Origin of the sequence: Mesorhizobium sp. WSM4884 (assembly GCF_029625675.1) — a bacterium.
GTDB lineage: Bacteria > Pseudomonadota > Alphaproteobacteria > Rhizobiales > Rhizobiaceae > Mesorhizobium.
In genome coordinates this window covers 55,886-113,132 of sequence record NZ_JARTVO010000002.1, presented here as the reverse complement: position 1 = coordinate 113,132, position 57,247 = coordinate 55,886, and the positions used below count along the sequence as shown (strand labels likewise).

49 protein-coding genes and 1 tRNA gene (1 of these 50 only partly in view) are annotated in these 57,247 nt (G+C 64.1%); 25 read left to right on the top strand and 25 right to left on the bottom strand.

Annotated features, from left to right (window positions below; all coding sequences use genetic code 11):
* Both glgX and P9236_RS03210 read left to right on the top strand, forming a co-directional pair.
* Positions 1 to 1,077, top strand: partial view of a glycogen debranching protein GlgX gene (gene glgX, locus P9236_RS03215; protein WP_278073154.1) — the 3' portion only. The gene continues 924 nt to the left of window position 1, outside the view; only the last 1,077 of its 2,001 coding nucleotides appear in the window; its start codon lies off the left edge, out of view; it ends in the stop codon at positions 1,075 to 1,077.
* Complete coding sequence (locus tag P9236_RS03210) at positions 1,077 to 2,720, top strand: alpha-glucosidase family protein (protein WP_278073529.1); 1,644 nt, start codon at positions 1,077 to 1,079, stop codon at positions 2,718 to 2,720. Before glgX ends, P9236_RS03210 begins: the two co-directional genes overlap by 1 nt.
* Before the next feature lie 8 nt (positions 2,721 to 2,728).
* On the opposite strand, the gene P9236_RS03205 is transcribed toward P9236_RS03210, so the two are convergent.
* Complete coding sequence (locus P9236_RS03205; protein WP_278073153.1) at positions 2,729 to 4,498, bottom strand: pilus assembly protein TadG-related protein; 1,770 nt, start codon at positions 4,496 to 4,498, stop codon at positions 2,729 to 2,731.
* Positions 4,495 to 5,064, bottom strand: a complete 570-nt coding sequence (locus tag P9236_RS03200) for a TadE/TadG family type IV pilus assembly protein (RefSeq protein WP_278073152.1) — start codon at positions 5,062 to 5,064, stop codon at positions 4,495 to 4,497. The genes P9236_RS03205 and P9236_RS03200 overlap by 4 nt, the downstream gene beginning before the upstream one ends.
* A gap of 170 nt (positions 5,065 to 5,234) precedes the next feature.
* On the opposite strand from P9236_RS03200, the gene P9236_RS03195 reads away from it, so the two are divergent.
* The 4 genes from P9236_RS03195 (at position 5,235) to P9236_RS03180 (ending at position 10,676) form a co-directional block, all read left to right on the top strand.
* A complete protein-coding gene (locus tag P9236_RS03195) occupies positions 5,235 to 6,827 on the top strand; it encodes a peptide ABC transporter substrate-binding protein (protein WP_278073151.1) in 1,593 nt (530 codons plus the stop codon).
* Positions 6,828 to 7,000: 173 nt separating this feature from the next.
* Positions 7,001 to 7,924, top strand: coding sequence for an ABC transporter permease subunit (locus tag P9236_RS03190; protein WP_278073150.1), 924 nt, complete (start codon positions 7,001 to 7,003; stop codon positions 7,922 to 7,924).
* On the top strand, positions 7,917 to 9,041 hold the full coding sequence (locus P9236_RS03185; RefSeq protein WP_278073149.1) for an ABC transporter permease subunit: 1,125 nt from the start codon (positions 7,917 to 7,919) through the stop codon (positions 9,039 to 9,041). The genes P9236_RS03190 and P9236_RS03185 overlap by 8 nt, the downstream gene beginning before the upstream one ends.
* 18 nt (positions 9,042 to 9,059) lie before the next feature.
* Complete coding sequence (locus tag P9236_RS03180) at positions 9,060 to 10,676, top strand: ABC transporter ATP-binding protein (protein WP_278073148.1); 1,617 nt, start codon at positions 9,060 to 9,062, stop codon at positions 10,674 to 10,676.
* 26 nt (positions 10,677 to 10,702) lie between these two features.
* Here P9236_RS03180 and P9236_RS03175 read toward each other — a convergent pair whose 3' ends face one another.
* The gene (locus P9236_RS03175; RefSeq protein ID WP_278073147.1) at positions 10,703 to 11,038 is read right to left on the bottom strand and encodes a hypothetical protein; all 336 of its coding nucleotides are present in this window, start codon (positions 11,036 to 11,038) and stop codon (positions 10,703 to 10,705) included.
* 353 nt (positions 11,039 to 11,391) lie between these two features.
* Positions 11,392 to 11,468: transfer RNA gene (locus tag P9236_RS03170), tRNA-Pro, on the bottom strand.
* Positions 11,469 to 11,667: 199 nt separating this feature from the next.
* Between P9236_RS03170 and P9236_RS03165 the strand changes: the two genes are divergently transcribed.
* Entirely contained in the window at positions 11,668 to 13,185 is a 1,518-nt protein-coding gene (locus tag P9236_RS03165) for a phosphomannomutase/phosphoglucomutase (protein ID WP_278073146.1), read from the top strand.
* A 10-nt stretch (positions 13,186 to 13,195) separates the two neighbouring features.
* A complete protein-coding gene (locus P9236_RS03160; RefSeq protein WP_278073145.1) occupies positions 13,196 to 15,433 on the top strand; it encodes a mannose-1-phosphate guanylyltransferase/mannose-6-phosphate isomerase in 2,238 nt (745 codons plus the stop codon).
* Positions 15,434 to 15,514: 81 nt separating this feature from the next.
* Here P9236_RS03160 and betB read toward each other — a convergent pair whose 3' ends face one another.
* From betB to betI, 5 genes are read right to left on the bottom strand one after another with little or no spacing between them, the layout of a single operon-like run.
* Positions 15,515 to 16,978 carry a betaine-aldehyde dehydrogenase gene (gene betB / locus P9236_RS03155; RefSeq protein ID WP_278073144.1) on the bottom strand — a complete coding sequence of 488 codons (1,464 nt, stop codon included), beginning with the start codon at positions 16,976 to 16,978 and terminating at the stop codon, positions 15,515 to 15,517.
* 53 nt (positions 16,979 to 17,031) lie between these two features.
* Positions 17,032 to 18,684, bottom strand: coding sequence for a choline dehydrogenase (betA, locus tag P9236_RS03150; RefSeq protein WP_278073143.1), 1,653 nt, complete (start codon positions 18,682 to 18,684; stop codon positions 17,032 to 17,034).
* Complete coding sequence (locus tag P9236_RS03145) at positions 18,677 to 19,681, bottom strand: threonine/serine dehydratase (RefSeq protein ID WP_278073142.1); 1,005 nt, start codon at positions 19,679 to 19,681, stop codon at positions 18,677 to 18,679. The genes betA and P9236_RS03145 overlap by 8 nt, the downstream gene beginning before the upstream one ends.
* Positions 19,678 to 21,204: a choline-sulfatase gene (betC, locus tag P9236_RS03140; RefSeq protein ID WP_278073141.1), complete on the bottom strand. Its 1,527-nt coding sequence runs from the start codon at positions 21,202 to 21,204 to the stop codon at positions 19,678 to 19,680. Before betC ends, P9236_RS03145 begins: the two co-directional genes overlap by 4 nt.
* Complete coding sequence (gene betI / locus P9236_RS03135; protein ID WP_278073140.1) at positions 21,201 to 21,791, bottom strand: transcriptional regulator BetI; 591 nt, start codon at positions 21,789 to 21,791, stop codon at positions 21,201 to 21,203. The genes betC and betI overlap by 4 nt, the downstream gene beginning before the upstream one ends.
* A gap of 188 nt (positions 21,792 to 21,979) precedes the next feature.
* Here betI and P9236_RS03130 point away from each other — a divergent pair, with 188 nt between their 5' ends.
* Positions 21,980 to 23,146: an acetyl-CoA acetyltransferase gene (locus tag P9236_RS03130; RefSeq protein WP_278073139.1), complete on the top strand. Its 1,167-nt coding sequence runs from the start codon at positions 21,980 to 21,982 to the stop codon at positions 23,144 to 23,146.
* 46 nt (positions 23,147 to 23,192) lie between these two features.
* Positions 23,193 to 24,197, top strand: a complete 1,005-nt coding sequence (locus P9236_RS03125; RefSeq protein ID WP_278073138.1) for an asparaginase — start codon at positions 23,193 to 23,195, stop codon at positions 24,195 to 24,197.
* 53 nt (positions 24,198 to 24,250) lie between these two features.
* Here P9236_RS03125 and P9236_RS03120 read toward each other — a convergent pair whose 3' ends face one another.
* The 3 genes from P9236_RS03120 to P9236_RS03110 all read right to left on the bottom strand — a co-directional run bounded on the left by P9236_RS03120 (position 24,251) and on the right by P9236_RS03110 (position 26,569).
* Positions 24,251 to 24,736: a GNAT family N-acetyltransferase gene (locus tag P9236_RS03120; protein ID WP_278073528.1), complete on the bottom strand. Its 486-nt coding sequence runs from the start codon at positions 24,734 to 24,736 to the stop codon at positions 24,251 to 24,253.
* Entirely contained in the window at positions 24,736 to 25,017 is a 282-nt protein-coding gene (locus P9236_RS03115; RefSeq protein WP_278073137.1) for a DUF1778 domain-containing protein, read from the bottom strand. Before P9236_RS03115 ends, P9236_RS03120 begins: the two co-directional genes overlap by 1 nt.
* Positions 25,018 to 25,192: 175 nt before the next feature.
* A complete protein-coding gene (locus P9236_RS03110) occupies positions 25,193 to 26,569 on the bottom strand; it encodes a TIGR03808 family TAT-translocated repetitive protein (protein WP_278073136.1) in 1,377 nt (458 codons plus the stop codon).
* Positions 26,570 to 26,675: 106 nt separating this feature from the next.
* On the opposite strand from P9236_RS03110, the gene greA reads away from it, so the two are divergent.
* A complete protein-coding gene (gene greA, locus P9236_RS03105; protein WP_278073135.1) occupies positions 26,676 to 27,158 on the top strand; it encodes a transcription elongation factor GreA in 483 nt (160 codons plus the stop codon).
* On the opposite strand, the gene P9236_RS03100 is transcribed toward greA, so the two are convergent.
* The 4 genes from P9236_RS03100 to P9236_RS03085 all read right to left on the bottom strand — a co-directional run bounded on the left by P9236_RS03100 (position 27,155) and on the right by P9236_RS03085 (position 31,747).
* Positions 27,155 to 27,544 carry a type II toxin-antitoxin system death-on-curing family toxin gene (locus tag P9236_RS03100; protein ID WP_278073134.1) on the bottom strand — a complete coding sequence of 130 codons (390 nt, stop codon included), beginning with the start codon at positions 27,542 to 27,544 and terminating at the stop codon, positions 27,155 to 27,157. The genes greA and P9236_RS03100 overlap by 4 nt on opposite strands.
* Complete coding sequence (locus P9236_RS03095; RefSeq protein WP_278073133.1) at positions 27,541 to 27,762, bottom strand: AbrB/MazE/SpoVT family DNA-binding domain-containing protein; 222 nt, start codon at positions 27,760 to 27,762, stop codon at positions 27,541 to 27,543. The genes P9236_RS03100 and P9236_RS03095 overlap by 4 nt, the downstream gene beginning before the upstream one ends.
* Before the next feature lie 422 nt (positions 27,763 to 28,184).
* Positions 28,185 to 30,308 (bottom strand): methylmalonyl-CoA mutase, encoded by a 2,124-nt coding sequence (scpA, locus tag P9236_RS03090; RefSeq protein WP_278073132.1) that lies wholly within the window; start codon positions 30,306 to 30,308, stop codon positions 28,185 to 28,187.
* Positions 30,305 to 31,747: a methylmalonyl-CoA mutase subunit beta gene (locus P9236_RS03085; protein ID WP_278073131.1), complete on the bottom strand. Its 1,443-nt coding sequence runs from the start codon at positions 31,745 to 31,747 to the stop codon at positions 30,305 to 30,307. The genes scpA and P9236_RS03085 overlap by 4 nt, the downstream gene beginning before the upstream one ends.
* A 254-nt stretch (positions 31,748 to 32,001) precedes the next feature.
* Here P9236_RS03085 and P9236_RS03080 point away from each other — a divergent pair, with 254 nt between their 5' ends.
* From P9236_RS03080 to P9236_RS03050, 7 genes are all read left to right on the top strand, one after another.
* The gene (locus P9236_RS03080; protein WP_278073130.1) at positions 32,002 to 33,525 is read left to right on the top strand and encodes a helicase HerA-like C-terminal domain-containing protein; all 1,524 of its coding nucleotides are present in this window, start codon (positions 32,002 to 32,004) and stop codon (positions 33,523 to 33,525) included.
* 436 nt (positions 33,526 to 33,961) lie between these two features.
* A complete protein-coding gene (locus P9236_RS03075; RefSeq protein WP_278073129.1) occupies positions 33,962 to 34,477 on the top strand; it encodes an AraC family transcriptional regulator in 516 nt (171 codons plus the stop codon).
* A 197-nt stretch (positions 34,478 to 34,674) separates the two neighbouring features.
* Positions 34,675 to 35,127, top strand: coding sequence for a hypothetical protein (locus P9236_RS03070; protein ID WP_278073128.1), 453 nt, complete (start codon positions 34,675 to 34,677; stop codon positions 35,125 to 35,127).
* Entirely contained in the window at positions 35,124 to 39,113 is a 3,990-nt protein-coding gene (locus tag P9236_RS03065; RefSeq protein ID WP_278073127.1) for a YadA-like family protein, read from the top strand. The genes P9236_RS03070 and P9236_RS03065 overlap by 4 nt, the downstream gene beginning before the upstream one ends.
* A 64-nt stretch (positions 39,114 to 39,177) precedes the next feature.
* Positions 39,178 to 39,753, top strand: a complete 576-nt coding sequence (locus tag P9236_RS03060; RefSeq protein WP_278073126.1) for an invasion associated locus B family protein — start codon at positions 39,178 to 39,180, stop codon at positions 39,751 to 39,753.
* A gap of 45 nt (positions 39,754 to 39,798) precedes the next feature.
* Positions 39,799 to 40,509: a hypothetical protein gene (locus P9236_RS03055; RefSeq protein WP_278073125.1), complete on the top strand. Its 711-nt coding sequence runs from the start codon at positions 39,799 to 39,801 to the stop codon at positions 40,507 to 40,509.
* Positions 40,510 to 40,559: 50 nt separating this feature from the next.
* Positions 40,560 to 41,033, top strand: a complete 474-nt coding sequence (locus P9236_RS03050; RefSeq protein WP_278073124.1) for a DUF4189 domain-containing protein — start codon at positions 40,560 to 40,562, stop codon at positions 41,031 to 41,033.
* A 253-nt stretch (positions 41,034 to 41,286) separates the two neighbouring features.
* On the opposite strand, the gene P9236_RS03045 is transcribed toward P9236_RS03050, so the two are convergent.
* Positions 41,287 to 42,513, bottom strand: coding sequence for a hypothetical protein (locus P9236_RS03045; RefSeq protein ID WP_278073123.1), 1,227 nt, complete (start codon positions 42,511 to 42,513; stop codon positions 41,287 to 41,289).
* A 424-nt stretch (positions 42,514 to 42,937) separates the two neighbouring features.
* On the opposite strand from P9236_RS03045, the gene P9236_RS03040 reads away from it, so the two are divergent.
* The 5 genes from P9236_RS03040 to P9236_RS03020 all read left to right on the top strand — a co-directional run bounded on the left by P9236_RS03040 (position 42,938) and on the right by P9236_RS03020 (position 47,873).
* Positions 42,938 to 43,978, top strand: a complete 1,041-nt coding sequence (locus P9236_RS03040; RefSeq protein WP_278073122.1) for a DUF4185 domain-containing protein — start codon at positions 42,938 to 42,940, stop codon at positions 43,976 to 43,978.
* 428 nt (positions 43,979 to 44,406) lie between these two features.
* A complete protein-coding gene (locus P9236_RS03035; RefSeq protein ID WP_278073121.1) occupies positions 44,407 to 44,676 on the top strand; it encodes a hypothetical protein in 270 nt (89 codons plus the stop codon).
* Between the two features lie 24 nt (positions 44,677 to 44,700).
* Positions 44,701 to 45,405, top strand: coding sequence for a hypothetical protein (locus P9236_RS03030; RefSeq protein WP_278073120.1), 705 nt, complete (start codon positions 44,701 to 44,703; stop codon positions 45,403 to 45,405).
* Between the two features lie 35 nt (positions 45,406 to 45,440).
* Positions 45,441 to 46,526, top strand: a complete 1,086-nt coding sequence (locus P9236_RS03025; RefSeq protein WP_278073119.1) for a sulfotransferase — start codon at positions 45,441 to 45,443, stop codon at positions 46,524 to 46,526.
* A gap of 9 nt (positions 46,527 to 46,535) precedes the next feature.
* Positions 46,536 to 47,873, top strand: coding sequence for an arylsulfotransferase family protein (locus P9236_RS03020; RefSeq protein ID WP_278073118.1), 1,338 nt, complete (start codon positions 46,536 to 46,538; stop codon positions 47,871 to 47,873).
* A gap of 5 nt (positions 47,874 to 47,878) precedes the next feature.
* On the opposite strand, the gene P9236_RS03015 is transcribed toward P9236_RS03020, so the two are convergent.
* The 6 genes from P9236_RS03015 to P9236_RS02990 all read right to left on the bottom strand — a co-directional run bounded on the left by P9236_RS03015 (position 47,879) and on the right by P9236_RS02990 (position 53,972).
* Positions 47,879 to 48,616, bottom strand: coding sequence for an SDR family oxidoreductase (locus P9236_RS03015; RefSeq protein ID WP_278073117.1), 738 nt, complete (start codon positions 48,614 to 48,616; stop codon positions 47,879 to 47,881).
* Positions 48,609 to 49,940 (bottom strand): FAD-binding oxidoreductase, encoded by a 1,332-nt coding sequence (locus tag P9236_RS03010; RefSeq protein ID WP_278073116.1) that lies wholly within the window; start codon positions 49,938 to 49,940, stop codon positions 48,609 to 48,611. The genes P9236_RS03015 and P9236_RS03010 overlap by 8 nt, the downstream gene beginning before the upstream one ends.
* Complete coding sequence (locus P9236_RS03005; RefSeq protein WP_278073115.1) at positions 49,940 to 51,409, bottom strand: UbiA family prenyltransferase; 1,470 nt, start codon at positions 51,407 to 51,409, stop codon at positions 49,940 to 49,942. Before P9236_RS03005 ends, P9236_RS03010 begins: the two co-directional genes overlap by 1 nt.
* Positions 51,375 to 52,349 carry a lysylphosphatidylglycerol synthase transmembrane domain-containing protein gene (locus P9236_RS03000; RefSeq protein ID WP_278073114.1) on the bottom strand — a complete coding sequence of 325 codons (975 nt, stop codon included), beginning with the start codon at positions 52,347 to 52,349 and terminating at the stop codon, positions 51,375 to 51,377. The genes P9236_RS03005 and P9236_RS03000 overlap by 35 nt, the downstream gene beginning before the upstream one ends.
* A gap of 314 nt (positions 52,350 to 52,663) precedes the next feature.
* Positions 52,664 to 53,314 (bottom strand): LysE family translocator, encoded by a 651-nt coding sequence (locus tag P9236_RS02995; RefSeq protein ID WP_278073113.1) that lies wholly within the window; start codon positions 53,312 to 53,314, stop codon positions 52,664 to 52,666.
* Positions 53,315 to 53,348: 34 nt separating this feature from the next.
* Positions 53,349 to 53,972, bottom strand: a complete 624-nt coding sequence (locus P9236_RS02990) for an FMN-binding negative transcriptional regulator (protein ID WP_278073112.1) — start codon at positions 53,970 to 53,972, stop codon at positions 53,349 to 53,351.
* An 86-nt stretch (positions 53,973 to 54,058) separates the two neighbouring features.
* Here P9236_RS02990 and P9236_RS02985 point away from each other — a divergent pair, with 86 nt between their 5' ends.
* Positions 54,059 to 54,352 (top strand): winged helix-turn-helix domain-containing protein, encoded by a 294-nt coding sequence (locus tag P9236_RS02985; RefSeq protein WP_278073111.1) that lies wholly within the window; start codon positions 54,059 to 54,061, stop codon positions 54,350 to 54,352.
* A gap of 198 nt (positions 54,353 to 54,550) precedes the next feature.
* Here the strand turns inward: P9236_RS02985 and P9236_RS02980 are convergent, their stop codons facing one another.
* Both P9236_RS02980 and P9236_RS02975 read right to left on the bottom strand, forming a co-directional pair.
* The gene (locus P9236_RS02980; protein ID WP_278073110.1) at positions 54,551 to 55,372 is read right to left on the bottom strand and encodes a L,D-transpeptidase; all 822 of its coding nucleotides are present in this window, start codon (positions 55,370 to 55,372) and stop codon (positions 54,551 to 54,553) included.
* 172 nt (positions 55,373 to 55,544) lie between these two features.
* On the bottom strand, positions 55,545 to 56,207 hold the full coding sequence (locus tag P9236_RS02975) for a haloacid dehalogenase type II (RefSeq protein WP_278073109.1): 663 nt from the start codon (positions 56,205 to 56,207) through the stop codon (positions 55,545 to 55,547).
* 152 nt (positions 56,208 to 56,359) lie between these two features.
* On the opposite strand from P9236_RS02975, the gene P9236_RS02970 reads away from it, so the two are divergent.
* On the top strand, positions 56,360 to 57,238 hold the full coding sequence (locus P9236_RS02970; RefSeq protein WP_278073108.1) for a branched-chain amino acid aminotransferase: 879 nt from the start codon (positions 56,360 to 56,362) through the stop codon (positions 57,236 to 57,238).
* Positions 57,239 to 57,247: the final 9 nt, after the last annotated feature.

The following is a 57,247-nucleotide window of genomic DNA, read 5'->3' as shown; positions in this document are numbered from 1 at the left end:
CGCCATTTCGCCCGCTTCGCAGGCGTCGATGGCTTTCGCTTCGACCTGGCGCCGGTGCTCGGCCGCGTCGACGGTGCGTTCGATCCGGAAGCGCCGCTGCTCCAGGCCATCGCGGTGGATCCGGTGCTTGCCGACCGCCTGCTGATCGCCGAGCCGTGGGACATCGGACCGAACGGCTATCAGCTCGGCAATTTCCAGCCGCCATATCTGGAATGGAACGACCGCTTCCGCGACGATGTCAGGCGCTTCTGGCGGGGCGATGCCGGCATGGTCGGCGCTTTAGCCACGCGGCTTGCCGGCTCATCCGACGTGTTCGGCAGGGCAGGGCAGGTGGCGAGCCGCAGCGTCAATTTCATCGCCGCGCATGACGGCATGACGCTGGCCGACCTCGTCGCCTATGAGAAGAAGCACAACGCGGCCAATGGCGAGCAGAATCGCGATGGCCATAACGACAATCTGTCGTGGAACAACGGCGTCGAGGGCGAGACGGACGACGCGGAAACCGCTGAGGCCCGCTTCGACGACCAATGCGCGCTGCTTGCGACACTCTTTGCGTCGCGGGGCACCATCATGCTGACTGCCGGCGACGAATTCGGCAGAACCCAGCAGGGCAACAACAATGCCTATGCGCAGGACAACGCCATCACCTGGCTCGACTGGGCCGGCCGCGATGAGACGCTGGAGCGATACGCAGCAGCGCTTTCGCAATTGCGTCGCGCCTTTCCGCCATTGTCCGACACGAATTTCCTGACCGGGAAGCCGTCCGATGCAGCAGCCATCCCCGATGTCGTCTGGCTGACCGAAACCGGGGCGCCGCTCGGCGAGGCCGAATGGAGCGATCCCGGTCGACATCGCCTCGTCATGATGCTGGGGAATAGCGAAGGCGGTCGCCTTGCCGTCATGGTCAATGGCGACCGCCGCCAATGCGTCTTCACCTTGCCCGCTCGAGACGGCTACGAGTGGCGTCCGGCAATCGAGGCGCAGGCGATCGACCTTGCGCGGCCGCTGCCGGGCCGCAGCGTCAATTTCATGATCGAGCGCAGGGCTGGCAAGACCCGCGCCGGAAAGGCTTCATGATGGCTGATGGCAATTCGGAATGGTGGCGCGGCTGCGTGATCTACCAGGTCTATCCGCGCTCCTTCCAGGACACGAGCGGCGACGGCAGCGGCGATCTCAAGGGTATCACGTCACGGCTTGCGCATGTCGCGTCGCTCGGCGTCGATGCCGTCTGGCTCTCGCCCTTTTTCAAGTCGCCCATGGCCGACATGGGCTACGACGTGTCGGACTATCGCGACGTCGATCCGATGTTCGGCACGCTGGAGGACTTCGACGCGCTGGTTGCCGAGGCGCATAGGCTTGGCCTGAAGCTCATCATCGACCAGGTGATCTCGCATTCGTCCGACAGGCACGAATGGTTCGTCGAGAGCCGCACCAGCCGCGACAATGCCAAGGCCGACTGGTATGTCTGGGCCGATGCCAAGCCGGACGGCAGCGCGCCCAACAACTGGCAATCGCTGTTCGGCGGCCCCGCCTGGGAGTGGGACGCCACCCGCCGGCAGTACTACATGCACAATTTCCTGGCCGCGCAGCCGGACCTCAATTTCCATACCCCGGAGGTGCAGGACGCGGTCCTCGACACCGTGCGCTTCTGGCTGGAGCGCGGCGTCGACGGCTTCCGGTTGGATACGGTCAACTATTATGTCCACGACCGTTGGCTCCGCGACAACCCGCCATTGGCGTCAAGCGTCGCCGGCACCAATGGCGCCACCACCACCTACGCCTTCCAGGAACATCTTTTCGACAAGACACGCCCCGAGAATATCGACTTCCTGAGGCGTTTGCGCGCGCTGCTCGACGAATATCCCGACCGCGCCGCGGTCGGCGAGGTGGGCGACGAGGATCGTTCGCTGCAGACGCTCGCCGCCTACACCTCCGGCGGCGACAAGCTACAGATGTGCTACACCTTCGACCTGCTGGGTCAGCAATTCTCTGCCGCCCATGTGCGCGGCTGCGTCGAGGCGTTCGAGAATGCCGTTGCAGACGGCTGGGTTTGCTGGGCCTTCTCCAACCACGACGTCATGCGCCATGTCAGCCGCTGGACGCGGCCAGGCGAGAATCCGGACATCGTGGCGAAATTCTCGATCGCGCTGCTTTCTTGCCTGCGCGGCTCGATCTGCCTCTATCAGGGCGAGGAGCTTGGGCTCGAGGAAGCCGAGCTTGCCTATGAGGATCTGCGCGATCCGCTGGGTATCCGCTTCTGGCCGGGCGTGAAGGGAAGAGACGGCTGCCGCACGCCGATGGTCTGGGAAGCCGGCGCCGAAAATGGCGGCTTCTCAACGGCAAAGCCCTGGCTGCCGGTGCCACTGGCGCATCGTGGTCGGGCGGTCGATGTGCAAAATGGCGAGGCCGGTTCGGTGCTTTCCGCCTATCGCTCGATCCTGGCCTTGCGCAAGCGCCATCCGGCGCTGATTGCCGGCTCGATCCGGTTTCTCGAGGCCGAGGGTGATGTGCTGGCCTTCATCCGCGAGCATCAAGACGAGAGGTTGTTATGCGTCTTCAACTTCGCCGGTGAACCGGCGAGTTGGACGCTGCCGGCCGAGATCAGGGATTTCGAAATAACGGCTTTTGCCGTTGACGTCGCCGGCGTCCTTGGCGGTGTTCTCGAAGAGATTGCGCTGGCACTGCCGCCTGTGGGGTGCTTCGCTGGGAGAATTGGCTGACGGCCCGCCTACTGGACGAGCACGGAGCGTCCGCAGACCGCGCCGGTAACGCGCACATCGGCCTCGCCGACATGCACGCCAAGCGCCGCAAGCACGTTGTAGACGACGTCGTCGACCGGCGCGGTCACGCCGTTGAGCAGCGTTGTCACCGCCGGTTTCACCGTGCCGAGCAGCGAGGTCACGTCGATGCCGAGGCCGAGCGCTTTGACCGACAGCGACAGGTTGTTCACCAGCGAGGTGGTGAGCGACTGTGTCAGGTTCTTGGTCGACGCCGTTTTGATTGTCTTGTTGGCGATATCGGTTGCGCTGAAGGTGAGGGTCGTCGGCGTCATGTTGGTGACCGAGAAGGCCGACGATCCCTTGATCTGCAAAAGGTTGAGGTTGATCAGCAGCAGCTTGAGGCTGACATCGGCGATCTCGGCGTCGCTGAAGGATTGCGGCTTGGTGAAATCGGCAAAGCCGCTGGCGCTGCTGTCGGCGAGATGCGCCGAGACGACGCCCGGCTGCGCGGCGATGGAAACCTTGATGCTGGATGGGCCGGTCGGACAGCTGATGTCGGTCAGCTTGGCTTCGGCATAGGCGATCTCGACGTTGAGCGGCAAGTTGACGGCGAGCAGCTTGATGCCGCCGCCAAGGTTAGGTGTGCCGACCGTGACGCCGGCGTTTAGCTTGATGCGGGTCTGCGCCGTGCGCACCACGGTGCCCAGTTCTCCGACTGCCAGCCAAGCCGAGGATTGCATGGGTTCGCCGATGGCGATCTCGAGCGTCGTCGATGTCAGTCCCGGTATGGTCGCCCCGAGATTGACTGAGACCTGGTTCGTGCCGTTGGCTAAAGCCGCGGCCGCGGTCAGCATGCTCATGGCGCTTGCGTCGACCGAAAGTCCGGCGGGCTTCTGTCCGAGGCCGAGGCTGCCCACCGAGCCGAGGTCGATGAGCTGGCTGAGCGGGATCTTGACCGTATTGGTGGCGCTCGAGGCCATGATCTGCAGCGCTAGCTTGGCTGTCCGGTCGAGCCCGGGCACGTTGGCCATCGCCGTGGCGATCTGACCGATCGTCGCCTTCGAGGCGAGCACGTCCGAATAGGTCACGCCGGTCAGATGCAGTTGCGTCGCCAATTGATCGGTGAAGGAGAGCACGTCGACATCGGCCGAGATCAGCGAATTGTAGTCCATCACGCTGAGCGAGATGTTGCCGCCGAGAAGGGCGCCGAGCAGCGCGTTGAGAATGCCGCCGTTGACGCTGGCGAGGCGCGAGCCGACCGAGAACGCCGCTTCGGGCTGGGCGCTGGCGGTGGCCGTCGTGCCGATCACCGGCGGCGCCATCATCGAGGCGGCGAAATAGAGCGTGCCCTGCTTCTTCAGCGACACCTGTACGGCATTGTAGGGCAGCTTGCCGGCCTCGAAGCGGCTGCCGGCCGCTATAGAACTAACCCCGGAATAGCGTCCGGGCACCACCTGCACGACCGCCTTGCTGCCGGTCGGCGCGACATTGGTGCCCTGTTGCTGCACGGCGACCGACGTGATCCCGTTGTCCTTCAGCGTCGTCAGCACCGCTTGCTGGGCATTGTTGATGTGGGCGGCGGCGGTGATCGCGGCCAGGTCGACGATCGACTGCGCGGCGCGGCGTTCGTTGTAGAGCGAGCCCTCGTCGACCGCGAATGCAGTCAGCGCCAGCGCGACCGGCGTGCAGAGCGCCGTCATGACCGCGAAGTTGGCGCGCCGGTCGGCGATCAGCCGTCGCGCCGCGTCCACTAGGCCCCCGCCCGAATTGCGCATCATATGCCTCCGACCCGGATCGTCGATTGACGCTGGATCGTGGTGCCCGGCAGCGGCAGGTTATGGAACAGGTTCCAGATCGGCAAGTTGCGCGCGTCATAGCTGACCGAGACGACGAACTGGCTGCCATCGACGACGCTGTCCCTGGCGTCGACCGTCAGCTTGTTCGGGTCGACAAAGGGATAACCTGCGACGTCGTGAGCGATGAAATCCGTGACCAGCGCCTGTCGCTCCGTCTGGTTAAGGCCGGCAATCGCCGTTCGTGCCGCGTCGGCGGCGATTTGCTGGACCGAATGGCTGGCGCCGAAATAGATTCCGTATGCAACCATTCCGAGCAACAGCAGGATGAAGATCGGCGCCAGCATGGCGAATTCGACCGCCGACGTGCCAGCGGCGTCAGCCCGGAAACAAGACCAAGGAGCAAGGAATTTTCGGTTCTTCAGCATGGTCCGGAGAATGCCAAAGCCTGCCTGCAAAAACAGAAAACGGCTGGAACAACCGAAAGGTGCACCAAGTTGAATGGGATGCTTAAGCTTTAGATTTCGCTGTTTTAGCGAGGTGCAGCTCACTCAACGTCAAGCAGTGGGCAGTTGAAATAAGATTTCGCTCTGTCTAGTCTCGCCGCCACCAGCCGCCGGAAGGGACCGGCGGCACGCTCAAAAAGGAACCCGTCGAACGGTTCCGGGGCGTCAACACTTGAAGGCGTGGTTGAGGGGCCGCGTCCAAAGGGAGAGACTTCATGCTGAAAAATCTGCTGAAGGCGACCGTGTTCGCCACCACCATGGCCTTGGCGACCGGGGCCTTCTACACGCCAGCCTTCGCCGAGACCGTCTACAACCGCGGAGCCGCCGCCGAGGCGGAAACGGTCGATCCGCACAAGACGTCGACGGTCTACGAAGCCGATATTATACGAGACCTGTTCCAGGGCCTCGTCATGCATGACCAGAAGACAAACCTCATCCCGGGCGCCGCCGAAAGCTGGACGGTGTCCGACGACGGCACCGTCTACACCTTCAAGCTGCGCAAGGACGGCCTCTGGTCGGATGGCAGCCCGGTGACGGCGGACGACTTCGTCTATTCCTTCCATCGGCTGGAAGATCCCGCCACCGCCGCAGAATACGCCTCGATGCTTTATCCGGTGAAGGGCGCCGAGGACTTCAACACCAAGAAAGGCAAGGCCGAGGATATGGGCGTGAAGGCGATCGACGCCAACACGCTTGAAGTCACGCTGAAGGCACCGACGCCCTACTTCCTGGAGATGCTGACCCACCAGGCGACCTATCCGGTCAACAAGGCTTCCATCGACAAGCTCGGCGCCGACTGGATCAAGCCGGGCAAGCTGGTCTCCAACGGCGCCTATACGCTGGCGGAGTGGGTTCCCAACGACCACATGAAATTGGTCAAGAACCCGAAGTTCTGGGACGCCGCGAGCGTCAAGCTCGACGTGGTCAACTACATCCCGACCGAGGACCGCTCGTCGGCCATGAAGCGCTTCGAGGCCGGCGAACTCGACAGCTATGGTGACCTGCCGACCGAACAGCTCGCCGATCTCAAAACCAAGTTCGGTGACCAGGTCCGTGTGGGGCCATATCTCGGCACCTATTATTATGCGATCAAGACCGACAAGGCGCCTTGGGACAATGTCGAGCTGCGCAACGCCATTTCGATGGCAATCGATCGCGACTTCCTCGCCGAGAAGGTCTGGCAGAACTCGATGCTGCCCGGCTATTCGATGGTGCCTCCGGGCGTCGAGGGCTACACGCCGGCACTGGCCAAATACGCCGACATGTCGCAGATCGACCGCGAGGATGCGGCCAAGAAGATCCTGGAAAAGCTGGGCTATACGCCCGAGCATCCGTTGAAGATGGAGATCCGCTACAACACTTCGGAGAACCATAAGAACACGGCGGTCGCCATCCAGGAACAGCTGAAGCCGCTCGGCGTCGAGGTGACGCTGCTTAACACCGACACCAAGACCCACTACGGCTTCCTCGAGCACAAGGGCAACTACGACGTCGCCCGCGCCGCCTGGATCGCCGACTACAAGGATCCGGAGACCTTCCTCGGCATCTCGCGCAAGGCGAGCGGCAACAACTACTCGAACTACAACAGCCCGGCCTATGAGGCCGCGATGGACAAGGCAGCCGCCGCCGGCGGCAAGCCCGAGGAGCGCATGAAGGACCTCGCTGCGGCCGAGCGCATCCTCGTCGACGACGTCGGCCAGATCCCGCTTCTCTACTACAGCTACCACGACATCGTTTCCTCGAAGCTGCATGGCTTCGACGACAATGTGATGGACATTCATCCGTCCCGCTTCATCTCCAAGGACTGACAATAAACCTTGGCCGTGCCGCCGCTCTCTTTTCGGGAGCGGCGGTCGCGGTCTGTCGTCGTGCCGGGCCGAAAGTCGGATTGGATTTTCAGGCTACCCGGTGCGAAGATCAGAGATGCCAGCGCGCCACGATCTCGTCCGGAGAGCCGTCGCCTGGCTGAAGCGGGGCGCCGATGCTGCGTTATGTCTTCCGGCGGCTGTTGACCGCCATTCCGACGCTATTCGTCATCGTGACGGTGGCGTTCTTCCTGATCCGCGTCGCGCCAGGCGGCCCGTTCAACCAGGAGCGGGGCTTGAGCCCCGAGATCAGGGCCAATCTCGAAGCCCAGTTCGGCCTCGACGATCCGCTCTGGCTGCAATATCTCCACTATCTCGGCAATCTTTTGCGCGGCAGTTTCGGCCCGAGCTACAACCTGCCGGATTTCACCGTCACCGAGCTCTTCGCCAAGGGCCTGCCGATCTCGGTGCAGATCGGTACTTCGGCACTGGTGCTGGCGCTGCTGCTGGGCTCGATCCTCGGCACGATCGCGGCGCTCAATCAGAATAAGATAGCCGACTATTCGGTGATCGCTTTGGCCACCGCCGGCAGCACCATCCCCACCTTCGTCACCGCGCCGGTGATCCAGCTCGTCTTCGGGCTTTCCTGGAAGCTGTTGCCGATCGGCGGCTGGGGCGACGGCGCCTTGGTCAACAAGGTTGGGCCGGTGCTCACGCTCGCCTTGCCGCAGATCGCCATCGTGGCCCGCCTGATGCGCGGATCGATGATCGAGAGCCTGCGCTCGCACCATATTCGCACCGCCCGCGCGCTCGGCCTCTCCGACTGGTCGGTGGTGGTCAAGCACGCGCTGCGCGGCGCCGTCCTGCCGATCGTCTCCTTCACCGGTCCGGCGGCGGCGGCGCTGCTCACCGGCTCGATCATCGTCGAGACCATCTTCTCCATCCCGGGAGTCGGCCGCTACTTCGTCGATTCCGCGCTCAACCGCGACTACACGCTGGTCATGGGAACCGTGGTGGTGATCGCGCTCTTCACCATCGTCTTCAACCTGATCGTCGATCTCCTCTACGCGGTCGTTGATCCGAGGGTGCGCTATGACTGAGCTCGCCGTCACCGTTCCGGAGCCGATCGTCGGCCGCTCGCTCTGGGGTAATGCCTGGGCGCGGCTGAAGCGCAACCGCGCCGCCATGTTCAGCCTCTACTACTTGGCGTTCGTCGCCGTCATCAGCGTGTTCGGCCCAATGGTCGTGCCGCATGAATACACGACGATCTATGGCGACTATGTCCGCACGCCGCCGAGCCTTTCGGCCTATCCCAAGCCGGACATGATCCAGGGCGCTCTGAGCGATGCAATCAAGCGCATGCGCGTCGACATCAAGGAATGGCACCAGGACGGCAGCCGCGTCATCGTCACCGTCACCTCGACCAAGCCGATCGACGACCGCAACATCCGCTATCTCGACCGCTCCGATGCCTTCGACGACACCAGGATCGAGAGCAAGTCGCCCGACGGCCTTGAAGTCACGATGAGCTCCGCCGTCAAGCAGCAATATTTCTTCTTCGGCACCGACAACACCGGGCGCGACCTGCTCTCGCGGACGCTGGTGGCGGGGCGCATTTCGCTGGCCATCGGCCTGCTTGCCGGCGTCGTCGCCGGCATCATCGGTGTCATTTACGGCGCGACGGCCGGCTTTGCCGGCGGCAGGGTCGACGAGGTGATGATGCGCGTCGTCGACGTGCTTTACTCGCTGCCCTTCATCTTCTTCGTCATCATGCTGGTGGTGTTCTTCGGCCGCAACTTCGTGCTGATGTTCCTGGCGGTCGGCGCGGTGCTGTGGCTCGACATGGCCCGCATCGTGCGCGGCCAGGCGCTGTCGATCCGCAGGCAGGAATACGTCCAGGCGGCCGAAGCGATGGGCGTCGGCCAGCGCGGCATCCTGTTGCGCCACGTCATCCCCAACCTGCTCGGGCCGGTGGTCATCTACATGACGCTGCTGGTGCCGCAGGTGATCATCCTGGAAAGTTTCCTTTCCTTCCTCGGCCTTGGCGTGCAGGAGCCGATGACCAGCTGGGGCGTGCTGATCTCCGTCGGCGCCAAGAACATCGGCACCGCCAACTGGCTGCTCCTGTTCCCCGCCTTCTTCCTCGTCTCGACGCTGTTCGCGCTGAACTTCGTCGGCGACGGCCTGCGCGACGCGCTCGACCCGAAAGATCGATAAAGATTGGGGATCGCTGACATGGCTTCCGAAACGATCCTCAGCGTCAAGGACCTGCGCGTCCGCTTCCAGACCCTCGACGGCACGGTAGAGGCGGTCAAGGGCATCAACATCAGGGTCAATGCCGGCGAAACGGTCGCCGTCGTCGGCGAATCCGGTTCCGGCAAAAGCCAGACGATGATGGCGGCGATGAGTCTGCTTTCGTCCAATGGCGAAGCCAGCGGCGCTGTCGACTATCGGGGCAGCAACCTTCTGACCATGACCAAGAGCGAGCTCAACAAGGTTCGCGGCCGCAAGATTAGCATGATCTTCCAGGAGCCGATGACCTCGCTCGATCCGCTCTACACCATCGGCAACCAGTTGATCGAGCCGATCCGCCGGCACCGCGGCCTCAACGCGCAGGCGGCGCGTGAGGAAGCGCTGAAGCTCCTGAGGCTGGTGCACATTCCCGATCCCGAACGACGGATGAAATCCTATCCCCACGAAATGTCGGGCGGCCAGCGCCAGCGCGTCATGATCGCCATGGCCTTGGCGAATGATCCCGACATTCTGATCGCCGACGAGCCGACGACGGCGCTCGACGTCACCATCCAAGCGCAGATCCTGATGCTGCTTGCCGAGCTGCAGCGCAAGCTCGGCATGGCGATCGTCTTCATCACCCACGATCTCGGCATCGTGCGCCGCTTCGCCGACCGCGTCTATGTCATGCGCCAGGGCGAGGTGGTGGAGGAGGGTGAGGCGCAAGCGCTCTTCGCCAACCCGCAGCATGCCTATACCAAGATGCTGCTGGCGGCCGAGCCGACCGGCACCAAGGCGGCGCCGCCCGCCAATTCGCCTGTTCTGCTCGAAGGCCGCAACGTCGAGGTCGTCTTCAAGATCGGCGGCGGCTTCCTGGGTGGCGAGCCGCTGATGTTGCGGGCCGTCGACAAGATCTCGATCCGGCTGAAGCGCAACCAGACCATCGGCATCGTCGGCGAGTCCGGTTCCGGCAAGTCGACGCTCGGCCGCGCGCTGCTGAGGCTCCTGCCCAGCGACGGCGTGATCCGCTTCGGCGACCGCGACATTTCAGAAGCCGACCGCCAGGCGATGCGGCCGCTGCGGCGCGAATTGCAGCTCGTCTTCCAGGATCCGTTCGGCTCGCTATCGCCGCGCATGACGGTCGGCCAGGTCATCACCGAGGGACTTTTGGTGCACGAGCCGTCGCTGACCGGCAAGCAGCGCGACCATCGCGCCGTGGAGGCGCTGCGCGAGGTCGGCCTCGACCCCAATGCGCGCAACCGCTACCCGCACGAGTTCTCTGGCGGCCAGCGCCAGCGCATCGCGATTGCCCGTGCCATGATCCTGAAGCCGAAGGTGGTGGTTCTGGACGAGCCGACCTCGGCGCTCGACCGCTCGGTGCAGAAACAGATCGTCGAACTGCTGCGCAAGTTGCAGGCCGACCACGAGCTGTCCTATCTCTTCATCAGCCACGACCTAGCGGTGGTGCGCGCCATGGCCGACTACATCATCGTCATGAAGCAGGGAAAGATCGTCGAGGAAGGGCCGACGGAGGAAATCTTCAGCAATCCGCGCGAGGCCTACACCCAGACGCTGATGAACGCGGCGATCGATACGGCGCGGTTTAGGATCAGCGCTTGAAACTGGCTACTGCGTTGCGGCGCGGCTCATTGCGCGGACGGGCACCTTTGCTTTCTCGCCGCGATGATCGCCTGCTGCTGTTGCTGTAGCTTCTCGATCCTGGCGGTATCGCGATTGGCCACGACCGTCTTGACCCGCTCGCCGCCGAGCAGCCAGCTCGGCACGCTGGTATTGGCGACCTTGCCGCGGCCGATGGCGGTCCGTGAGATATCGGTGGCGGTGTCGCCGAGCGCGCTGTTGAGCTCGGCACAACTCATCCTGTCGTATTTTGCCGGATCGATCGACGCTACCGTCGATGAGCAGCCCGCGGCGAAAAGCAGCGTCGCGATTACCGGCGAAATAGCTGTCGGCGTGAACTTCATTCTCTTACCTGGCCGCTCCGATGGTTTGGATTCCGTCGAACTGGGGCAGGGGCCATTAGGTCAAAGTAAGAGCGCGCTGTCGAGCACAATGACGGCAGCAACCGTTCAGGCTCGCTATTCGGTGCTGAAAGGTTGATGCGGGAGACGGGAACACAAGCATACTATCGGCGTCCCCCGCTGCTTGGCGTGCGGATATGCGGGCCGTCAAGGATGACGGCGTCACAGTCGAGAGCAATGGCAGAGCCTGAGCAGGAATGCGGCGATCACGATCGGGATGGCCGGCCTGCGCGCATGGTTCCAGGCGGACATCGGGAAGGAGATGGAAGGGCTGAGAGCCTAACCCATTGTTTTTCTGGTCGGAGTGGCAGGATTTGAACCTGCGACCCCATCGTCCCGAACGATGTGCGCTACCAGACTGCGCTACACTCCGTGACCAGACGGCGGGCTTATAGCCGCCACTTTCCGATCCTGCAAGCGCCAATGGCTGCACTAGTGTCGCATTTCGTCGGCTTTCACCAAGGTTGTCTGGAAGGCATGGGATTTAACCGCCGGATAAAGACCGGCTTAAAGGCTTTTGTGATAGGCCGCAGGTCAATAGACAGCATTTCGACCCGTTGGAGTTTCAACTCTTGACCCTGACGATCGTTGGCGAAGCCCGGCCCAACAGCTTCGAATTCGAAACCTCGGCACTGATCAAGGCGTCGGGTTTTCGCGAATATGACGCGCGCTGGTGGTTCGGCCATCCGGGCTCGGCGAAGGCGCCGGAACTCAATCTGATTGGCGTCCAGGCGCTCGGCATGGGCCTGGGCACGCTGATCCGTCGCCTCGGCGTCAGGCCGGATATCGTCACCGGCCATGATTTCCGTTCCTATTCGCTGTCGATCAAGCTGGCGCTTGTCTCCGGGCTGATGGCGGCGGGCGCGCGGGTGAAGGATATCGGCCTGGCGCTGTCGCCCATGGCCTATTTCGCCCAGTTCGCGCTGGACACGCCGTCGGTCGCCATGGTCACGGCCTCGCACAATGAGAATGGCTGGACCGGCGTCAAGATGGGCGCGGCACGGCCGCTCACCTTCGGTCCGGAGGAAATGAGCGCGCTGAAGAAGATTGTGCTCGAAGCGGACTTCGACCTTGCCGGCGGCGCCTATGAATTCGTCTCCGGCTTCCGCGAGACCTATCTCGACGATCTCACAAGGGACAAGCGCATCTCGAGAAAGCTGAAAGTGGTCTGCGCCTGCGGCAACGGCACGGCGGGCGCCTTCGCGCCGGAAGCGCTGACGCGCATCGGCTGCGAGGTCATCCCGCTCGACGTCGAGCTCGACCATACGTTCCCGCGCTACAACCCGAATCCCGAGGACATGCAGATGCTGCATGCCATCAGCGAAAGGGTGCTGAAAACGGGAGCGGATGTCGGACTGGGCTTCGACGGCGACAGCGACCGCTGCGGCGTCGTCGACAATGAGGGCAACGAAATCTTTGCCGATAAGGTCGGCGTCATGCTCGCGCGAGATATTTCATCGCTCCACCCTGGCTCGACCTTCGTTGTCGACGTCAAGGCGACCGGGTTGTTCGCCACCGATGATAAGCTCAAGGCAAACGGTGCCGTCACCGACTATTGGAAGACCGGTCATTCCTACATCAAGCGTCGCGTCGCCGAACTCGGCGCCGTGGCGGGCTTCGAGAAATCCGGGCATTTCTTCTTCAATCCGCCGATCGGCCGCGGCTATGATGACGGACTGGTCACCGCAATCGCCGTCTGCCAGATGCTCGACCGCAACCCACGGAGCTCGATGGCCGATCTCTATCGCGCGCTGCCGCTGACTTATGGCACGCCCACCATGTCGCCGCACTGCGCCGACGAGGTGAAGTACGGCGTGGTCGAGCGCGTCGTGGCCGATTTCGAGGCAATGCAGCGCGAGGGCGCCGATTTCGCCGGCCAGAAAATCGCCGCGCTCGTTACCGTGAACGGCGTGCGCGTCGTCGCCGAGGACGGCACCTGGGGCCTGGTGCGCGCCTCCTCGAACAAGCCGGAGCTTGTCGTGGTGGTGGAGAGCCCGGTATCGTCCGAACGGCGCCGGCAGATGTTCGAAGCCATCGACGCCGTGTTGCGCCGCAGTCCGGAGGTCGGCGCCTACAACCAGACTTTCTGACAGGGCATCCATGACCCAGCGCATCGTCAGTTTCGTCATGAGCGGCGGCGTCGGCTCGCGGCTCTGGCCGCTGTCGCGCGAGGACAATCCCAAACAGTTCCATGACCTTTCCGGCGATGGCTCTATGCTGGCCAAGACCTTGCGCCGGCTGGCGGCGAGGCCGGACGGGCAGACGCCGATCTTCCTCATCGCGTCGGAACGTCACGCCGAGCGCGTCCGTGCCGACCTTGCCGGGCTTGACCTTGCCGGCGGTGGTCCGTTGTTCGAGCCGACAGGCCGCAACACAGCTGCCGCCGTCGCGCTGGCCGCGCTGCGCACGCTGTCCGAATATGGCGACGAGCTCGTGCTGGTGGTGCCCTCCGACCACGAGATTTCCACCGCACGGCAGTTCTGGCAAAGCATTGAGGCTGGTGCCGCAGCGGCCCGCGCTGGACGCCTGGTGGTTTTCGGCATCAGGCCGACCCAGCCAGAGACCGGCTATGGCTATATCGAGGTCGCGGCTGACCGGGACGGCGTGTTCGACGTCTCGCGTTTCGTCGAGAAGCCCGATCTCGCCACGGCACAGGCCTATGTCGACGCCGGCAATTTCTACTGGAACACCGGCATCTTCCTGTTTCGCGCCGGGGCCATGCGCGACGCCTTCGCGGCGTACGAGCCCAAGATCTGGCAGGCGACGGAATCCGCCTATCACGCCGCGACCAGCGATCTTTCCGGCCTCTACATGCCGCTGGAGCTTTACTCGGCCATTCCCTCGACCTCGATCGACTATGCCGTCATGGAGCGGGCCGAAGGCATCGCTATGGTGCCGGCGAGCTTTCGCTGGAACGACCTCGGCTCCTGGCAGTCGCTGCTCGATGTCGGGCCGTCCGACAAGGATGGTAATGTAATCCTCGGCGATGTCGTCGCCATCGACTGCGAGAACTCCTACATCCGCGGCGACGGCCGCCTGCTGTCGGCCATCGGCATGAAGGACGTCGCCATTGTCTCGACCGCGGACGCCACCTTCGTCGCGCCGGTCAGCCACAGCCAGCACGTCAAGAAGATCGTCGAGCAGCTGGAGAAATCCGGCCGGCTGGAGACCAGGTTCACGCCGGCGCATGGCCGCGTCATCGAGAGCGGCGCCTGGCGGCGGCGCGTGCGCCACTGGCTGTTCGAGGAGACATTGCCGCTGTGGTCGACCGTGGGCGTCGATGAACGCCATGGCGGCTTCCACGAAACACTGGGCTTCGACGCCACGCCGTTGATGAAGCCGAAGCGCATGCGCACGCAAGCGCGCCAAATCTATGCCTTCGCGGTGGCCAAGCGGCGCGGCTGGGAAGGCCCGGCCGATCGGCTGATCGCCCACGGTATCGATTTTGTCGCCGGCAAGGGCCGCACGGACAGAGGCGGCTGGGTGCGCACGCTCAATGTCGACGGCTCGGTCGCCGATCCGGTCGAGGACGCCTACGACCATTCCTGCGTGCTTCTAGCGCTGGCGCACGCCCATATTTCGGGTCATCCCGACGCCTTACGGCTTGGCGAGGAGACCTTTGCCTTCCTCGACGCCCATCTCGAGGACAGCCGCATGACCGGCTTCCTCGACACGTCCGGTGGTGAAGGCGAGCGGCGCTCCAACCCGCACATGCATCTGCTCGAGGCTTTCCTCGCCTGGCACCAGGCGACTGGCGAGCGCGCCTATCTGCGCCGCGCTTCCCGCATCATCGACCTCTTCCGCAGCCATTTCTTCGACGCCGAGAGCTGGACGCTGGGCGAGTATTTCGACGACGCTTGGAAGCCGGTGGCGGGCGAGAAGGGCACCTGGACCGAGCCCGGCCATCATTTCGAATGGGCCTCGCTGCTGATCGATTTCGCCGCGCGCAGTGGCCAGACCGACCTCAATGGCTTTGCCCGCAAGCTCTATGCGTCGGCCGTCGCCAACGGCCTCAACCGCGCCACCGGTCTTTCTTATGGCGCAGTCTCGCGCCAGGGCCTGCCGCTCGACACGGTCTCGCGCAGTTGGCCGCAGGCCGAAGCGGTGAAGGCGGCGATCGCGCTCAATGGCGCGGGCGGGCCCGACCTCAAGCCGGAGATCGAGGCGCGCGTCGGCCGGCTGTTCCGCTGGCACATCGACCCGGCGCCGCTCGGCCTCTGGATCGACCGCATCGACGAGCGCGGCCGCTCACTGGCGACCGATGTGCCGGCCAGCATCTTCTATCATCTGGTCTATGCGCTGACGCAATATCTGGATGGGACGGCGGAGAAGGGGTGAGGGCGAGCAGAAGAGACCGCAAGTCTCATTCCTTCGCGCCCCCCTCTGTCCTGCCGACGCTGAGTTGGAGCAGTCAGGAACTCAATATGGGCTCGCCACATCCCCGGTCTCGACATAGACCGCCTTAAACTGCGAATAGTGCGCCAGCGCCGCCAGTGAATTCTCGCGCCCGATGCCGGACTGCTTGACGCCGCCAAAGGGCATTTCCACGGGCGTCAGATTGTAGGCGTTGATCCAACAGGTGCCAGCCTGCAGCTCCGCGATCACACGATGCGCGCGCGGCAGGTCGCGCGTGAACACACCTGCCGCCAGGCCGAACTCGGTGTCGTTGGCGCGTTCGATCACCTCGTCCTCGCTGTCGAATTTCAGCACGCTCATCACCGGCCCGAAAATCTCCTCGCGCGCGATCCGCATGCCGTCGGTCACGCCGGTGAACACCGTCGGCTCGATGAAGAAGCCGCCTTCGAAGCCTTGCAGCGAGGGCACATTGCCGCCGCTGGTGAGCGTCGCCCCTTCCTGCTTGCCGGCGGCGATGTAAGAAACGACCTTGTCCTGCTGCGCCTTGTTGACCAGCGGGCCCATCTGCGTTTCCGGGTCGAGCGGATCGCCGATGCGGATCTTTTTCGTACGCTCGACCAGCCGCTCGACGAAGCGGTCATGCAGGCCCCTCTGCACGAAGACACGCGTGCCGTTGGAGCAGATCTGGCCGGTCGAATAGAAATTCCCGAGCATGGCGCCGCCGATGGCGTTTTCGAGATCCGCGTCATCGAAAACGATCAGCGGCGACTTGCCGCCGAGCTCCATCGTCGCGTGCTTCATTTTCGAGCCGGCAAGCGACAGCACCTTGCGGCCGGTCGGTACCGAGCCGGTCACCGAAATCTTTGCCACGACATCATGGTCGACGAGGCCGGCCCCGACATCGCCATAGCCCTGCACGACGTTGAACAGTCCGTCGGGCAGGCCAGCCTCGCTGTAGATTTCGGCCAGCGCCAGCGCCGAAAGCGGCGTGTTCTCCGACGGCTTGAACACCATGGCGTTGCCCATGGCCAAAGCCGGCGCAGATTTCCAGCCGGCGATCTGGATCGGATAGTTCCAGGCGCCGATGCCGACGCACACGCCGAGCGGCTCGCGCCTTGTATAGGCAAACGGCCCGCCGAGATCGATCATCTCGCCGTTGAAGGCGGCGACCGCGCCGGCGAAATATTCCAGGCAATCGGCGGCCGAAGGCGCATCCGCCACCAGCGTCTCCTGGATCGCCTTGCCGGTGTCCAGCGTCTCGATGCGGGCGAGATCGGCATTGCGCGCCCGCAGAATGTCGGCAGCACGGCGCAGGATGCGGCCGCGCTCGACAGGCTTCAGCCGCGCCCAGGCCGGTTGCGCCGCGCGCGCGGCCTCGATCGCCAGCTCCAGCACGTTCGGCGTCGCCGAATGCAGTGTGGCGATGGTCTCGCCGGTTCCCGGATAGATCACCGGCAACGGCGCGCCGCCTTCGTCCTCGATATAGCGGCCGTTGACGTAATGCGATGCCGTGGGCTGGGCGCGCATGGTCTTCTCCGTTCGTTATCGCTGGGCGGGGAGGGCGCCCGCCGGATCATGCGCTATCTGTCGGCCACCTGCCAGCGCGGATTGATCCAGGGTTCCTGGTTGGAAGGCGCCAGCGGCGTGCGGCCAAGAATGTGGTCGGACGCCTTCTCGCCGGTCATGATCGAAGGCGCGTTGAGATTGCCGTTGGTCACCCGCGGAAAGATCGAGGAATCGGCGACGCGCAGGCCCTCGACGCCGATGACCCGGCATTCCGGATCGACGACACTCGTGAGATCGTCGGCGCGGCCCATCCTGCAGGTGCCGCAGGGATGGTAGGCGCTCTCGGCGTGCTCGCGGATGAAAGCGTCGAGCTCGTCGTCGGTCTGCACATGGCTGCCCGGCGAAATCTCCTTGCCACGGAAGCCGTCGAAAGCCTTCTGGCCGAAAATCTCGCGCGTCAGACGGATGCAGTGGCGAAACTCGCTCCAGTCGTCCGGATGCGACATGTAGTTGAAGCGGATCACCGGCTTCGCCTTCGGGTCAGGGGAGCGCAAAGTCACCGAGCCGCGCGACTTGGAGCGCATCGGCCCGACATGCGCCTGGAAGCCATGCGACTTCGCCGCCGCCTTGCCGTCGTAGCGCACCGCCGCCGGAATGAAGTGATACTGGATATCTGGATAATCGACGCCAGCCTGCGAGCGCACGAAGGCCGCGGCTTCGAAATGGTTGGTGGCGCCGAGGCCGGTCTTGAAGAACAGCCACTGCGCGCCGATCATCGCCTTGGAGAAGGGATTGAGCACCGAGTTCAGCGTGATCGGCTTGGTCGCTTCCTGCTGGATATAGAGCTCCAGATGGTCCTGCAGATTGGCCCCGACGCCCGCCCGATCGGCGATCACCTTTATGCCGTTTTCCTGCAGATGCGCGCCGGGGCCGATGCCGGACAGCATCAGGATCTTCGGCGAATTAATCGATGAGGCCGCGACGATCACCTCACGTCGCGCGTTAACGACCTGAATCTGTTTGTTAGCTTCGATCTCGACGCCGATGGCGCGTTGATTCTCGATCACCACCCGGCGGGCGAAGCCCTTGACCAGACTCACATTCTTTCGCCGGAGAGCCGGCTTCAGATAGGCATTGGCCGCCGACCAGCGGCGGCCGCCCAGAATGGTCTGCTCCATGGGCCCGAAGCCTTCCTGCTTCGATCCGTTGTAGTCGTCGGTGAGCTCGAAGCCAGCCTGGCGACCGGCTTCCATGAAGGCACCATAGAGCGGGTTCTTGCGCGTGCCGCGCTGCACATGCAGCGGGCCGCCTTTGCCTCGCCAGCCATGCTCGCCGCCGTGGGAGTCCTCCATGCGCTTGAAATAAGGAAGCACGTCGGCGAAGCCCCAGCCGGCAGCACCCTGTTCGGCCCAGTGGTCGAAGTCGCGCGCGTGGCCGCGCACATAGACCATGCCGTTGATCGAGGACGAGCCGCCGATCACCTTGCCGCGCGGCGTGGCGAGCACGCGGCCGCCGAGATGCGGTTCCGGTTCGCTGGCAAAACCCCAGTCATAGAGGCTCATGTTGAGCGGGATCGACAGCGCCGACGGCATCTGGATCAGCGGCCCGATATCGGTGCCGCCGAACTCGATGACGATCACCGAGTGCCTGCCGTCTTCCGACAACCGATAGGCCATGGCCGAGCCGGCGGAGCCGGAGCCGATGATGACGAAATCCGCTTCAAGCATTGTTCATATGCGCCATGAAATCGGCGAGCGAGACATTGCCGCCGGTAGCCACCACGAGGACTGTTTTGCCCGCCACATTCACCTTGCCGCCCAGCAGCGCGGCAAGCGACGCCGCGCCCGAAGGCTCGAGCACCAGCTTCATCCGCTCGAAGGCGATCTTCATGGCGCGCCGCACCGCCGTGTCATCGACGGTGACACCGCGAACGCCGGCAGCACTCACCGCCGCGAAGGGCGCCTCACCGGGCTTGCGCGCCATCAATCCGTCGCAGATCGATTTCGGCCCGATGGGCATGGTCTCGATCGCGCCATGTGCCAGCGACGAGCCCATGCCGTTGAAACCTTCCGGCTCGACGGCGATGAGCTCGGTATTCGGCGACAGATAGTGGAAGGCGAGCGACACACCGCCGATCAGCCCGCCGCCGCCGACGGAGCAGAACACCAGGTCGGCATGCGCCTTCTTCGCCGCCAGTTGATCGAGCGCTTCCAGCCCGGCGCCGGCCTGGCCGGCGACGATCTCCGGGTCGTCGAAGGGATGCAGCAGCGTGAGCCCCTCGGTCTCGGCGATCTCGCGCGCCTTGGCGGCGGCCACTTCCTCGCGGGCGCGATCGCCGTGGTCGGTCAGCACTACGCGCGCGCCATAGTTGGCCGTCGCGTCGCGCTTCGCGGGGGGCGCGTCGATCGGCATGACGATGGTGACGGGAATGCCGAGCGCCTGGCCGGCGGCCGCCAGCCCTTGCGCGAAATTGCCGGAGGAATAGGCGACGACACCCTTCTTCGCCTCATCCGGCGACAGCCGCTTCAGCCGCCAATAGGCACCGCGCACCTTGAAGGAGCCCGCCCATTGCAGCGATTCCGGCTTGACGAAGACGCGCGCCGCGCCCGTCTCCCTGGCGAGTGCCGCCGACTCCAGCAGCGGCGTCACTTGCGTGGCCGCGGACGTCACCGCATAGGCCTGCTTCAGGTGGTCGAGCGTAGGAACCAGGACGTCAGCCATCATTCGCCTCGCGGGTACCGTTTGCTCTCTTCGAGATTGTCGAGATTCATGTGATTGCGCATGTAGCGCTCCGACGCCTTCTGCAGTGGCTGGAAGTCCCAGGGGTAGTAGGCGCCGTTGCGCAGCGCCGGGTAGACGACCCAGCGGCGCGCCTGGCTTTCGCGCACGGCGGCGTCGAACGCAGCCATGTCCCAGCGCGCCTCGACCTTCTCCACGAACGCGGCCACTAGGGCTGCGTTCGCCGCATCCTCGGCGAGGTTGTCGTGCTCGAGCGGATCGGCCTCGAGATCGAACAGTTGCGGGCTGTCGAGCTCGCAATGGACGAACTTGTATTTGCCCTCGCGGATCGCGACCAGCGGCGCGTAGGAGCCTTCGGCGGCATATTCCATCAGCACCGGCGCGGTGCGCGCCTTGCCGCCAAACAGCGGCAGCAGCGACTGGCCGTCCGTCCACGGCGCTATTTGTGCGATATCGATGCCGGCGAGGTCGCAAAGCGTCGGCGTCACGTCGAGATTGGAGACCGGCGCCTCGACCAGGCCGGCCGGCACACCCTTGCCGGCTATCATCAGCGGCACGCGCGCGGAGCCCTCGAAGAAGCTCATCTTGAACCACAGCCCGCGCTCGCCCAGCATGTCGCCGTGATCCGAGCAGAACAGGATGATGGTATCGTCGAGCATGCGGGTGCGCTTGAGAACATCCAGAAGCTCGCCGAGCTTGTCGTCCACATAGGAAATGTTGGCGAAGTAGCCGCGTCGCGAGCGCCGCACCTGCTCGGGCGTGATCTCGAAGGACCGATAGTCGCTGGCGCGATAAAGGCGCTGCGAATGCGTGTCCTGCTCGTCATGCGGGATGAACGGCGTTTCGGGATCGAGCGCCTGGCAGTTTTCGTAAAGATCCCAGTACTGCTTGCGCGCGACATAGGGATCGTGCGGGTGCGACAGCGATACGGTGAGGCACCAGGGCCGATGCCCCGGATCGTCCTGCTCGCGCGAAAGCTGGTAGAGCTTCTGCGAGGCCAGGAAGGTGACCTCATCGTCATACTCCATCTGGTTGGTGGTTTCGGCGACGCCAGCACCGGTGACCGAACCCAGATTGTGGTACCACCAGTCGATGCGCTCGCCGGGCTTGCGATAGTCGGGCGTCCAGCCGAAATCGGCGGGATAGATGTCGGTGGTCAACCGCTCCTCGAAGCCGTGCAGCTGGTCCGGTCCGACGAAATGCATCTTGCCGGACAGGCAGGTGTAGTAGCCGGCGCTGCGCAGGTGGTGGGCGAAGGTTGGGATCGAGGAACAGAACTCGGCCGCGTTGTCATAGACCCCTGTGCGTGACGGCAGCTGGCCGCTCATGAACGAGGCTCGGCCGGGAGCGCAGAGCGGCGAGGCCGTGTAGTTGTTGGCGAAGCGCGCCGAGCGGGCGGCGAGCGCCGTGAGATGCGGCACGTGCAGGAAATTCGCCGGGCCGTCGGGGAAGAGCGTGCCGTTGAGCTGATCGACCATGACGATCAGGAAATTGGGTCGGGTCGTCAAGGCAGGCTCCGTCCGTTGAGCTTGGTTTCGAGATAGTCTTCGACGAGCGCGATCGCGGTGGCCGCGTTGGGCACGCCGTCCTTCAGCGCGCGCCGGATGTAGAGCCCGTCGATCAGCGCCGCGGTCGCTTCCGCCACGCGGTCGGCCTCGGCTTTGGGCAGGATGCCGGTCAGCCCGCTCATCAGATTGGAATTGAGACGCCGGGCGTAGACACGCAGCAGGCGGCGTAGTTCGGTCGATTTCTGCGCCTCGACATAGAAGGCGAGCCAAGCAGCGATGATCTCGGGTTGGAACTGCTCATCGGAGAAATTGACCGCGACTACGGCCGAGACACGCTGACGCGGCGTGGTGGCAAGGCGAAGCGCGCGCCGTGTGTCCGCGTTGAGCTCGGCAAGGATGTGCCGCATCGTCGCGAACAGCAGCTCGTCCTTGGCGCCGAAATAGTGGTGCGCCAGCGCCGAGGACACGCCGGCGCGCCCGGCGATCTCCGACATGGTCACGTCCAGCGAGCCGCGCGCGCCGATCGCCGAGATCGTCGCGTCGATGAGCGCCTTGCGGCGCAGCGGTTCCATTCCGATTTTCGGCATATGGGAGATCCAGTTTCCGGCGAGATTATTTTTTATTGACGGATCAATCAATAAAAAATCGGTGTTGCGATCAACCGATCGTGTGGCTCTGGCCCATACATTCGACTGGAAAACGGTTCATTATTGAACAATATTCAGTAACTGGCCGCGACGGGACGTGCTAGGCTGCGCGGCAAATGGAGGCTGCCATGACCGCATGTATCGTCGGCTGGGCGCATTCGCGCTTCGGCAAGCTTGAAGGCGAAACGCTGGAGGGCCTCATCACCAAGGTCGCCGTGGACGCGCTCGACCACGCCGGCATCGGCCCGGACGATGTCGACGAGATCGTGCTTGGCCATTTCAACGCCGGCTTCTCGCCGCAGGATTTCACCGCGAGCCTGGTGCTGCAGGCTGACGATCGGCTGCGCTTCAAGCCGGCAACGCGCGTCGAGAACGCCTGCGCCACCGGTTCCGCTGCTGTCAGGCAAGGCATCCGCGCCATCGATGCCAACGCCGCCCGCATCGTGCTGGTGGTCGGCGCCGAGCAGATGACGACCACGCCGGGCCCGGAGATCGGCAAGAACCTGCTCAAGGCCTCCTATCTCCCCGAGGATGGCGACACGCCCGCCGGCTTCGCCGGCGTCTTCGGTAAGATCGCTCAGGCCTATTTCCAACGCTACGGCGACCAGTCGGACGCGCTCGCCATGATCGCCGCCAAGAACCACAAGAACGGCGTCGACAATCCCTATGCGCAGATGCGCAAGGATTTCGGCTTCGAATTCTGCCGCCAGGAAAGCGAGAAGAACCCGTTCGTCGCTGGCCCCTTGAAGCGTACCGACTGTTCGCTGGTCTCGGACGGCGCGGCGGCGCTGGTGCTCACCGACACCGCGACGGCGCTGAGGATGCGCCGCGCCGTGACCTTCCGCGCCAACGAGCATGTCCAGGATTTCCTACCGATGTCGAAGCGCGACATCCTTGCCTTCGAAGGCTGCGAGCGGGCCTGGGGGCAGGCGCTGAAGAAGGCTGGCGTCACCCTCGACGACCTCTCCTTCGTCGAGACGCATGACTGCTTCACCATCGCCGAGCTCATCGAATACGAATCGATGGGCTTGGCCAAGCCCGGCGAGGGTGCAAAGCTCGCGATGGAAGGCGTGACGGCCAAGGACGGTCGCCTTCCGGTCAATCCGTCCGGCGGCTTGAAGGCCAAGGGCCATCCGATCGGCGCCACCGGCGTTTCGATGCATGTACTGACAGCCATGCAGCTCACCGGCGAGGCCGGCGGCATCCAGGTGCCGGGTGCCAAGCTCGGCGGCATCTTCAACATGGGCGGCGCGGCGGTAGCCAATTACGTTTCCATCCTGGACCGGATCAGGTAGAAGCGGCCCGCATCAAAGCGCTTTGGGCGCGCGTGCGGGAGGCAACATGGCGAATCCGGTTCTGGTCGAGGTTCTGCGTGGCGCGGTGGTCGAAAGCGCCCATCGTGGCGCCGTCTCCGTTTTCGATGCCGACGGCAAGCCCGTCTGGGAGATCGGCGACACCACCCGTCCGGTGTTCCCTCGCTCGGCGGTGAAGGCGATCCAGGCGCTGCCGCTGGTCGAATCGGGTGCTGCCGACGCCTATGGCTTCGGCGACCGCGAGCTGGCGCTCGCTTGCGCCTCGCATTCGGGCGAACCGGCGCATATCGAACTGGCGCAAGCGATGCTTGCCAAGGCCGGCCTCGACAGGACGGCGCTCGAATGCGGCGCGCACTGGCCGTCGAGCCACGACGCCACGATCGCGCTCGCCCGCGCTGGCGGCGTGCCGAACCCTTTGCACAACAACTGCTCTGGCAAGCATTCCGGCTTCCTCTGCACCTGCGTCCACGCCGGCATCGCCCATGGCGGCTACGTCAAGGCCGGCCACGCGCTGCAGGAGATGGTGCGCGACGCGATGCAATCCGTCACCGGCGCCGCGCATGACGTCGACCATCGCGCCACCGACGGCTGCTCTATTCCCACCTATGCCGTGCCGTTGAAGAGTTTTGCGCTGGGCTTTGCCCGCATGGCGACGGGCAGGGGCTTCGCGCCCGAGCGTGCCAAGGCGGCGAAGCGCCTGCTCTCGGCCTGCATGGCCGAGCCGTTTCTGGTGGCCGGCACCGGCAAGGCCGACCTCGCGCTGATGCAGGCGGCTCCCGGCCGCATTTTCGTCAAGACCGGCGCCGAAGCCGTTTACTGCGCCGCTGTTCCCGAACTTGGCCTCGGCATCGCGTTGAAATGCGATGACGGTGCCGGCCGGGCCTCCGAAGTGATGATCGCCGCGGTGCTGGCAAAACTGCTGCACGGCGACGAAGCGCTCGTGGCAAGGCTCAACGAATACGCCTGTCCGCCGGTCGAAAGCCGCGTCGGCGTCAAGGTCGGCTCGCTGCGGCCGACGGCAGCGCTAAGCTAGCGCGGACAATGTGACATACCTGATGGCCGCCCCGGGTGGGCGAGTCGGAACAGTTATCCCTTCTGAGCCATCCTCAGCGACAGCACCAAAGTCATGGGATTTTTGGGGGAAGCCTGAAAGCCATAGCGCTCGTAAAATGCTTTGGCTTCTTCCGATAGGGCATGAACCAAGAGACCGCGAATGCCGAGAATGGCTGCAGCTTGACCGGTACGCAGCACCGCGTCCTGTAACAGGGCGACACCCAGACCCTTTCCTTGCCAGCTTACATCGACAGCCAAACGGCCAAGTACAGCCATGGGCACGGGATCGGGCATATTGCGTCGGATCGAACCGGGCGCATCCGCAAGGTCAAGTCCGCCTGATGAAAGGCAATAATAACCGACAACCCGCGCGCCTTCTGCAATCACATAGGTTCTGGACGCCCCGCTGACTTGATTGGCGCGCGCCCGCCGTCGAAGCCATTGATCCAGGCTGTCGGTCCCGCTTTGAAAAAGGTTGAGTTCGTGAATATCGGCAAGAAGGGCTGGTGCCGATAGCATCAGTCCTGCCAAGGCTTGGGCGCATTCATCAGGCGGGCAAATCCCTCGCCGCTCGGCGGCCGATCGAGGATATCGAGATAATGCTGATAGCTTTCGGCATCGACCTTGACGAGCGTCTGGTCGAGCAGCGTATCTTCGGCTGCACGGTAAGCGGCGTCGATCATGAAGTCAGAGCGGGTCTTCCCGCGTATCTTCGCGGCGCGGTCGATCAGGATGCGGACATCCTCACGGATGCGCAGATTGACGGGCTTGGCGTGGGTGTCCTGGTTTTTCGTGGCCATGGCAATGAATCCTTCCGTCATCAGTCTAGCATTTCCGCATACACAACGTATATCTAGATAAGGTGCCAATTTACGACTAAACAAGGAATTGGCATCCGCGACCGATTGCGCCGAATCCGTGATCGCTACAGACGCGGCCGCTGTCAAAATCCAGGCACATTGTCGTGGCTGTGGCCTAGCTGACCTTGTTGCGCTCGACAGTGAGATGCGCGTAGCCGCTCTCGCTTGACTTGGCGAGATCGCCGGTCACCGGATCGGCCCAGCGCTGGCCAACAATCGCGCCGTTCTGCGCGCCATCGATCACATTGTCCGAGATGACGGCGCTGCCGGAGCCCTCGACGACCGAGACGACGATGCCCGTACCCGCCTTGCGGATGACGTTTCCCGTCGCCACCACATTGCGCAGATAGGGCCCCCAGCCGAGCTGCATCCCGTAGAGCGGCGCGTTCTCGACCACGTTGCCGGAGACCGTGGTGTCGGCCTCGGCGCTGATGCCGACGCCGAAGCCCGGTGGGTCGGCGGTGTAGGGGCCGACTGTCGTCAGGTTGCGCACGATGTTGTTCGAGCACACGGCGATGCGACCGCCTTCGTTGAAGTTGACGATCGATATGCCATTTGCGGCGCCGTCGACCAGATTGTTGCTGAGGACCGCGCCCTCGAAGGAGAATTCCGAATAGATGCCGGTCTCGCCCGAGCGTGAGCAGGTGTTGCCGGTGATCTGCAGATTGCTTGAGCTGTTGGCGCGGATCGCCGAGAAGGCACAATCCGAGACGATGTTGCCCGAGATGATGACATTGCCGGCGCGGAAGGCGTTGATGCCGTTGCCGTTCTGGCCGGTGCCGCCGCTCCGCGCGCCGATGCGCTGCACCCGGTTGCCGCTGACGATTGTGCCGTCTTCCGCCTGTTGCCAGCGATGCACGAGTATGCCGCCATTGGCGCAGTCTGAGACCGTGTTGCCCGAAATCTCCAGCCCGTCGGCCTCGACCGAATAGATGCCGGCGTCCGCGGCGCCGGAAATATCGGAGCGGCCGATGCGGCCGACGACATGCTCCAGCGCCAGCCCGTTCTTGCCGCTGCCGGTGACCTGGCAATTGTCGATGGCGAGATGGGCGACGCGGCGCAGATCGAGCAGTCCTTGCGTATAGTCGGCGAGCCAGCGATTGCTGCCGTCGAGCATCAGTCCGCTGAGTTCGATATGCTCGGCCTGCTCGGCCATCATCAGATGGCCGTTGCCGCCGTAGACGATGCGGGTTGCGCCGGGCACGCCCGACAGCCGCACGCGCGCCGGCAGCTTCAGGTTGGAGACGAGATAGGTGCCGGGCGGCAGGAACACCGGCGCGTCGCGTTCGCTCGCGTCGGCGAGCATCTTGGCGAAGGTTTTGCTCTGGTCGTCCAGCGCGCCCGGCTGCACGCCGATCTCGATGGCGTTGATCGAGCCGCGCATCGCGGCCGTCTCGATGCCGGGCAGCATCTTCGCCGATGCCTTGCCGGAAAAGAGCCCGGCAACGGCGAGGCCGGCGGTCTGGGCAAGCAGCGTTCGTCTGTTCAACATCGGCACAGGTCCTGGCGTTTCGCCCGGTTCATCGCAGGAATCGTGCCAAGGCAGGTCCGCAGCCAAATCGCTTGTGCAGCAGCCTCACCAAGCCTAAGTTCATTGAATGAGCAGAGCTTTCACACGCGAAGAAGACAGCGAAAATGCCATCGCCGGCGTCGGCGAACGTCCGATCAGCCCGCATCGCAATCTGGTGACGGAGCGCGGTCTGGCGATGATCGAGGAGAACCTGGCCGAGTTGCGCGACCTGATGGCCAAGGCCGAAAGGCGTGGCGACCGCGAGCGCCTCGCTGTCGTGTCGCGCGACCTGCGCTACTGGACCGCCCGGCGCGAAAGCGCCGAGCTTTCCGTGCCGGAACCGGGTAGCGACGTTGTCCGCTTCGGCATGGGCGTCACGCTGGAAAACGATGACGGCAAAAAGGTGCATTGGCGCATCGTCGGTGAGGATGAAGCCAACCCGTCGAAAGGCACTATCTCCCATGTCTCGCCGATGGCCATGGCTCTCTTCGGCAAGAGGGTCGGCGAGGTCGTCGCCGTCAACGGCAAGGAATGGGAGATCGTCAAGCTCTCGGACAAGTCCGAGAACTAGTCTTCAAGCATGACGGTGTGGTCACGGAAGAATGCGGCGGCTCCGGCCTCATCGATTTCACCTGCGGCGACCATCATGACGAATTCGTAGATCGTGCCATTATCAGCTGTAAGACCGTAGCCGTTGATTAAAAGGAAAGCGCCGGAAGCAACCATCGCCGTACGCTTGTTCCCGTCGACAAAGGCATGGTTCCTGGCAATGCCGAAGATATAGGCCGCCGCCAGATCCTCGATCGATGGATCACCATAGTTGGCCTTGTTCTCGGCACGGGCAAGAGCGGACTCGAGAGCGTTCTCGTCCCTTAAACCCTGTGCGCCGCCGTGTCGGCGCAACTGCTCGGCATGCATCGCTTCGACGGCGCGACGCGACAGGAATTTCCAGCTCATTCGGCGAGCTTCTGGAGCGCGACCTTGTACTTGTCCATGATCTTGCGCGCGGCTTCCATCTGCTGCTCGAAACTGTCGTCTACGGGCTCAAGAGCAATGCCTTTGTCCGTTTCAACGATTTGGAACTGATCGCCTGCCTTCAGGTTCAGTCGGTCGAGAAGTTCCTTCGGCAAAATCACGCCTTCTGAATTGCCGATTTTGCGGATGGTGGTGTTCATGGTGCTGCATCCTCGTTGCAACGTTGATTATAACTTAAGTAGGTGTTGTTGCAACAGACATTATAACCCAACATAGCCCTATGTACCAGCCAACGTCCACGATCAACCGCGACACCTCATCCTCGTCATCCACGGGCGGAGCAGGAGCAAAGCTCCTGCGCAGACCCGAGGATCCATTCCGTGACGCTTGTGCGGATCAAAACGATGCAGAACTAGTCGCTAATATCCAGTCCAGCGACAAGGCTCGATAGCGTTCGGACGATTAGGCGACCATTCTGACGTGTCGCGTTCCTTCGCAGACGTCACGGAATGGATCCTCGGGTCTCCGCGACGGAGCTTCGCTCCTGCTCCGCCCGTGGATGACGAAGGGGAGGGGATGCTTCGGCCAATCGCGGACATTGGCCGCCTCTATTACCGAACCCTCACCCAGACGCCAGCAGCCGATCCATCAGCCGATCTGCAGCCTGCGGGATCACGGTGCCAGGCGGGAAGATTTCCGCGGCACCCGCCTTCAGCACCGCGTCATAGTCCTGCGGCGGGATGACACCGCCGGCGACGATCAGCATGTCGCCATGGCCGAGCTTCCTCAGCGCGTCCTTGAGCTCGGGGATCAGTGTCAGATGTCCGGCCGCAAGCGAGGAGGCGCCGATGATGTCGACGTCGTGTTGCATCGCCAGCTTTGCGATCTCGTCCGGCGTCTGGAACATCGGCCCGACGGTGACGTCGAAGCCGAGATCGGCAAAGGCGGAGGCTATCACCTTCTGGCCGCGATCGTGGCCATCCTGGCCCATCTTGGCGACCAGGATGCGCGGCTTGGCGCCGGTCTTCTTCTCGAACGCCTCGATCTTCTCCTTGAGCCGGTCGACCGCCGGATTGTCGCCGAGCGCCTCGCGATAGACGCCCGAGATGGTCTGGACGGTAGCCGCATGGCGGCCGAATACCTTCTCCAGCGCAAGCGAGATCTCGCCGACGGTGGCGTTGGCGCGCGCCGCGCGGATCGCGAATTCGAGCAGGTTCTCGCCACTCTCGGCGGCGCGGGTGAGGGCAGCCAGCGCGTTTTCCAGTGCCGCGACGTCGCGCGTGCCTTTCAGCCGCTGCAGCTTCGCCAATTGCCGGGCCTTCACCTCGGCATTGTCGATCTTCAGCACGTCGACCTCGATATCGGCTTCCGGGCGATGCGCGTTGACGCCGACCAGCACCTGCTCGCCGGAATCGATGCGCGCCTGCGTGCGCGCCGCCGCTTCCTCGATGCGCAGCTTCGGAATGCCTTTCTCGATCGCCGCCGCCATGCCGCCGAGGCTTTCGACCTCCTCGATATGGGCGAGTGCGCGCGCCGCCAGATCATGCGTCAGCCGCTCGACATAGGCCGAGCCGCCCCATGGATCGATCATGCGCGTGGTGCCGGATTCCTTTTGCAGGATGAGCTGCGTGTTGCGGGCGATCCGCGCCGAATGGTCGGTCGGCAGCGCCATCGCCTCGTCGAAGGAATTGGTGTGCAGCGACTGCGTATGCCCTTGCGTTGCCGCCATCGCCTCGATCATCGTGCGGGTGATGTTGTTGTAGGGGTCCTGTGCCGTCAGTGACCAGCCTGAGGTCTGGCAATGGGTGCGCAGCGATAGCGAGCGCTCGTCCTTCGGCGAAAAGTTCTTCTTCATCAGGCTCGACCAGAGCAGCCGCGCGGCCCGGAGCTTGGCGACCTCCATGAAGAAGTTCATGCCGATCGCCCAGAAGAAGGAGAGGCGCGGCGCGAAGCGGTCGATGTCGAGCCCGGCGGCGACGCCTGCGCGGGCATATTCGATGCCGTCGGCAATCGTGTAGGCGAGCTCGAGGTCGGCCGTCGCGCCGGCTTCCTGCATGTGGTAGCCGGAGATCGAGATCGAGTTGAACTTCGGCATGTTGCGCGAAGTGTAGGCGAAGATGTCCGACACGATCCGCATCGATGGCTTCGGCGGATAGATGTAGGTGTTGCGGACCATGAACTCCTTCAGAATGTCGTTCTGAATGGTCCCGGCGAGATCCTTCTCGGCAACGCCCTGCTCCTCCGCCGCCACGATGAAGAGCGCCATGATCGGCAGCACGGCGCCGTTCATCGTCATCGACACCGTCATCTCGTTGAGCGGGATGCCGTCGAAGAGCTGGCGCATGTCGAGGATGGAATCGATCGCCACGCCTGCCATGCCGACATCGCCGGCGACGCGCGGATGGTCGCTGTCATAGCCGCGGTGGGTGGCGAGGTCGAAGGCGACCGAAAGCCCCTTCTGGCCGGCGGCAAGATTGCGCCGGTAGAAGGCGTTGGATTCTTCGGCCGTCGAGAAGCCGGCATATTGCCGGATCGTCCAGGGTTGCTGGACATACATGGTCGGGTAGGGGCCGCGCACGAAGGGCGGCAGGCCGGGATAGGTGTCGAGGTTGGCGAGGCCCTGGAGGTCGCCCTGCGTGTAGAGATGCTTGACCGCGATGCCTTCCGGCGTCATCCGCTGGCCTTTGAGCTCCACCGGCGCGCGGCGCGGCGCCGACCAGGCGACCTGGCTGAAATCCGGGATCATGATCCGGCTCCGATCGATTGATCGATCCGCACCGGAAACAGCGGCTCGCACACGGCGACACCCTCGGTCAGCGCCGGGCGGCGTTCGGCCGGTAACGTCTCGACCGGACGTTCGCTGCCGACGCGAAACAAGGTGGTGCCGATGATGCCGCGTTCACCGGCCCGATAGGCGGCATTGCGCTTCGCGGCGGCCGTCTGCACACGGTTCTGGATATAGCCCTGCTGCAGACTGTTGAGCACGCCGCCCTCGGCCTCGATGCGCTGGAATTCCTGCCAGGCCGCCGCGCAAAGCTCGTCGGTCAGCGCCTCGACCGCGCCGGAGCCGCTGGCAGGATCGGCGACATGATGGAGGTGGCTTTCATGCGCCATGATCAGCTGCGCATTGCGGGCGACCCGCCGCGCGAATCCGGCCGGCAGCCCATACGCGATGGTGTGCGGCAGGATGGAGATGGAATCGGCGCCGCCGGTCGCCGCGGCGAAGGCGGCGATCGCGGTGCGCAGGATGTTGGTTTCCGGGTCGGCAATCGTCATCATGCGGTAGGAGGTCTCGGCGTGGACGTTTGCCGTCGAGGCCGGGATCGAGCAGGCCTCCTGGATGCGCGCCCAGAGCTTGCGCAACGCCCGCACCTTGGCCATCGACAGGAACTGGTCCTGGTCGACGCTGAGGGCAAAGCCGATATAGGGCGCGGCATACACCAACGGCTGGCGCGCCTTCTCGAACATCCTGAGATAGGACACGGCGGAAGCCATCATCGTGCCGAGTTCCTGCGCCTCGGTGGCGCCGGCATTGTGGAAGACCCGGCCGTCGGCTTCGAGCAGCGCGCCCGGCACACCCATCGAGAAGAAATGCGCCAGCGACTGCGGCATCGATTCCTGCAGCGCCTCGATCGAGGTGCGCAGCCGCCCGGTGCCGGCGAAGATCGCCGCCGGGTCGATGCCGAAGGAAAGGTTGAGCTTTGTCGGATCGGATCGGCGCCGGGTCAGGAAGGCGAGCAGCCAATCGGCCACGGCGCGACTCCACGGATGCGCGTCGATGCGCACTTGCACGCGGTTGAGCGGCACGCCGTCGAGCACTGTTTCCAGCGCTTCAGCCGTTCTGGGCAGGCCGTAGCCGAAGGCATTCGGCGCGCCCTCGAAAACCAGCGACAGGCCGGTCGCGCCCTGCGCGATGTCCTCGAGCGCCTGGGCACTGGCGCGGGCAATGTCCGGATCGTCGACGCGCTGGCTGACGATCCAGGGCGACGTCGGATTGGTGCGCACAAGCGGCTCGGCGCCGGTCGAGCGTTCGCTAAGCGGCTCGATGCGGATGCCGTCATCGGTATGCGAAACGAGCTTCTCCTCGAAGGAGCTGCCGGCAAGCGCCTTTTCCGCCAGCGCCAGCCAGCGCTTGGCGTCCGGGTTCGGAAGGTCGACATCCCTGGTCAAGGCGCCGGCGCCCATCGCATTCCTCGTCTCTTGCCGCATCAGCCACCAGTCTAAGGTTCTCGGCCGGATATCACAATGCGACATCCGTCGCGCTTGCCCCGGCAGCCGCTAACCGATTGCCAAACATGCTCAAAATCCGCAAGCTTCAAAAGATCGAATTCCGCCGACGGCGCCGTTTCAATGATTGGCATTGTCGCATGGCCACAGCGTTACTATACCTCCGATGAGGCCGGGCGTTTTTTGACGGAACAGATTGCGGAGACCGACATATGGCTGACGACACCAGCATCTTCATCGGCGCCAGCCGCAAGCCCGACGATTCCTACCAGCGTGCCGAGGAGCTGCTGCTGCGCTATGGCAACCGCCACGGGCTGATCACCGGCGCCACCGGCACCGGCAAGACGGTCAGCCTGCAGGTCCTGGCCGAGGGTTTTTCCAACGCCGGCGTGCCGGTCTTTTGCGCCGATATCAAGGGCGATCTGTCCGGCATCGCCATGATGGGCGAGGCCAAGGATTTCCTGGTCAAGCGCGCCGGAGAGGTGAAGCTCGATCCCTACCAGTTCCAGGAATTCCCGGTCATCTTCTGGGACCTGTTCGGCGAGCAGGGCCATCCCATCCGCGCCACCATCTCGGAAATGGGGCCGCTGCTCATGTCGCGGCTGATGAACCTCACGGAAGCGCAGGAAGGCGTCATGAACATCGCATTCCGCATCGCCGACGAGGAGGGGTTGTTGCTGCTCGACCTCAAGGACCTGCAGTCCCTGCTTGCCAACATCGCCGAGCGCGCCGACGAGCTCAGCGCCCGCTATGGCAATGTCACGAAACCGTCCGTCGGCGCCATCCAGCGCACGCTTCTGGTCCTGGAAAGCCAAGGCGCCGCGAACTTCTTCGGCGAGCCGGCGCTGCGCATTGCCGATCTCATGCGCACGACCCGCGACGGCCGCGGCGCGGTCAGCGTTCTGGCCGCCGACAAGCTGATGATGAACCCCAGGCTCTACGCCACCTTCCTGCTCTGGCTGATGTCGGAGCTGTTCGAGGAATTGCCGGAAGTCGGTGACCTCGAGCGGCCGAAGCTGGTCTTCTTCTTCGACGAGGCGCATCTGTTGTTCGAGGATGCGCCGAAGGTGCTGGTCGACCGCGTCGAGCAGGTGGTGCGGCTGATCCGCTCCAAGGGCGTCGGCGTCTATTTCGTCACCCAGAACCCGCTGGATATCCCGGAAAAGGTTCTGGCCCAGCTCGGCAACCGCGTCCAGCACTCGCTGCGCGCCTATACGCCGCGCGAGCAGCAGGCGGTGCGGACGGCGGCCGAGACCTTCCGGCCCAATCCCGATTTCGACTGCGCCACCGCGATCACCCAGCTCGCCACCGGCGAGGCGCTGGTCTCGATGCTGGAGGACAAGGGCGTCCCTGCCATGGTCCAGCGCACGCTGATCCGGCCGCCGTCCTCGCGGCTCGGACCGATCACGCCCGACGAGCGCCGCAAGATCATCGCCGAGAGCCCGGTCGCCGGCCAATACGACCAGGTGGTGGACCGCGAATCGGCCTTCGAGATCCTGCAGAAGAAGACCAAGGAGGCGCAGGACGCCGAGGCGCAGGCGCAGCAGCAGAACAGCGGCGGCTCGCGCTGGACCATTCCCGGCTTCGACGATGTTTTGGGAACAAGCGGCCGGCGGTCCTCCAACCGCCAGACGGTGGCCGAAGCCGCCATCAAGTCGGTGGTGCGTTCGGTAGGCTCCTCCGTCGGCCGCGCCATCGTGCGTGGAATACTTGGGAGCCTGGCGCGCGGGCGGTGAGAAGAGCGGTTATACTGGAGGGCTGAACCGCAGGGCAGCCTCCAGTTCCCAAGCTGCTCGGCCGACTTCAATGTTCATTTCGGAGATGGGCCACTCGCGCCCTGCGAGCGAGTTCAGCGCCTTTTCGCCCAGTTCCCGCGCGACGAAGTTGAGCGCTTCGCAAAAGACGGCATGGGCCGCGCCCGCTGCGCTACGTGAATCTAGCTACGTGAATCTATATGGGACTGCATCGCGTCGGAGGTTGGCTTTGTTACCTCACGACGATCAAATCTTACTCCACGACACTCAGGCTTCATCAGCAGCGTTTAAGTTTTCGCGAGGGAAGTTTTTTCCAGCGGAACCGCAATTTCATGAAATACCGACGGCTACAAATCATGCCTCTTGATATACCTGCATATACTTGCCGTCGGGGCGAGTTCGATGGTGCCAACCGTCCATGAGCGATCACGAAATTATCTTGCCCGGGGAACCGAAAGCACTCCTTCAGGTTGAGCCGGTACGACCGGAGGCTGAATATCGGGAGGCCGAACCGCGGCGCGCCGATGATCTGCCGGCTCGGTTTTTGGAAATCACCGCTGAGGGACATCCGTTGCTGAACGCGAAAGGCGGGCTGTCGGCCAAGCGTGCCCGTCAGGTACAGGAATTTCTGGGTCAGAATTTTTCGCGCAAGCTATCGCTGGCGGAGATGGCGGCGGTCTGTGGCCTCTCCCCCTACCATTTCGTCCGCGCTTTTTCCAAGACCTTCGGGGTGCCGCCGCACCAGTATGTCCTTGGTCTTCGCCTGGACTTTGCCGAAAAGCTGCTTGTCGACAGGCGCATGTCGATCACGGACATTGCCGATCTGAGCGGCTTCTCGAGCCAGAGCCACTTCACCACCATGATGAAGAAATATCGCAACGCGACCCCGCGGCAGGTACGAGCACGGCAGGGTCGATCGCAGGCCAACGAGTAAGGTGGCGCTAATTTACTGCAAGTTTATTTGCGTGTCGGCTTATAAAAGGCATACCTAAAGTAATTTTATATTAACCTCCCGAATATCTGCTGTATATTTTCAACTAAACAGCAATTTGTTGAAATACGAGATTCAGAAAACATGTCTTTCTCCAGCAAGTCCGGCTATTTCCGGATTCTGAGCTGGCTGAGGGGTACATGAGCGACGACACGGCCATCGGCCGCAGCCTTTCCGAGGAAATCGGCTACTGGCTGGAGTCGGCATCAAGGACACTCGAGAAACGCTATGGAAATGGCGTGCCCCTGGCCAAGCAGGACATTCTGCTGGCCCACTATCTCTACGGCCTCACTGCCGTGGTTCACGCGGGCGATGCGCCTGCTGCCCATCTGGCCGCCGTGCGGTCCTATCTCGGCCGGCTGATTCCGGCCGAGCGGGTCGCAGGAGCGCTTCAGGCCGTGCCGGAGGCGGACGACACCTGGCTTGAGAACACGCTCGATCGCGTCGAGGCGATCGGCGAAAAGCAGGGCCATGCGCTGCTCGCGCGCGGTGCCGATATCGTCATTCCATTTTCGAGCAGACACGCATCAGTGGCAGGGTCGGCGGAACCTGTCATCGAGCGCGACCCACCAAAGGAGGCACTCTCGCAATGAACTTCAGGCAAGGACACATCATCCGGCGCAGCTCGGACCGCTTCGCCGGAAACTGGATACCCGGCGCGGCCGACAGCCGCTCGCTCCGGCGCCGGCTGTTGGCGGCGCTTCGGATGTCGTCGCGCGTTCTTGGGATGCGTCGTAAAGATCGGAGTATCGGCGCGATTGGGGCTATTTTCGGCGCCTTGGGGCTGATTATTGCGCCTCAGGCATTTGGCCAAACTATTCCAGGCGGTAACTATACAGCGGGCGCTGGAACCGCGAGTGGTGCCAACGGCATCGCGATCGGTTGCACAGGATATACGGCCACCGTCGGGGCGCCGACAGGAGGCACGGCTATAGGCTGCCGATCAATTTCCAACGGGAACAATTCAGTTGCGTTGGGGACCGATGCGCAGGCCCAGGGCGTGAATGCCTCCGCGATCGGACCGGGAGCATCAGCGACCGGGGTGAATGCGTCTGCTCTTGGTTCTCTTACTAAAGCGACTGGTGATGGGTCGACCGCCGTCGGCTATAATTCCACTGCGAGCGGACAAGGATCCCTTGCGAACGGCTTTATCGCTAGCGCAGGCGCCCAGAATGCCATCGCTGTCGGCTCCCAGGCGAGCGCGTCCGCGTTGAACTCCATCTATCTTGGCGCGCGCACTTTCGGAACAGGCGCCAGTGCGCAGAGTGCTATCGGCATCGGCACTGATGTCACGGCATCTCAGGTCGACGCCATTGCGATAGGACGCCAGTCCGTCGCCAGCGGCGCCGGGGCCTTTGCTGGGGGCCTAAACGCCAACGCCACTGCCATCAATGCGGTCGCCTTGGGCGCTAACGCGTCCGCGAACCAGGCAAACACTCTGGCTTTAGGCGAGAGCTCCACTGCCAGTGGCGTCAACAGCACCTCTATAGGCGGCGGCTCGGTCTCTAGCGGAACTCAGGCGATCGCTTTGGGCATCAACGCAAACGCAGGAGCCGCCAACGCAACGGCGATCGGAACGGCGGCCCAGGCCTCCGCCACCTATGCTTTCGCTGCCGGCTATCAGGCCAACGCGGCCGGTCCCGCAGCGGTCGCTCTCGGCAATTTGGCTCGCGCGACGGGGAATACTGCACTCGCGCTCGGCGGGCAGGCGCTGGCCAGCGGCGACGGCACGGTTGCCGTCGGACAGGGCGCCGGCGCTGGCTCAACCACCGCCAATACGAATTCCCTTGCGGTGGGTATCGCCGCCGGCACGCTCGTGAGCGGCGCCCAGAACAGCGCGATCGGCGGCGGCATCGCCAGCGTAATGCGGGGCGCCGGCTCCGGCGTCACCGGAGCGCGCAATGTCGCGTTCGGAACCGGCGACGGCTCCGTGGCCTATGACGCCACGCTCAAGGCGTCCGCAGGCAGCTTGGTGACGGGTAACGACAATATCGCGATCGGCACCAATGCCGGCATAGGCATAAGCAGCAACAATACGATTTCTGTAGGTCTCAACGCCAAGGCCGATTCCGCCGAGGCGGTCGCCATGGGCACCAATGCGGTGGCGACTGGCGGCAAGGCCGTCTCCATCGGCTCCGGCAACACGGCCTATGGCGACGGCGCGGTCTCGATCGGCGATCCGAGCTATGCCAGCGGCACCGGCGCCTTCACCGGCGGCGCCAACAACATCGCCAACAGCGACGGCACGGCCAGCGCCACCGCCGCCAACCAGGCGGCCGGCGCGGTCGCGATCGGCAACAACAACAAGGCGATCGGACAGGGCTCCGTGGCGCTCGGCAACGGCTCCACCGCGGGTGCAGCCGGCCTCGCCGGCAATGTCGCGCTGGGCGACGGCGCCGCCGCGACCGCAAGCTCCGGCGATGTCGCGCTGGGCTCGGGCTCGGTGACCGCTGTAGCGGTCGGCACGCCGAGTGCGGTGATCAACGGCACCACCTATGCCTTCCAGGGCACCACTCCGACCTCGACGGTCAGCATCGGCGCGCCCGGCGCGGAACGCACCCTCACCAATCTCGCGGCGGGGCGCATCAGCGGGTCCTCGACCGACGCGGTCAACGGCTCGCAGCTCTTCGCGACCAATCAGGCCGTCGACAGTCTCGCCAGCACGGTCACCAACATCAACACCGGCGGCGGCATCAAGTATTTCCATGCCAATTCGACGCTCGCCGATTCCCAGGCGCTGGGGGCGGATTCGGTGGCGATCGGCCCGAATGCCGTGGCGAACAATGCCGGCGACGTCGCGATCGGCCTGAACGCCGTGTCCGGCACCACGACCGCGGTCGGCAGCACGGTCATCGGAGGCACCACCTATACCTTTGCGGGTACGACGCCGGCCGGCGCCTTCTCGGTCGGCTCGGTCGGCGCTGAGCGCCAGATCCAGAACGTGGCGGCCGGGCAGTTGAACGGCTCGTCGACCGATGCCGTCAACGGCTCGCAGCTCTTCGCCACCAATCAGCAGGTGACGCAGAACACGACCGACATCGCCGCCAACACCGCCGACATCACCACGCTCGGCAATACGATCAACAATTTTGCCGGCGACACCTCGACCGCCTACACCGACGCCAATGGCGACGGCATCCGCTACGTGCGTACGAACGACACCACGCTGCCGGTCACCGACGCCTTCGCGCAAGGGGTGGGCTCTTCCGCGCTCGGCTACCAGGCGACGGCTTCCGCCGGCGATTCGCTGGCGCTCGGCCGAGGCACCCAGGCCACTATCCTCGGCGGAGTTGCGCTCGGCGCCGGTTCGGTCTCGGATCGTGCGGTGGCGCCCGTATCGGGATCGATTCTCTCCGGCACAGGCCTCATTCCCTACAACACCACGGACCTAACGCTCCTCGGCGCCGTGTCGGTGGGTAACTCGACATCCTATCGCCAGATCACCAACGTGGCCGACGGCACGCTGGACCAGGACGCCGTCACGCTTCGCCAGTTGAAGGGCGCGCTGAGCTCCTTCGCGGTGACGGGCACCATGTATTTCCACGCCAATTCGACGGCCTCGGACTCGCTGGCGGTCGGCACCGATTCGGTTGCGATCGGCCCGCGCACCACCGTCAACGGCGACAACGGCATCGGCATGGGCAATGGCGCGATCGTCCAGCAGACGGCGCCGGGCGGCATCGCGATCGGCCAGAACTCCACCGTCAACCAGGCCGACAGTGTCGCGCTCGGCACCAACGCCACCACCAACGGCGCCCAGGCCGTAGCCCTCGGCGCCGGCGCCACGGCCAACGAGCCGGGCAGCGTCGCGCTCGGCGCGGGCTCGACGACGGCGGCCGCGGTCGCCACCACCGGCACGACGATCAACGGCGTCGCCTACACCTTCGCCGGAACCACACCGACCAGCACAGTGAGCGTCGGTAGCGTCGGCAACGAGCGCACCGTCACCAACGTGGCCGCTGGCCGGATCAGCGCCTCCTCCACCGACGCCATCAACGGCAGCCAGCTCTATGCGACCAACCAGGCTGTCGAAGCCGTGCAGGGAAGCGTCGGCAATCTGACCGAGTTCTCCGTCCAATACGACAAGAACCCGGACGGCACCAAGTCGAACTCGCTGACGCTCGTCGGCGGCGACGTGAATGCGCCCGTCGTCATCCACAATGTCGGCGCCGGCACAGCCGACACCGATGCGGTCAACGTCAAGCAGCTCACCGACCAGCTGGCGCTCAACCTGACGGACTCCAAGACCTACACCAACCAGGTGGCGGCCACGACGCTCCAGCAGGCCAATGCCTATACCGACTCCAAGCTCAGCCAGCTCAATATGGACATGGGTGAGGCTCGAGGCGAAGCGCGCCAGGCGGCCGCGATCGGCCTGGCGGCCGCTTCGCTGCGCTATGACGATCGTCCAGGCAAGCTGAGCGTGGCGGCAGGCGGCGGCTACTGGCGCGGCGAGGGAGCCGTCGCCTTCGGCGCCGGCTACACTAGCGAGGACGGGCGCGCCCGGGCCAATGTGTCCGGCACGACGGCGGGCGGCCACTGGGGTGTCGGCGCGGGCGTCAGCTTTACCATCAACTAGAGCATGATCCCGGAAAGTGTGTAGCGGTTTGCGGAAAGATCATGCGCAAACAAGAAGTCCGTTCATGACCAGGTACGCGGTCTCTGCCATCGCGATGTCCTTGACCTGCCTGCTCCTGTCCGGCCCACGCGCGGCCGGGCAGGAGGCGGTCCCGTCTGCCTATCGGATAAAGCCTTCGGAAGTCGCGGTGCCCGCGAACGTAAAGCTTGGCCAATATCAGCGGACCACGCGTCCGTTCGAGAACTGGACGCTGATCTGCGACGAGAACCTGCAGGCCAGGAAGAAAGTGTGCAACATCAGCCAGTCCTTCATCGACCAGAGCCAGGCGCTGGTCTTCAGCTGGTCGCTTGCGGCCGACGAGAAGGGCAAGCCTTTCTTGATATTGCGGACCCCCAGCCAAGCCGGCACGGGAAGCAAGCTCTCGCTTGGAATTGCCGGCCGCAAGCAGCCGGTCGAAGTTCAACTACAGGCCTGCGATGCGTCGGTCTGCGTCGGCTATCTCCCGGTGGGTCCCGTGCTTCGCGGCGAGATCGGCAAGGAGACCACCGTCCAGGTTACCTATTCCCTGCCGTCGGGGGCGGCGGTCAGCCTCGACGCCCCTTTGAAGGGGCTCAAGACCGCGCTGTCGGCCATCAAATAGAAAGACTTGCAAATGACACGCCAATCCATCGAGGAAAGAATTCTGATGCGACCCCAGCCGGCAGCTCCGCATGACCCGTCGGCCAGCCCGCCGCCGAGGCGCTCGTCGGTCTGGCGGCTGCTGCGAAACACCGCGCTGCTCGGCGCGTTCGCTGTCCTCGTCGCGGCGGCGGTCATCCTGTCGGTCCGTTTCTTCCCCGCGCTAGGCACGCTCGTCACGGGCACGGCCTCGGCGCAAGCGCAGGCTCCCGCCGCCCAAGGCAAGCCCATGGAAGCCAAGCCCGCGGAGACCAAGCCCGCGCCGGCGGATGCCTCTGCGAACAAGAATCCGTTTCAGGCGCATGTGACCCAGGCGGGCGTCCACACCTGCGCCAACATTTTCGCCACGCTTGGCCAGGCTCTCACCGCTGGATCTACCTATGCGGTCCAAACGCAATGGGACAAATCCTCGCCGGATACCCATGCTCTGCAGGCGGTCGCCGGCATGAGCTACGACCTGCCTGACTACAAGACGCAAGCCGCCGGCGTCGTCTTTGCCTCGCCTGTCGGCCAGACCTGCGAAGGCGGCTTCGTGCGGATCGCCCCGTTCCAGAAATCCTGCCAGGAAGTCGCGCAAACCCTGCCGAAGGGCAGCGTTGCGACGGACAATCTTTCGAACACGGTGCTTTTCAACCTGGCCAACGATGGTGGCCAGGCCCTGCTGGTCCCGACCGGAAATACCTGCATCGTCGTCTCCGTGGCACGCATGGGCGGCTAGCGGCCGGCAGTGCGCTGGACTCATGAATGGTTAGAAGCTGGAGCACGAAAATGCTGGTCAATCCCCGTCTCTCATTCCCGCTGCTTGCGACTTTGATCGGACTTACGATCGCCGGCCATGCCGCCGACCTGGTGGCGCCGGAACCGGCGCAGACGGGCGAGGAAAAGGGCATATGGGGGGCGATCGCCTATTCGCCGGGCGACGGCCGGCACGGCTTCTTTTGGGGTGCCGACAAGCGCGAGGAGGCGCAGGACATCGCGCTCAAGCATTGCGAGAATGCAGACGGCGCCGGCTGCCGGGTCGTCGAGGTGTTCCGCAACCATCGCCACTGGGACGATGACGACGGCACCGGCTTTCCCTACGAGCACTGTGCGGCCCTCTCCGTCGGCAAGAGCCGCGGCGCGGCAACCCCGTTCTGGGGCGCCGCCTCGGCCACGACCCGCCGCGAGGCCGAGGACAAGGCCACGGCGCAGTGCGGAGGCGAGAAGAAGGAGTGCAAGATCCGCGAGTGGGTCTGCACCTGACGCGGGAGCAATTCCAGGAAAAGTGTGAAACGGTCGGGCTCGGCGACTTCGCCGCAGCCTTCCGTCCGGAATTGCGTCAAAAAAAGAGATAGAGCGGTTCGCCGTTTCCGTGAAACGGTGAAATGCTCTGGACAACTGCCGGTCGCATGGCTCGGCTGGATATTGGCGTCTCCGGCGCAAGCGCATCGCCGCCTATCGCGAGTTCATCGCCGATGTGCGCACCCGGCGGCTACCCGAGCCGCGGCACTTCGTCTCAATCGCCGACGAGGAGCTTTGCGCTTTCAGGGCCGCGCTGGGCCTCTAAAGGCAACGGTTGTCGCCCATGAGTCTGGGACTGCCGCGCCTGATCCGCGCTCCAGGCGCTGATTGCCTGGACGGCACCCAGCCACAGCAAAGGCACGATTTCGATGACCACCCGATGCTCCACCAGACGCCCGAAAAGCACGGTGGATACGAGAAACGGTATGCCGAACCACAGCAGTGTCCGTTTCAGCACCGGGTCGAGGTAGCGGTGCAGCAGCAGGACGGGCAGGTAAAGGCCGGCGCCGAAGCGGGCGAGATAGGTCAACAGATAGAGGGGATTGGTGAACAGCCAGAGATTGTCCGTCAGATGGATCTCGTAGTTGGTCCCCGGGATGCTGGCATAGGGATTGGGCAGCCCCGGGAACAACCATCTGATGGCAGCCTGGATCACGACGAAAATGATCACCTGCGCCGCCAGCGCCGTCGCAATCGTGCGGCGGTCGAGCATCCCCCAGCACACCGCAAGGAAGGCCGGCAGCAAGAACATTGTGGTCTCGCGGTTCACGGTGGCGAGCGCGAACAGACCGAGATAGGTCGTCAACCAGCCCGTTCCGGGTGTCTGGACGAAGCGTGCGAGACAGAGCACGAGCGCCAGCGTGAAGACAGCCGCCGGCAGGTCGTAGACATAGCGGAAGAACGGCACCGTCTGCCATTTCCCCAATTCGAGAACGCCGCTGTCGAACCCCAATACCGAGTGGACCTCCAGGTCGGGCACGATCAGATGCAGCGCGACCGGAACCGTGATCGTCAGCGCCAGAATCCCGCTGACGAGGTCCGATGTCTCGATGCGGAACACCCGAAGCGCTTTACGCGCCACGACGACCAGCAGCATCCAGGCGGCGACTTCGGCCGCGGCGAACAGGAGGTCGACGTCGAACCAGGGCGTGACGCGCATGATAGCGTGGACGATGAGCGGCAGCAGCACCCGGCCTTGAAATGGCGCCGCCGCGATGAAGTCGGCCATTAGAGCCGGACTGGCGATCCACCAGACGGTCGTGGAAGCATAGTGGAACGTGGTGAGCAGGACCGCGTAGCACAGCAACGCCACGAACCACGCCAGCCGCATGACGCGGGTACTGGTGCCCATCGATGCATTTGTTGAGACTGCCGGGACCACGGGCACCTCCGGGGTTTTGTCGATTGTTCGGCCCGCCACAGAAATCAGCCCGATTTTCACCAACCCCTATCGGGAGGGTGGGTTCAATCACTCATCTGGACCAAGAGTCGCATTCTGTGAGGGAGAACCGGCCCATGTCTGCCTGTGGAAAAAATATCATAAGATAATCAATAGGTTAATTACATGATCGCTCGGAATTCAGGTTCGCGGCGCATTCATGCGGCGCTGTCGCAATTCCGCCATCTGATCACAATACGTAACAGTCCGACTTGGGTTGTGACTAACAAAGGGGCGTTGCGTGGGGCGGGTTTTTTGGCTCGTTTTCTTGAATCTGTCGTGTCTGGGCATTTTATCAAATCTTCCTCCAACTGACCCGCGTGGCTCCACGCTAGCGGCGGCTGCCGCGCCGATTCAGCCGCCGGCTACGTCGCCGGAAGAGGCCGCGAAAGCTCCCGCTGCAGTCGGTTCGGCCAAAGAGGACGTCATGCCTTTGCGCGTGCTCGGCACCGAGATCATGAATCAGGTCACCGGCAAGAATTCCCGGAACGACACGGCTGCGCGATGGGGCGTCTACGGGACCGACCTTGGTCACATGTTCTGGCATCGCGACCGGCTCTACATGGTCTTTGGCGATACTTTCGGGGCAGGTGGTTTTGGCGGCAGCAATTGGCGCAGCAACGTCATGGCCCGCATTGCCGACCCGGATCCGCGCCACGGCTTTCCGTTCGAATCCATGGTCACCGGGCCGGACGGCGCGGCCAAGGAGCTGATCCGCTCTCGCAAGATCGAAGGCGACGAGAAGACCGTCATCCCGACCCAGGGTATCTCCCTTGGCGGGCGCATCTATCTCCACTACATGTCAGTCAGACATTGGGGCTTGATAGGCGGCAACTGGACGGTCGGCCATTCGGGCCTCGCCTATTCCGATGACGACGGACAGACATGGGCGAAGCCGGCCGGGGCGACATGGCGCGAGGCCTGCGGTTTCGAGCAGGTTGCCTTCGTCATGGCGGACGGCTTTCTCTACAGCTTCGGCATACCTGAAGGGCGCTTCGGCGGGGTGCGGCTGCGCCGGGTTGCGCGTGAGCGCATCCTGACGCCCGATGCCTATGAGTACTGGGATGGCACGAAGTGGGATGCCGATGCCAAATCCGCGGCCCTGGTCGTGCCCGCGCCGGTGGGTGAGCTCTCCGTGGCGTGGAGCGAGCCCCATCACCGTTGGCTGATGATGTATCTCGATGAAAACCGGCGAGCGGTGGTGCTGCGCACCGCCCCCGTGCTGACTGGCCCCTGGAGCGACGCCCAGGCGGTGGTGACCGCGGATCAATATCCGGGTCTCTACGCGCCCTACATCGTGCCGGGAACCGAGATCGATGGCGATCTCTACTACACGATGTCCCAGTGGGGCCCTTATAATGTCTTCCTGATGCATACGAGGCTCGAGCCGGCCGCCCCGGCGGTCGTCTCCGCCGACGATCCGGTCGCGCCGCATGGCGCCGCGGTGACACCGGTCAGCTCGAAATGATCGGCTGGCTCCTCCCAGGTGGATCAGCCGGCAGGTCCGCCTGGGCTGGCGCCTCTTCTTAGGCATAGCTGCGAGTGGATCTGTCCGGTTCACGAATGCGTTAAGACTGGCTGCCTGTGCTGTCGATCCCGGCGGCAGATCATATCAAACTGTTGAAATCGATTACTTTTCCGACCGAATTACCAGGCCTGCCCAGGCTTGGGTGGCAGGCCGGCGACCGGGCACTAGATGATGTAATGCCGGAACCGGACCGTAGTGCGCGGCATTCACTTGTCGTCGCTTGTTGTCCGTGCCGGATCGTCAAGCTCTTGGGCTGTGGGGGCAGCGAGGATCGCTGTGAACGATCCAGGAGGCATCTGCGTAGACGGATGAACCGTCGCTGCGCGCTCTCCTTGGTCGAAGCCATCCTGAGATGAGGAGGCCACGATATGCGGAGGCTCATCGCCTCGATCTGCTTCATGTTGGCGCTGACCGTTCCGACAGCCGCTTTCGCCTATGTCGGACCGGGAGCGGGTCTGGGCCTGTTGGGCGCTCTCTGGGCGCTCGTCGCCGCTCTGGCCACGGCTCTTTCATTCATCATAGCCTGGCCGTTTCGCAAGGCCTTGAGGCGTCGGCGTGCGTCGCGCGGGATGAAGACCACTGAAAGGCGTGCCGGCCGGGCCGAAAGTGACGGCTCACGCGACGAAACCAGCCGCTGAGGCAGTCCGATGGGTCTCCTGGACATGCCATCGCCAGTCCTCTCGGCGCTGGACAATTGGCTGACGCCTTTTCTGCCGTCATCGGCCAAGCTGGTGCTTTGGGCGGCGCTCGGGGCCTTTCTCGGCATGGAGCTCTACCGGCTCCTTTCGCCGCAAAAGCGCATTGCGGAGATCAAGCTGGCATATGCGCGGGCGCAGCAGAGCGTTGCCGATTTCGAGGGCGAGTTCCAGGAAGCCTGGCCCCTTCTTCGCCGGATGCTGACGTTGGCGCTGCGGCGCGTGGCGCTGGTGTTTCCGGCAACCATCGCCGCGTCGCTGCCTTTGCTTCTGGTTGCCGTCTGGCTCGACAGCCGCTACGGCGACGTCTACCCGCCGCCCGACGCCCCGGTTGGCGTCACCGTATCCAACGACTTCGAGGGACGCTGGGTGAACGCAGGCGATGGCGTGCCGCACGCGCGGATCATCGACCGGGCAGGCTCGGCAGTCGCCGACGTGCCGGTGACGCAGGCGGTGTCGGTCATCCAGAAATGGCGCTGGTGGAACGTGCTGGTCGGCAATCCCGCGGGCTATCTGCCGGACGACTTGCCGTTCGACAGGATCGATCTTGGGCTGCCGCGGCAGCAGGTTCTTGGCGTCGGTCCCGCCTGGCTGCGCGGCTGGGAAGGTATCTTCTTCGTCGCGACGATCCTCGTTGCCCTGATGCTCAAGAGCGTGCGCGGCATCGCATGATCGGGACCAGACGCTCAACGAAAAGTCGTGGCGGGGTGGCTGGCCTGGAGGTCGATACGTGGACGGACGCGATCGGCCGGCTGTTGGAACGCTTTCCGCGTTTTTGGATCAAGGTGGGAAACTGGGAAACGCGGCTGCTTGCCGAGCAGCTCGATCATACCAGCGTGAGCCGGCCTATCTACATTGCCGGCCTTGCCCGCTCGGGCAGCACCATCCTGCTCGAATTGCTTGCAAGCCATCCAGACGCGGCCAGCCATCGCTATCGCGACTTTCCCCTGGTGCCTGCCCCCATGGCATGGAACTGGTTCGTCGACCGTGCCGGGCGCACCGAGCAGGTTGCGACCGAGCGTGCGCATCGCGACCGCATCAAGGTGACGCCAGAGAGCCCGGAGGCCTTCGAGGAGATCGTCTGGATGGCATTCTTCCCGGACCTGCACGATCCGTCGACGAACGCGGTCCTGGACGAAGCCGCGCGCCATCCCTGCTTTGAAGCCTTTTACCGGGATCATATCCGCAAGCTGCTCCTGCTGCGCAAAGCCAGCCGTTATCTCGCCAAGGGCAACTACAATGTCACGCGCTTGCGCTATCTGCGGAAACTGTTTCCCGACGCGCGCTTCATCGTGCCCATCCGCGATCCGACATGGCACATCGCGTCGCTGATGAAGCAGCACAGGCTCTTTTCCGAGGCGGGGAGCAGGGACGGCCGTGTCCTCAGCCACATGCGGCGCAGCGGACATTTCGAGTTCGGATTGAACCGCGTGCCGATCAATGTCGATGGCACGACCGCCGGCGAGATCGTCAGGCTCTGGAAAAGCGGCGAGGACGTTGCCGGATGGGCGACCTATTGGGCCTCGGTCTACGGATATGTGGCGGCGATGCTGGATGATCCGGCGATCGCAGGGAGCATGCTCGTCGTCCGCTACGAGGATCTTTGCAGCGATCCCGGCGGAGCGGTCTCGACGATGCTCAAGCACTGCGAGCTTGACGACCGCGGGCTCAGGCAGGCGGCGCAAGCGACCATCAGCTTCCCGGCCTATTACGAGCCATCGTTCACGCAAGCCGAGCGCAGCGAGATCCGCAGCCGCACGGCGGCGGTGGCCGGCCGGTTCGGATATGGGTGAGCCAAAGGCATGCTGATGGAGAAAATCGGATCTGCGCTCTTCGTGTTGATGATCGCCTTCCTCGCCTTCGTCGCGGGGGCAATGGTGGTCTTCGGCCGGGTATTTCCGTCGGAATTTCTTCGCGACGCCTATCGGGCCGGAGAAGCCCTGGTCCTGCAGCGGCAGATCATCGAAAATCCCGTCCTGGCCAATCTCTACCAGCCGGCCCGAACGCCTGCCCGCGGTGTCACCATCTATGACCCGAAGCGTGCCGAGCCGGGCTACACGCTCTATACGTCAGGCGACGACAATGTGGCGCGTCTCGTCGCGATGGACGGGCACGTGGTCCATGAATGGCGCCGCCCGTTCAGCGATGTCGCCAAGAACGGCGCGTTCAACAGGAAGCCGCAGCCCGACTCGCTCGTCTACATGGACAGGGCGGTCGTCTTTCCGAACGGCGACCTTCTGGTCATCTACATTTCGTCCGCCGACACCCCGTGGGGCTATGGCATGGTCAAGCTCGACAAGGACTCCAATGTGATCTGGAGCTACCTTGCTCCGGCCCATCACGACCTCGCGGTCGCGCCGGACAATCGCATCTACACGCTCACCAACGAGTTCGACTTCAACTCGGTCGCCGCTGCCCCGCAGCTCGACCGTCCCCACCTCAAGGATTTCGTGGTCGTGCTCTCGCCGGACGGAAAGGAGATCAGGAAAGTATCGCTGACGGATGCCTTCCTGCGCTCGCCCTATTTCTCGCTTCTGGCGGTCCTGCCCTATTTCTCTCTTGCCGACCCGCTCCATCCCAATACGGTCGAATATATCGACGCCGACAAGGCGAAGGCCTTTCCCTTCGCCGAGGAGGGCGACGTGCTGGTTTCCTTCCGTGACATGTCGCTCATCGCGGTCCTTTCCATGAAGACCGGCGAGATCACATGGGCGACGCGCGGCCCGTGGCTGGGACAGCACGATCCCAGAGTTCTGCCGAACGGCGACATCCTGCTTTTCGACAATCTCGGCGGCATCAGACACGGCAACAACTCCAGGGTGATCGAGTACGACCCGCGCTCATCGAGCGTAAAATGGAGCTATGCCGGCAGCGCCCAGCATCCGTTCTCCAGCGCGCTGCGCTCCGATGCCCAGCGTCTCGGCAACGGCAACACGCTGATCACCGAGTCCGACGGCGGGCGCATCTTCGAAGTCACACCCGCGGGTGATCTCGTCTGGGAGTTCGTCAATCCGATCCGCCGAGGCACCCAGGGCGAACTTATCCCGATCGTCAACGGCGGCGAGCGGATCGATCCCGCGATGTTCGATCCCGCGTTCCGCAAAACGCTCGATGGAGAACCGCGCCAGGCATCAAGATAGGGTCGTTACAGCTTGAGCGATTTGAAAACCCGGCGAGGCATCAGGCGGATCGCCAGCATGATCCAGCGCCAGAATGACGGCACATAGACGACGTCCTTGCCATTGAGGATGGAGTGATGGATGCGCTTGGCGACGGTTTCAGGCTGTGACCAGAGCAGGCCTTTCTCGAACCCCGCCGTCATCGGGGTGTCGACAAAGCCGGGCCTGATCGTGGTCACGCCGACACCCGCCTTGTAGAGCCGCTGCCGCAGACCCTCCAGGAACGTATCGACCGCCGCCTTGGCCGCCCCATAAACGTAATTGCTCTGCCGCCCGCGGTCGGCGGCCACCGAGGTGACGACGGCGATCCGGCCAGCTCCCTTGCGCTCCATCAGTTCCGACAGGCGGGTGAGCAACGCCACGGTGCTGACGGCGTTGGTCTGGATCTCCTGCACCGTCAGCCTTGCCGACGCCTGGCAAAGCTGCTGGTCGGGCAGGGTGCCGTGGGCCACCAGCGCCACGTCGATACCGCCGAGAGCATGCTCCGCCTGCTCCAGCACGGCGCGGTGCCGGTCCAGCTCGTTGACGTCCAGAACCTCGCATCCCGCGATCTCGGCGCCGCGCACGGCCAGGTCGTCGGCCGCCGCCTCCAGCCTAGCCTTGCGCCTTGCGACGAGAAACAGCCTGTCGCCATCATCCGCGAAGAGGCGGGCGGTCGCTTCGGCGATGGCCGAGGTCGCTCCGATGATCAGAACCCTACGCATTGGCCGCCCCCTGTCGCGTGTCGCCGGAAGTCACGCGTCGCCAGAAGTCTGACATGACAGCGGGATCGCGATAGCGCTCGAAACGATGCAGCGCCGGATAACCGCGCTCGAAGATCCTTGCCTTCATGCGGGCATCCTTGGCCGGGTAGACGGCGCCGCCCGCCTCGTCGGTGATCTCGTCCAGCGTATCGAGCAGGGCAAGCGTCGAGCGGCCGCGGTCCGGAAAATCGAAGGCAAGCGTCGTTCCCGGTCTCGAAAAGGACAGCCAGCCCGGCGGCTTGCGGTTGCCGAACACCTTCAGCACGGAGAGGAACGATCCTTCCTGAGCCCGCGCCACCCTGGCGATGATCTCGCCGATCGCGGCCCCGGCCTGGTCTTGCGGGATGACGCACTGATACTGGTAGAAACCCTTGCGGCCGAACAGCCGGTTCCAGTTCGGGACGGCATCGAGCGGGTAGAAGAACGGCTCGTAATGGGCGATGGCGTGCCGGCGGCGCGGCCACCGGTAGACGGCAGTGTTGAACAGGTCGACCGCGGCCCTCGGCAGCAGCGAGACCGGGGGCGTGAACGGCAATCCCGGCTTGCGGCGGGAAGGCGCGTCGGCATGATGCCCGGCTGCGTGGTTGCCGCGGAAGAACAGGCCCCGCGCCCCGCCCGGTCCTGGTGTGAGGGAGTCGATCCAGGCGACCGTATATTCATAGGCATTGTGCGAGGCGCGGCTGAGCTCCAGGAACTCCTCGACGCGCGAGAAGCGCAGGCTCTCCACCTCTATCGCCGGCCCCTCGATCCGCTTGAGCGCAATCTCGGCCCAAAGGATGACGCCGGTGAGCCCGAGCCCGCCGATGGTCGCGCCGAACCAGTCGGCATTCTCGCGCGGCGAGCACGGGAGCCGGCTGCCGTCGGAGCGCAGGAGCTCGAAGCGCCGCACATGATGGCCGAAGCTTCCGGCCCAGTGATGGTTCTTGCCGTGAACGTCGTTGGCGATGGCTCCGCCGACCGTCACCTGCTGGGTGCCCGGCGTCACCGGCAGAAACCAGCCTTCTGGGACGAAACGGCCAAGTATGTCGGACAGGAGAACGCCGGCCTCGCAGCGCAGGACACCGGTCTCGGCGTCGAAGGAGATGAAGCGGTCGAGGCCGCGAAGATCGACGAGCGTGCCGCCGCTGTTCAGGCAGCTGTCGCCGTAGCTGCGCCCGTTGCCGTAGGCCAGGAACGGACCGCCGCCTGCCGGGAGTTGCACGTCGCGCCAATGCAGCCGGACCGCGCCTTGCGTGCCCGGCGCCGGCGGCCGCCCCCACGACCGGTATCGGCTGTTCCGTCCCATCACATGGCCAGCCAGATAACGCCGCCGCCCAGGACGGCGAACGCCAGGCTAATACGGTCGCGCGCGGCGAAGACCAGCGGGTCGCTGCGCATCTCGCCGCGGCAGGTCTTGAGCCAGATCCGCGTCACCCAAAAAATCAGAAGTGGCACGAAAACCCAAAGAAGGCCGGGGCGCGCATAGGCGATGAGGACCTGCGGCGTGCTCAGATAGAGGGCAAGCACGAGAGCCGCGACATAACCTGCGCCCACCCCCATGCTGTTGAGCATCTGCAGGTCGGCGAGCAGGTAACCCCGGCCCAGGCTCGCCTTTTTGCCGTGTTCCTGCATCAGCATCAGTTCCGCGCAGCGTTTGGCGAATGCCAGGCTGAGGAAAATGAAGATGGAGAAGGTGAGCAGCCACTGGGAAAGCGGAATGCTCGCCGCCGCGCCGCCGGCGAAAATCCGCGTCGTGTAGAGCAGGGCGAGCGTAACGACGTCGACCGCCTCCAGGCGCTTCAGGAAAAAAGTATAGGCGAGCGTGACCACGTAGTAGATCGCCAGCACGGCACCGAACTTCCAGGGCAGGAATGAGCTCAGCACCGCGGATCCCGCCAGCAATGCCGGGATAAGCACGAACCCATGCGCGATCGGGAGGCGGCCTGAGGCAAAGGGCCGGCCGCGCTTCTCGGGATGGCGGCGGTCGTCCTCGATGTCGACGATGTCGTTGAGCAGATAGACGCTCGAGGCGCAGAGGCTGAAAGCGAGAAATCCGGTCAGAAGCGCCACGAGCGCCTCGGTGTCTGTGAATCTCAAGGCGGCGATCAACGGCGTGAAGAGAAGCAGATTCTTCAGCCATTGATGCAGGCGCAACGCCTGAATATAGATGGCCAGCGTCGGTTTCCTGCGCGGGAACACCTCGTCCACATGCGCGTGGGCAAACGCCCAGTTGACCGTGCGCGGCGACGCGTTGACCACCGTTGCAAATCGCGCGGCGCGCCAGATCGGAAAGTCCGCCGCCGCATTTCCGGCATAGTCGAACCCATCGGCGCCAAAGCGGTCGCGCAGGGCGGCGAGCTTGTCATGGCTCGTCAAGTTGCGTTTTCCGTCGCTGGCAAAGACCTCCTCGAACAGGCCAAGCTGATGCGCGATCTCTCGAGCAAGGGATTCATGCGCACCGGTGGCGAGAACCAGCCTGCGGCCGCGGGCCTTCTCTTGTCTCAGGTGATCGATGAGCGGCCGGTTGAAGGGCAGGGCGGAAAGGTCAAGCGCCACCCTTTTTGTGACTTGCGCCTTGAAGGCTGCCTTGCCGCTCATGAGCCACAGGGGCAAAAGCAGGATCGACAGGAACGACCGCTTGACCAGCGCGATGACGGACTCCACCAGCAGGTTGCTGTGGATCAGTGTTCCGTCGAGGTCGACGACGAGGGGAATCGACGATTTTGTGACGCGCTGTGGTTCATCGGTCTTCGGGACCGCTTGGAGACGCTGCATGAGGGCTCTTTCTCTCTGACGTGTGCCCCGAACCTGCCGCTATCGGCCCCGGAAAGGCTTCGATAGCTGACCAGGCGCCCAATCCGAGCGCCACTGCGAACCAGAGCGTGGCGAGTCGAACGATGGTGGTCGTTGCAACGGCCTCGGGGGCCGATGCTCCGGCGTAAGCAAGAAAAGAAATCATGACGATTTCGGTGCTGCCCAGCCCGCCGGGCAGGAAGGACAACGCACCGGCAAGCATGGCTACCGCATAGATGCCGACCGCGGCCAGCGGCCCGATGTTGAGACCGAGCTCCCTGGCCACGATGTATGTGCCGAAGCCTTCAGCGCCCCAGGCCAGGAGGCCCAGAAGCGTTCCGACGATGGCCAGCCGAACCGTCATCATGGACCGGACGTCGCGAAGAAACGTCGTCGCGGCCTTGGTCAGAGACGGAACGAGCCGTCCGGGCAAGAACGCGGAAAGCCGGTCGAGACGCGCAATCGTGGCGGGATGCTGGGCGACGATCAGCGCCGCCACCAGCGCCGCGCCGAGCAGGCCGAACGAGCGGGCGACGGCGCCGGAAGAGGCCACGATGAACATGGCAAGCACGCCGATCGCGACGAGGTCGAGCAGTCGTTCGTTGTAGAGGGCCGCCAGGCAACGCCTGGCGCTGACGCCGAACGGCCTGAGATAGAAGATGCGCAGGGCCTCACCGACTTTCCCCGGTGTCGTCGTCAACGCAAATCCCGTCAGATAGATCAGGAAATGCCGCGACGGGGGCAGCGCGTTCGAGGACGGGGAAAGCATCAGCGACCAGCGCCAGAACCTGAGCGCGTAGTTCACCAGCGACAGCGCGAGAACGACGGCCAGGACATGCAAGTCGATCGCGGCCATGCTGGCCATGACCTCGCCGAAGCCGACGCTTGAAGAAAGCATCAGATACGCGGCGAGAAAAATCATGATCGTTGGGACAAAAAGACTTCGGGCGCGAAGTGTGTTTTTGCCCTGTTCGCTACTCAGCATATGCACGCGCTCCGGAACTCGGCGGTTTCGTGTGCGGATCTTTATGGCTGGGCCGTGAAGCAAGCTTCCGGAAACCGGCCGGACTTTGCACCCGTGTTTGGTCGGAGAGTCCATCTCCGGGCCAGGGGCGGTGACTGCCTTTATGATCGGTGCGGTCTGCTACAGCCGGTGCTTCGACTCAGGCTTGGGTGAGAACGCAGCAGATTCTGCAAAGTTCCAGACGCCGCTTGCCGGCCTTCCCGGTCGGGCAATCAGAGGGCAGGGCGCTTGGCTATGGCAAGGCCGATGCCGAGCGCGATCATCGCGCCGCCGGATGCCTCGCGCAGGCGGCGTATCACGCCCGAGCGCCCGGCCGCGCCTTCCCTGATGCGGCTGGCCGCAGATGCGACCACGACATCGGCAACGGTGTTGAGCGTCACCGATATGAAGCCGAGAACCAGGAATTGCAGAGCGACATGGCCGGCGCCGAGGTTCACGAACTGCGGAATGAAGGCCAGGAAGAAGGCGGCCGTCTTCGGGTTCAACGCCTCGACCAGCACCCCTTCGCGAAAGGCTCGGCCCGCGCCGACCGCGGGCGCCTGCGTGCCGTCTTCGGCCATCGTCTTTGCCTCGCGGCGGGCGGACTGGAAGGTGCGGAAGCCGAGCCAGACGAGGTAGACGGCGCCGATCAGCTTCAGCGCGGTGAACAGTTCCGCGCTCGCAAGCACGATGGCCGAAACGCCCAGGCTGCCGGCAAGCACATGGACCATTCCGCCCAGGCCCGTCCCGAAACTGGAGGCGATGCCTTCCGCGCGTCCTCCGGCGAGCGTGCGCGCGGCGACGTAGAAGATGCCTGGTCCCGGCGTGATGGCGAGCAGGAACGCCGCGGCGAGATACAAGGCGAACTGGGTCAGATCCGGCATGATGATGACAAGTTACGAAAGTCGAGGGGCGGGTTCACGATGGGATGAGAGCGGCGATCTCGCGGTCGGAAAGCCGGTCGCTCGCCGCCAGTCCGGACGCGACACCGGCCCGATCGGCCGCGTTGCGATTCTGGCTCATCTTGCGCTTGCCTTCGAGCCTTGCGATCGGCATGCGCAGGCCGACAATGCCTTTGAGTTGCGCCTGGATGAAATCCGGTGGCGCGTCCGACACGGTCCAGGGCGAGGCGCGCCCACTTTCGTGGAGATTGGTCAGGCGCGTGACGACCTCGAGCAGCCTGTCGGCATCCTCGAAGAATTCGACCGGCCCATGAGCATGTATGGCGATGTAGTTCCAGGTCGGCACCACCTTTCCGGTTTCCTGCTTGGTCTGGTACCAAGCAGGCGTCACATAGGCGTCCGGCCCCATGAAGATCGCCAGGCCATCGCCCAGCGGCGGAACACGCCAGTGCGGGTTTGCCTTCGCGACATGGCCATAGATCACGCCATGCTTGCCCTCGCTCTCGTCGAGGAGAAGCGGCAATGGCGTCGCCAGCGGCCCTTCCGCCGTGGCGGTGACCAGCGTCGCCAGCCGCGCCGCGCGGATCGCGGCCACGAGGCTCTCCCTGTCGTCCTCGCGGAAGGCGGGCGGTATGTACATGGCGAAAACTCCTTGCTTTGCATGGCAAGATGCCGGGAATCTGGCTTGCTTTGAATATCCAGTTTTGAAGGTTTTTGGTGGTCCAGTTGGAGCAGGATGGTACCGCGCGCCGGATCATCGCGGCGATCAAGGCGCAGATCCACAGTGGCGCCTACCGGCCCGGCGACCGCCTGCCGTCGACGCGGGCCTTCGCAGCCGAAAGGGGCGCGTCGCGAACCACGGTGACGGCGGCCTACAACCAGCTCGACGCGCAAGGCTACCTGATCATCCGGCAGGCGCGCGTGCCATCGTTGCCCCAGGACTGGAGAAAGCGTCGGCTGAGGCCCCCGTCGCGGTCGCTTCGCCGCGCAACCTCTCGGCATTCGCCCGCCGACTGCTGACTCTGCCTCCGCCGGCGCAACAGCAGCCGGCCAAGGTCGCGGATTTCCGCTATGGCGACCTGTCCGGCGCGGACTTCCCGGTGCTGGCCTGGCGGCGGGCGTCGAACAAAGCCGGGCTCGACGCGGAGGCGCTACGGTGCTGGCGACTGTCTTGGCCGAGCACCGCTGACGAATTCAAAGATCTAGAAGATCTCGCCTCTAGAAGATCTCGTTTGTGATCTGCCTTACCGGTCCAAGCAGGATCGAGCCGGTCGGCACGCCGTTGTCGATCGGGATGGCCCGGCGCTCGGGCATGTCGGCCATCGGCTCGCCGATATCGGCCGTCACGACGACCGGGGTCTTGGTGGGCACGCGGTCGTAAAGGTCGATGATGTCCTGGTTGATCAGTCGCACGCAGCCCGACGAGACCGACTTGCCGATCGACCACCATTCGGGCGAGCCGTGCAGGCGATAGAGCGTGTCCTGATTGCCCTGGAAGAGGTAGAGCGCACGCGCCCCGAGCGGGTTCTTCAAGCCCCCAGGCATGCCGCCGTTCTTGGCGCTGTATTGCGTAAGTTCCGGCTGGCGCGCGACCATCTCGCCCGGCGGCGTCCATTTCGGCCACTTCTGCTTCCACTGCACCACGGCATCGCCCGACCACTCGAAGCCGGCGCGGCCAAGGCCGACGCCGTAGCGGATCGCCTGGCCACCCTCGCGCACCAGGTAGAGGAAGTGGTTGGTGGTATCGACGACGACCGTGCCTGGTCGCTGTCCGGTCGGATCGGGAACAATCTGGCGCAGGAATCTGTGATCGATCTTGTTCACGGGAATCGCCGGCAGGTCGAAGCCGTTGTCGGACATCGGCCCATACATCGTCTCGTAGTCGCCGAGCGGCGGCTCGACATAGGCCGGCGGTGGCGGCTGAACAGGTTCGGGGCCTGGACCGGTGGTGGTGCAGGCAGAGACCGCGGCCGAAGCGGCGCCGAGGGCTGTGAGATTGAGGAAGCCGCGGCGGCTGATGCGGAAAGAATCGTCTGACATGGGTGCCTTTTCTAGGACTTGACTTGCAAGAAAGCATGAACCCGCAGGCTGGCCGCCGGCAGCTCCAATAACAGTCGGCCGTGATAGGCGGTTCCAATTCTGGCCTCAGGGTGGACAAACGAAGGCGAAGCTGTGACCGCGACACATCTGTTGCGCTGCAGCAACAGCAACCTCATGCGCCTGCCAAAAGGCCTTCGAGCGAGGGCAGGATAAGCCCCGGCGGAAAGTCCTGGTATTCGTCCGGCTGGTTGGTGCGATTGATCCAGACGGTTCGGAAGCCGAACTTGGCGGCGCCCGCGACGTCCCAGCGGTTGGAAGACTGGAACGACACCGCCTCTGGATAGAGCCGCCAGCCGGTGACCACCATATCGTAGACCGAGGGGTCGGTCTTGAAGCGTTTGATCTCGTCGACCGAGAAGACGTCGTCCAGTATCTGGTCGAGCGCGGCTGATTTCACCGCCGCCCGCAGCATTTCCGGCGAGCCGTTGGACAGGATCGCGAGCTTTGCTCCCGATGCTTTCAATGCTTTCAGCACCGCCGGCACTTCCGGATAGCAATCGAGCCGCCAATAGGCTTCCAGCAGCCTGGCCCTCAACGCCGGATCGGCCGAGGGCACCTTGCGCAGCGCGAAATCCAGCGCCTGCTCGGTGAGCTGCCAGAAATCGGCATAGGCGCCCATCAGCGTCCTGACCCAGGAATATTCGAGCTGCTTGGCGCGCCAGATCTCTGAGAGCAGCTGGCCGTCCGGTCCGATCTCGCCGGCATGGCGGCGCACGGCCGCATGCACGTCGAACAACGTGCCATAGGCGTCGAAGACATAAGCCGCATGGTGCATGGGAGAAGTTTTGCGGCGCGCGGGCCTGCCGTGCAAGCACTGATTGCGGTCAAGTGCCTCTGGCCTCAACGATTTTTCCCGATGTCGGTTGACGCAGGCCGTCAAAGCATCGTCCTATGGCGGTCTGAATTCATCCATATGGACGGCAAACGATGACACTGGCGGCGGCGGCGCAGTCCGCGACATGGACCTATGTGGACGGCGACTGGTATGAGGGCAACGTCGCCATTCTCGGACCGCGCAGTCATGCCATGTGGCTGGGCACCAGCGTCTTCGACGGAGCCCGCTGGTTCGAGGGCGTGGCGCCCGACCTCGATCGCCACGCCGCGCGTGTCAACGCCTCGGCGATCGCACTCGGTCTGAAGCCCTCCGTGACCGCCGACGAGATCGTCGGGCTGACCTGGGACGGCCTGAAGAAGTTCGACGGCAAGACCGCCGTCTACATCAGGCCGATGTACTGGGCTGAGCATGGCGGCTACATGGGCGTGCCGGCCGATCCATCTTCGACCCGTTTCTGCCTCTGCCTCTATGAATCGCCGATGATTCCGCCTTCCGGCTTCTCGATCGGCGTCTCGCCGTTCCGGCGGCCGACCATCGAAACGATGCCGACCAATGCCAAGGCCGGTTGCCTCTACCCCAACAACGGCCGCGCCATCCTCGAAGCCAAGATGCGCGGCTTCGACAATGCCCTGGTGCTGGACATGCTGGGCAATGTCGCCGAAACCGGCACTTCCAATATTTTCCTGGTCAAGGACGGCCATGTGATGACGCCGGCGGCGAACGGTACGTTCCTCTCCGGCATCACCCGCTCGCGCACCATCAACCTGCTCGGCGACTACGGCTTCAGGACCACCGAAAAGGCGCTCTCGATCCGCGATTTCCTCGAAGCGGACGAGATCTTCTCGACCGGCAACCACTCGAAAGTGGTGCCGATCACCCGGATCGAGGACCGCGATCTTCAACCCGGGCCGGTGGCCAAGAAGGCGCGCGAGCTCTATTGGGATTGGGCGCATTCGACTTCCGCTGCCTGAGCGGATAAA

Excerpts from the sequence above, each read along its gene's own strand:
- P9236_RS03210 (WP_278073529.1), top strand. The coding sequence starts at position 1,077 with ATGGCTGATGGCAATTCGGAATGGTGGCGCGGCTGCGTGATCTACCAG.
- P9236_RS03205 (WP_278073153.1), bottom strand. The coding sequence starts at position 4,498 with ATGATGCGCAATTCGGGCGGGGGCCTAGTGGACGCGGCGCGACGGCTG.
- P9236_RS03195 (WP_278073151.1), top strand. The coding sequence starts at position 5,235 with ATGCTGAAAAATCTGCTGAAGGCGACCGTGTTCGCCACCACCATGGCC.
- P9236_RS03190 (WP_278073150.1), top strand. The coding sequence starts at position 7,001 with ATGCTGCGTTATGTCTTCCGGCGGCTGTTGACCGCCATTCCGACGCTA.
- P9236_RS03185 (WP_278073149.1), top strand. The coding sequence starts at position 7,917 with ATGACTGAGCTCGCCGTCACCGTTCCGGAGCCGATCGTCGGCCGCTCG.
- P9236_RS03180 (WP_278073148.1), top strand. The coding sequence starts at position 9,060 with ATGGCTTCCGAAACGATCCTCAGCGTCAAGGACCTGCGCGTCCGCTTC.
- P9236_RS03175 (WP_278073147.1), bottom strand. The coding sequence starts at position 11,038 with ATGAAGTTCACGCCGACAGCTATTTCGCCGGTAATCGCGACGCTGCTT.
- P9236_RS03160 (WP_278073145.1), top strand. The coding sequence starts at position 13,196 with ATGACCCAGCGCATCGTCAGTTTCGTCATGAGCGGCGGCGTCGGCTCG.
- betB (WP_278073144.1), bottom strand. The coding sequence starts at position 16,978 with ATGCGCGCCCAGCCCACGGCATCGCATTACGTCAACGGCCGCTATATC.
- betA (WP_278073143.1), bottom strand. The coding sequence starts at position 18,684 with ATGCTTGAAGCGGATTTCGTCATCATCGGCTCCGGCTCCGCCGGCTCG.
- P9236_RS03145 (WP_278073142.1), bottom strand. The coding sequence starts at position 19,681 with ATGATGGCTGACGTCCTGGTTCCTACGCTCGACCACCTGAAGCAGGCC.
- betI (WP_278073140.1), bottom strand. The coding sequence starts at position 21,791 with ATGCCGAAAATCGGAATGGAACCGCTGCGCCGCAAGGCGCTCATCGAC.
- P9236_RS03130 (WP_278073139.1), top strand. The coding sequence starts at position 21,980 with ATGACCGCATGTATCGTCGGCTGGGCGCATTCGCGCTTCGGCAAGCTT.
- P9236_RS03125 (WP_278073138.1), top strand. The coding sequence starts at position 23,193 with ATGGCGAATCCGGTTCTGGTCGAGGTTCTGCGTGGCGCGGTGGTCGAA.
- P9236_RS03120 (WP_278073528.1), bottom strand. The coding sequence starts at position 24,736 with ATGCTATCGGCACCAGCCCTTCTTGCCGATATTCACGAACTCAACCTT.
- P9236_RS03115 (WP_278073137.1), bottom strand. The coding sequence starts at position 25,017 with ATGGCCACGAAAAACCAGGACACCCACGCCAAGCCCGTCAATCTGCGC.
- P9236_RS03110 (WP_278073136.1), bottom strand. The coding sequence starts at position 26,569 with ATGTTGAACAGACGAACGCTGCTTGCCCAGACCGCCGGCCTCGCCGTT.
- greA (WP_278073135.1), top strand. The coding sequence starts at position 26,676 with ATGAGCAGAGCTTTCACACGCGAAGAAGACAGCGAAAATGCCATCGCC.
- P9236_RS03100 (WP_278073134.1), bottom strand. The coding sequence starts at position 27,544 with ATGAGCTGGAAATTCCTGTCGCGTCGCGCCGTCGAAGCGATGCATGCC.
- P9236_RS03095 (WP_278073133.1), bottom strand. The coding sequence starts at position 27,762 with ATGAACACCACCATCCGCAAAATCGGCAATTCAGAAGGCGTGATTTTG.
- scpA (WP_278073132.1), bottom strand. The coding sequence starts at position 30,308 with ATGATCCCGGATTTCAGCCAGGTCGCCTGGTCGGCGCCGCGCCGCGCG.
- P9236_RS03085 (WP_278073131.1), bottom strand. The coding sequence starts at position 31,747 with ATGGGCGCCGGCGCCTTGACCAGGGATGTCGACCTTCCGAACCCGGAC.
- P9236_RS03080 (WP_278073130.1), top strand. The coding sequence starts at position 32,002 with ATGGCTGACGACACCAGCATCTTCATCGGCGCCAGCCGCAAGCCCGAC.
- P9236_RS03075 (WP_278073129.1), top strand. The coding sequence starts at position 33,962 with ATGAGCGATCACGAAATTATCTTGCCCGGGGAACCGAAAGCACTCCTT.
- P9236_RS03070 (WP_278073128.1), top strand. The coding sequence starts at position 34,675 with ATGAGCGACGACACGGCCATCGGCCGCAGCCTTTCCGAGGAAATCGGC.
- P9236_RS03065 (WP_278073127.1), top strand. The coding sequence starts at position 35,124 with ATGAACTTCAGGCAAGGACACATCATCCGGCGCAGCTCGGACCGCTTC.
- P9236_RS03060 (WP_278073126.1), top strand. The coding sequence starts at position 39,178 with ATGACCAGGTACGCGGTCTCTGCCATCGCGATGTCCTTGACCTGCCTG.
- P9236_RS03055 (WP_278073125.1), top strand. The coding sequence starts at position 39,799 with ATGCGACCCCAGCCGGCAGCTCCGCATGACCCGTCGGCCAGCCCGCCG.
- P9236_RS03050 (WP_278073124.1), top strand. The coding sequence starts at position 40,560 with ATGCTGGTCAATCCCCGTCTCTCATTCCCGCTGCTTGCGACTTTGATC.
- P9236_RS03040 (WP_278073122.1), top strand. The coding sequence starts at position 42,938 with ATGCCTTTGCGCGTGCTCGGCACCGAGATCATGAATCAGGTCACCGGC.
- P9236_RS03035 (WP_278073121.1), top strand. The coding sequence starts at position 44,407 with ATGCGGAGGCTCATCGCCTCGATCTGCTTCATGTTGGCGCTGACCGTT.
- P9236_RS03030 (WP_278073120.1), top strand. The coding sequence starts at position 44,701 with ATGCCATCGCCAGTCCTCTCGGCGCTGGACAATTGGCTGACGCCTTTT.
- P9236_RS03020 (WP_278073118.1), top strand. The coding sequence starts at position 46,536 with ATGCTGATGGAGAAAATCGGATCTGCGCTCTTCGTGTTGATGATCGCC.
- P9236_RS03015 (WP_278073117.1), bottom strand. The coding sequence starts at position 48,616 with ATGCGTAGGGTTCTGATCATCGGAGCGACCTCGGCCATCGCCGAAGCG.
- P9236_RS03010 (WP_278073116.1), bottom strand. The coding sequence starts at position 49,940 with ATGGGACGGAACAGCCGATACCGGTCGTGGGGGCGGCCGCCGGCGCCG.
- P9236_RS03005 (WP_278073115.1), bottom strand. The coding sequence starts at position 51,409 with ATGCAGCGTCTCCAAGCGGTCCCGAAGACCGATGAACCACAGCGCGTC.
- P9236_RS03000 (WP_278073114.1), bottom strand. The coding sequence starts at position 52,349 with ATGATTTTTCTCGCCGCGTATCTGATGCTTTCTTCAAGCGTCGGCTTC.
- P9236_RS02995 (WP_278073113.1), bottom strand. The coding sequence starts at position 53,314 with ATGCCGGATCTGACCCAGTTCGCCTTGTATCTCGCCGCGGCGTTCCTG.
- P9236_RS02990 (WP_278073112.1), bottom strand. The coding sequence starts at position 53,972 with ATGTACATACCGCCCGCCTTCCGCGAGGACGACAGGGAGAGCCTCGTG.
- P9236_RS02980 (WP_278073110.1), bottom strand. The coding sequence starts at position 55,372 with ATGTCAGACGATTCTTTCCGCATCAGCCGCCGCGGCTTCCTCAATCTC.
- P9236_RS02975 (WP_278073109.1), bottom strand. The coding sequence starts at position 56,207 with ATGCACCATGCGGCTTATGTCTTCGACGCCTATGGCACGTTGTTCGAC.
- P9236_RS02970 (WP_278073108.1), top strand. The coding sequence starts at position 56,360 with ATGACACTGGCGGCGGCGGCGCAGTCCGCGACATGGACCTATGTGGAC.